The 57,671-nt window shown below is 68.6% G+C and carries 53 protein-coding genes and 1 tRNA gene (1 of these 54 cut by a window edge); 44 read left to right on the top strand and 10 right to left on the bottom strand.

What is annotated here, in order from left to right; all coding sequences use genetic code 11:
- The 14 genes from DEU34_RS12455 to DEU34_RS12395 all read left to right on the top strand — a co-directional run.
- Positions 1-581: the 3' portion of a glycosyltransferase family 39 protein gene (locus tag DEU34_RS12455; RefSeq protein ID WP_121150760.1), read on the top strand. It extends 1,429 nt beyond the left edge of the window; only the last 581 of its 2,010 coding nucleotides appear in the window; the start codon falls outside the window, past its left edge; the stop codon is at positions 579-581.
- A gap of 56 nt (positions 582-637) precedes the next feature.
- Positions 638-1,537: a DUF4397 domain-containing protein gene (locus DEU34_RS12450; protein ID WP_121150758.1), complete on the top strand. Its 900-nt coding sequence runs from the start codon at positions 638-640 to the stop codon at positions 1,535-1,537.
- Positions 1,534-3,141 carry a class F sortase gene (locus tag DEU34_RS12445; RefSeq protein WP_183042473.1) on the top strand — a complete coding sequence of 536 codons (1,608 nt, stop codon included), beginning with the start codon at positions 1,534-1,536 and terminating at the stop codon, positions 3,139-3,141. Before DEU34_RS12450 ends, DEU34_RS12445 begins: the two co-directional genes overlap by 4 nt.
- 43 nt (positions 3,142-3,184) lie before the next feature.
- A complete protein-coding gene (locus DEU34_RS12440; protein WP_121150755.1) occupies positions 3,185-3,967 on the top strand; it encodes a polyprenol monophosphomannose synthase in 783 nt (260 codons plus the stop codon).
- Positions 3,968-4,440: 473 nt separating this feature from the next.
- Positions 4,441-4,644 (top strand): helix-turn-helix domain-containing protein, encoded by a 204-nt coding sequence (locus DEU34_RS16560; protein WP_220659952.1) that lies wholly within the window; start codon positions 4,441-4,443, stop codon positions 4,642-4,644.
- A complete protein-coding gene (locus tag DEU34_RS12430; RefSeq protein ID WP_121150753.1) occupies positions 4,641-5,033 on the top strand; it encodes a helix-turn-helix domain-containing protein in 393 nt (130 codons plus the stop codon). The genes DEU34_RS16560 and DEU34_RS12430 overlap by 4 nt, the downstream gene beginning before the upstream one ends.
- A gap of 1,257 nt (positions 5,034-6,290) precedes the next feature.
- Positions 6,291-6,818, top strand: coding sequence for a hypothetical protein (locus DEU34_RS12425; RefSeq protein WP_147424070.1), 528 nt, complete (start codon positions 6,291-6,293; stop codon positions 6,816-6,818).
- Positions 6,815-7,282, top strand: a complete 468-nt coding sequence (locus tag DEU34_RS12420; RefSeq protein ID WP_121150749.1) for a hypothetical protein — start codon at positions 6,815-6,817, stop codon at positions 7,280-7,282. Before DEU34_RS12425 ends, DEU34_RS12420 begins: the two co-directional genes overlap by 4 nt.
- Positions 7,279-7,680: a hypothetical protein gene (locus DEU34_RS16125; RefSeq protein ID WP_147424069.1), complete on the top strand. Its 402-nt coding sequence runs from the start codon at positions 7,279-7,281 to the stop codon at positions 7,678-7,680. The genes DEU34_RS12420 and DEU34_RS16125 overlap by 4 nt, the downstream gene beginning before the upstream one ends.
- A 280-nt stretch (positions 7,681-7,960) precedes the next feature.
- Entirely contained in the window at positions 7,961-8,533 is a 573-nt protein-coding gene (locus DEU34_RS12415) for a recombinase family protein (protein ID WP_220659951.1), read from the top strand.
- A gap of 148 nt (positions 8,534-8,681) precedes the next feature.
- Positions 8,682-9,803 (top strand): site-specific integrase, encoded by a 1,122-nt coding sequence (locus tag DEU34_RS12410; protein WP_121150747.1) that lies wholly within the window; start codon positions 8,682-8,684, stop codon positions 9,801-9,803.
- 228 nt (positions 9,804-10,031) lie between these two features.
- The gene (locus tag DEU34_RS12405) at positions 10,032-11,726 is read left to right on the top strand and encodes a reverse transcriptase domain-containing protein (protein ID WP_121150745.1); all 1,695 of its coding nucleotides are present in this window, start codon (positions 10,032-10,034) and stop codon (positions 11,724-11,726) included.
- Between the two features lie 58 nt (positions 11,727-11,784).
- The gene (locus DEU34_RS12400) at positions 11,785-13,182 is read left to right on the top strand and encodes an AAA family ATPase (protein ID WP_121150743.1); all 1,398 of its coding nucleotides are present in this window, start codon (positions 11,785-11,787) and stop codon (positions 13,180-13,182) included.
- Complete coding sequence (locus DEU34_RS12395) at positions 13,183-13,806, top strand: DUF4276 family protein (RefSeq protein WP_121150741.1); 624 nt, start codon at positions 13,183-13,185, stop codon at positions 13,804-13,806.
- A 215-nt stretch (positions 13,807-14,021) separates the two neighbouring features.
- On the opposite strand, the gene DEU34_RS12390 is transcribed toward DEU34_RS12395, so the two are convergent.
- Positions 14,022-14,095: transfer RNA gene (locus DEU34_RS12390), tRNA-Gly, on the bottom strand.
- A 200-nt stretch (positions 14,096-14,295) separates the two neighbouring features.
- On the opposite strand from DEU34_RS12390, the gene dcd reads away from it, so the two are divergent.
- Complete coding sequence (gene dcd, locus DEU34_RS12385) at positions 14,296-14,901, top strand: dCTP deaminase (protein ID WP_121150739.1); 606 nt, start codon at positions 14,296-14,298, stop codon at positions 14,899-14,901.
- 193 nt (positions 14,902-15,094) lie between these two features.
- Positions 15,095-16,987 carry a S9 family peptidase gene (locus tag DEU34_RS12380; RefSeq protein WP_121150737.1) on the top strand — a complete coding sequence of 631 codons (1,893 nt, stop codon included), beginning with the start codon at positions 15,095-15,097 and terminating at the stop codon, positions 16,985-16,987.
- Positions 16,988-17,172: 185 nt separating this feature from the next.
- On the opposite strand, the gene DEU34_RS12375 is transcribed toward DEU34_RS12380, so the two are convergent.
- On the bottom strand, positions 17,173-17,889 hold the full coding sequence (locus DEU34_RS12375; protein ID WP_121150735.1) for a hypothetical protein: 717 nt from the start codon (positions 17,887-17,889) through the stop codon (positions 17,173-17,175).
- Between the two features lie 117 nt (positions 17,890-18,006).
- Between DEU34_RS12375 and DEU34_RS12370 the strand changes: the two genes are divergently transcribed.
- Together DEU34_RS12370 and DEU34_RS12365 are read left to right on the top strand one after the other, a co-directional pair.
- On the top strand, positions 18,007-18,519 hold the full coding sequence (locus DEU34_RS12370) for a MarR family winged helix-turn-helix transcriptional regulator (protein WP_259460149.1): 513 nt from the start codon (positions 18,007-18,009) through the stop codon (positions 18,517-18,519).
- Positions 18,520-18,678: 159 nt separating this feature from the next.
- Entirely contained in the window at positions 18,679-20,298 is a 1,620-nt protein-coding gene (locus DEU34_RS12365; RefSeq protein ID WP_121151537.1) for a BCCT family transporter, read from the top strand.
- A 98-nt stretch (positions 20,299-20,396) separates the two neighbouring features.
- Here DEU34_RS12365 and DEU34_RS12360 read toward each other — a convergent pair whose 3' ends face one another.
- Positions 20,397-21,776: an MFS transporter gene (locus tag DEU34_RS12360; RefSeq protein WP_183042472.1), complete on the bottom strand. Its 1,380-nt coding sequence runs from the start codon at positions 21,774-21,776 to the stop codon at positions 20,397-20,399.
- Positions 21,777-21,886: 110 nt separating this feature from the next.
- Here DEU34_RS12360 and DEU34_RS12355 point away from each other — a divergent pair, with 110 nt between their 5' ends.
- From DEU34_RS12355 to DEU34_RS12280, 16 genes are all read left to right on the top strand, one after another.
- Positions 21,887-22,405, top strand: a complete 519-nt coding sequence (locus tag DEU34_RS12355) for a hypothetical protein (RefSeq protein WP_121150729.1) — start codon at positions 21,887-21,889, stop codon at positions 22,403-22,405.
- Between the two features lie 175 nt (positions 22,406-22,580).
- The gene (gene dnaK / locus DEU34_RS12350) at positions 22,581-24,437 is read left to right on the top strand and encodes a molecular chaperone DnaK (protein WP_121150727.1); all 1,857 of its coding nucleotides are present in this window, start codon (positions 22,581-22,583) and stop codon (positions 24,435-24,437) included.
- Between the two features lie 2 nt (positions 24,438-24,439).
- Positions 24,440-25,069, top strand: coding sequence for a nucleotide exchange factor GrpE (locus DEU34_RS12345; protein ID WP_121150725.1), 630 nt, complete (start codon positions 24,440-24,442; stop codon positions 25,067-25,069).
- Positions 25,070-25,078: 9 nt separating this feature from the next.
- Positions 25,079-26,068: a DnaJ C-terminal domain-containing protein gene (locus DEU34_RS12340; RefSeq protein ID WP_116646869.1), complete on the top strand. Its 990-nt coding sequence runs from the start codon at positions 25,079-25,081 to the stop codon at positions 26,066-26,068.
- 25 nt (positions 26,069-26,093) lie between these two features.
- Entirely contained in the window at positions 26,094-26,546 is a 453-nt protein-coding gene (locus DEU34_RS12335; RefSeq protein ID WP_259460147.1) for a heat shock protein transcriptional repressor HspR, read from the top strand.
- 120 nt (positions 26,547-26,666) lie between these two features.
- The gene (locus DEU34_RS12330; protein ID WP_121150721.1) at positions 26,667-27,443 is read left to right on the top strand and encodes a potassium channel family protein; all 777 of its coding nucleotides are present in this window, start codon (positions 26,667-26,669) and stop codon (positions 27,441-27,443) included.
- A gap of 92 nt (positions 27,444-27,535) precedes the next feature.
- Positions 27,536-28,165, top strand: coding sequence for a GntR family transcriptional regulator (locus DEU34_RS12325; protein ID WP_116646866.1), 630 nt, complete (start codon positions 27,536-27,538; stop codon positions 28,163-28,165).
- A 180-nt stretch (positions 28,166-28,345) separates the two neighbouring features.
- Positions 28,346-29,338 carry a phosphoglycerate dehydrogenase gene (locus tag DEU34_RS12320; protein WP_121150719.1) on the top strand — a complete coding sequence of 331 codons (993 nt, stop codon included), beginning with the start codon at positions 28,346-28,348 and terminating at the stop codon, positions 29,336-29,338.
- A gap of 38 nt (positions 29,339-29,376) precedes the next feature.
- A complete protein-coding gene (locus tag DEU34_RS12315; protein ID WP_121150717.1) occupies positions 29,377-30,681 on the top strand; it encodes a sugar ABC transporter substrate-binding protein in 1,305 nt (434 codons plus the stop codon).
- Positions 30,682-30,739: 58 nt separating this feature from the next.
- A complete protein-coding gene (locus DEU34_RS12310; RefSeq protein ID WP_240606822.1) occupies positions 30,740-31,669 on the top strand; it encodes a carbohydrate ABC transporter permease in 930 nt (309 codons plus the stop codon).
- A complete protein-coding gene (locus DEU34_RS12305) occupies positions 31,666-32,568 on the top strand; it encodes a carbohydrate ABC transporter permease (RefSeq protein WP_121150715.1) in 903 nt (300 codons plus the stop codon). The genes DEU34_RS12310 and DEU34_RS12305 overlap by 4 nt, the downstream gene beginning before the upstream one ends.
- Before the next feature lies 1 nt (position 32,569).
- The gene (locus tag DEU34_RS12300) at positions 32,570-33,304 is read left to right on the top strand and encodes an SDR family oxidoreductase (protein ID WP_259460146.1); all 735 of its coding nucleotides are present in this window, start codon (positions 32,570-32,572) and stop codon (positions 33,302-33,304) included.
- Between the two features lie 40 nt (positions 33,305-33,344).
- A complete protein-coding gene (locus DEU34_RS12295) occupies positions 33,345-34,214 on the top strand; it encodes a dihydrodipicolinate synthase family protein (RefSeq protein ID WP_121150713.1) in 870 nt (289 codons plus the stop codon).
- Positions 34,215-34,242: 28 nt separating this feature from the next.
- A complete protein-coding gene (locus DEU34_RS12290; protein ID WP_121150711.1) occupies positions 34,243-35,766 on the top strand; it encodes an FGGY-family carbohydrate kinase in 1,524 nt (507 codons plus the stop codon).
- Complete coding sequence (locus DEU34_RS12285) at positions 35,763-37,397, top strand: fucose isomerase (protein ID WP_121150709.1); 1,635 nt, start codon at positions 35,763-35,765, stop codon at positions 37,395-37,397. The genes DEU34_RS12290 and DEU34_RS12285 overlap by 4 nt, the downstream gene beginning before the upstream one ends.
- Positions 37,398-37,419: 22 nt before the next feature.
- Positions 37,420-38,337 (top strand): ribokinase, encoded by a 918-nt coding sequence (locus DEU34_RS12280; RefSeq protein WP_121150707.1) that lies wholly within the window; start codon positions 37,420-37,422, stop codon positions 38,335-38,337.
- A 6-nt stretch (positions 38,338-38,343) separates the two neighbouring features.
- Here DEU34_RS12280 and DEU34_RS12275 read toward each other — a convergent pair whose 3' ends face one another.
- Positions 38,344-38,952 (bottom strand): hypothetical protein, encoded by a 609-nt coding sequence (locus DEU34_RS12275; protein ID WP_121150705.1) that lies wholly within the window; start codon positions 38,950-38,952, stop codon positions 38,344-38,346.
- 113 nt (positions 38,953-39,065) lie between these two features.
- Between DEU34_RS12275 and DEU34_RS12270 the strand changes: the two genes are divergently transcribed.
- The 4 genes from DEU34_RS12270 to DEU34_RS12255 all read left to right on the top strand — a co-directional run bounded on the left by DEU34_RS12270 (position 39,066) and on the right by DEU34_RS12255 (position 45,431).
- Positions 39,066-40,793 carry an ABC transporter ATP-binding protein gene (locus tag DEU34_RS12270; RefSeq protein ID WP_121150703.1) on the top strand — a complete coding sequence of 576 codons (1,728 nt, stop codon included), beginning with the start codon at positions 39,066-39,068 and terminating at the stop codon, positions 40,791-40,793.
- A complete protein-coding gene (locus tag DEU34_RS12265) occupies positions 40,790-42,820 on the top strand; it encodes an ABC transporter ATP-binding protein (RefSeq protein ID WP_121150701.1) in 2,031 nt (676 codons plus the stop codon). Before DEU34_RS12270 ends, DEU34_RS12265 begins: the two co-directional genes overlap by 4 nt.
- Positions 42,821-42,922: 102 nt before the next feature.
- The gene (locus DEU34_RS12260) at positions 42,923-44,134 is read left to right on the top strand and encodes a glycosyltransferase (RefSeq protein ID WP_121150699.1); all 1,212 of its coding nucleotides are present in this window, start codon (positions 42,923-42,925) and stop codon (positions 44,132-44,134) included.
- 16 nt (positions 44,135-44,150) lie between these two features.
- Positions 44,151-45,431 carry a glycosyltransferase gene (locus DEU34_RS12255; RefSeq protein WP_310793514.1) on the top strand — a complete coding sequence of 427 codons (1,281 nt, stop codon included), beginning with the start codon at positions 44,151-44,153 and terminating at the stop codon, positions 45,429-45,431.
- On the opposite strand, the gene DEU34_RS12250 is transcribed toward DEU34_RS12255, so the two are convergent.
- Positions 45,397-45,768, bottom strand: coding sequence for a hypothetical protein (locus tag DEU34_RS12250; RefSeq protein ID WP_121150695.1), 372 nt, complete (start codon positions 45,766-45,768; stop codon positions 45,397-45,399). The genes DEU34_RS12255 and DEU34_RS12250 overlap by 35 nt on opposite strands.
- Positions 45,769-46,023: 255 nt before the next feature.
- On the opposite strand from DEU34_RS12250, the gene DEU34_RS12245 reads away from it, so the two are divergent.
- On the top strand, positions 46,024-47,040 hold the full coding sequence (locus DEU34_RS12245; RefSeq protein ID WP_121150693.1) for a GlxA family transcriptional regulator: 1,017 nt from the start codon (positions 46,024-46,026) through the stop codon (positions 47,038-47,040).
- A gap of 19 nt (positions 47,041-47,059) precedes the next feature.
- On the opposite strand, the gene DEU34_RS12240 is transcribed toward DEU34_RS12245, so the two are convergent.
- A complete protein-coding gene (locus DEU34_RS12240) occupies positions 47,060-48,415 on the bottom strand; it encodes a DUF2252 domain-containing protein (RefSeq protein WP_121150691.1) in 1,356 nt (451 codons plus the stop codon).
- A gap of 113 nt (positions 48,416-48,528) precedes the next feature.
- Between DEU34_RS12240 and DEU34_RS12235 the strand changes: the two genes are divergently transcribed.
- The 3 genes from DEU34_RS12235 to DEU34_RS12225 are packed head-to-tail and all read left to right on the top strand — an operon-like array spanning position 48,529 to position 52,432.
- Positions 48,529-50,697 (top strand): ATP-dependent Clp protease ATP-binding subunit, encoded by a 2,169-nt coding sequence (locus DEU34_RS12235; protein ID WP_121150689.1) that lies wholly within the window; start codon positions 48,529-48,531, stop codon positions 50,695-50,697.
- A 57-nt stretch (positions 50,698-50,754) separates the two neighbouring features.
- Positions 50,755-51,570 (top strand): polyphosphate kinase 2, encoded by an 816-nt coding sequence (gene ppk2 / locus DEU34_RS12230; protein WP_121150687.1) that lies wholly within the window; start codon positions 50,755-50,757, stop codon positions 51,568-51,570.
- Positions 51,571-51,589: 19 nt separating this feature from the next.
- Entirely contained in the window at positions 51,590-52,432 is an 843-nt protein-coding gene (locus DEU34_RS12225) for a UbiA family prenyltransferase (protein WP_121150685.1), read from the top strand.
- Between the two features lie 21 nt (positions 52,433-52,453).
- Here DEU34_RS12225 and DEU34_RS12220 read toward each other — a convergent pair whose 3' ends face one another.
- Genes DEU34_RS12220 through DEU34_RS12210 form a run of 3 tightly spaced genes read right to left on the bottom strand, consistent with a single transcriptional unit; the run spans position 52,454 to position 55,413 of the window.
- Positions 52,454-53,575 (bottom strand): NAD(P)/FAD-dependent oxidoreductase, encoded by a 1,122-nt coding sequence (locus DEU34_RS12220; protein WP_121151533.1) that lies wholly within the window; start codon positions 53,573-53,575, stop codon positions 52,454-52,456.
- Positions 53,568-54,260 (bottom strand): methyltransferase domain-containing protein, encoded by a 693-nt coding sequence (locus tag DEU34_RS12215; protein ID WP_121150683.1) that lies wholly within the window; start codon positions 54,258-54,260, stop codon positions 53,568-53,570. Before DEU34_RS12215 ends, DEU34_RS12220 begins: the two co-directional genes overlap by 8 nt.
- Positions 54,261-54,267: 7 nt before the next feature.
- Positions 54,268-55,413, bottom strand: coding sequence for a type III polyketide synthase (locus tag DEU34_RS12210; protein ID WP_121150681.1), 1,146 nt, complete (start codon positions 55,411-55,413; stop codon positions 54,268-54,270).
- Between the two features lie 189 nt (positions 55,414-55,602).
- Here DEU34_RS12210 and DEU34_RS12205 point away from each other — a divergent pair, with 189 nt between their 5' ends.
- Positions 55,603-56,076, top strand: a complete 474-nt coding sequence (locus tag DEU34_RS12205; protein WP_183042471.1) for a MarR family winged helix-turn-helix transcriptional regulator — start codon at positions 55,603-55,605, stop codon at positions 56,074-56,076.
- Between the two features lie 9 nt (positions 56,077-56,085).
- On the opposite strand, the gene DEU34_RS12200 is transcribed toward DEU34_RS12205, so the two are convergent.
- The gene (locus tag DEU34_RS12200; protein WP_121150677.1) at positions 56,086-56,568 is read right to left on the bottom strand and encodes a hypothetical protein; all 483 of its coding nucleotides are present in this window, start codon (positions 56,566-56,568) and stop codon (positions 56,086-56,088) included.
- A 157-nt stretch (positions 56,569-56,725) separates the two neighbouring features.
- Here DEU34_RS12200 and DEU34_RS12195 point away from each other — a divergent pair.
- On the top strand, positions 56,726-57,671 hold a 946-nt coding region (locus tag DEU34_RS12195; RefSeq protein ID WP_183042470.1), incomplete at its 3' end, for a hypothetical protein.

Below are 57,671 nucleotides of genomic sequence, written 5' to 3'. Positions count from 1 at the left end.
GGTGGCGGGACTACGACTACGTCGTCACCACCGACTCGATGCGCACCTTCCCGACGGAGTTCCCGACGGTGAGCCAGGCGATCGAGAACAGTGTGGTCGTCGCCTCCTTCGGCGAGGGTGCGCAGCAGGTCGATGTGCGCTTCATCGACAGCGAGCAGTCGGGTCTGGCGCAGGCGAGCGACGACGGCCTCTACGCCGCGCGGTCGATCGCCGGCCAGCAGCTGCTGCAGAACCCCGCGGTCGGAGTCCCCGCCGAGGAGCAGGACCTGCTCACCTCGGGCGTCGTCGACGGCCGCATCCTGCTCACGCTCGGCCAGCTCGCCGCCATCGGACGCATCGACATCGCCGACATCGTCCAGCTCGACGGCGATCCCTCCGGCGTGCATCGTCAGCTGGTCATCAGCGCGTTCGCCGGCGAGGACGCGCGTGCCGATGGCCCGGGTTCCGACGCGGCACTGCGCTTCTATGAATCCCTCACCGGCCAGCTGGCGCCCCTGTCCGCCGTGCGCAGCGATGCGGGGGTGGTCATCACGTTTTCTCCCGTCGAACCGGTGAACCTGCTGCCGCGACCCGCGGCGTGACCTGCCGCCGCCGCACCCGACTCCGTCTCCACGACCCCCCCGAAGAAAGGATCACCATGATTCCGAACGCTTCCACTCCCGACTCCGCGCGGCCCACCCTTCGGCGCCGTGTCCGGGGCCTTGCCCTCGTGGCCGCGGCCGTCCTCCCGGTCGCCTTCGGCGTCGCGGTCGCGCCCGCAGCATCCGCCGCTCCCACCGAGCCCGGCGGGTGGGCCCGCGTCGCCCACCTCTCACCCGACACCAAGTCGGTCGACGTGCAGATGACCGCTCTATCGGGCGGTGCTGTCGTCTACGAGCTCGAAGACGTCGCGTACGGCGCGGTGAGCGACTACATCCCGCTCGCCGAGGGGACCTACGTCGTCTCGATGGTGCCGTCGGATGCGGCGGACGACGCCGAACCGATCGTGCAGCAGTCGGTCGACGTCGCCGCCGGGGGGCCGGTCACCGTCGCCGCATACGGTCGCAACGACGACCTCCAGACCACCGTCTTTCAGGACGACCTCTCCGCCCCCGCCGAGGGGCAGGCGCGCGTGCGTGTCGTACAGGCGTCGACCGTCGAACCCCGCGTCGACGTCGACACCGTCGAAGGCCGCTCGATCGCCCGCGAGGTTCCGACCGGCGCGGCGACCGGCTATGCCTCCGTGGCCGCCGGTGAGTGGGACCTCGAGCTGACCGGAGCCGACGCGGTGTCGTCTTCCGCGGTCGACCTGCCCGCGGGCTCGGTGTCGACGTTGTTCGTGCTCGATACCGCTGCGGGTGCGCTGACCGCGCAGGCCATCACCGACTCCGCGACTCTCGCCGACATGCCCGTCGGCGGCATCCACACCGGCGGGGGCGGTACGGCCAACGGTCAGACCGGAGCCCTGGGCGGCGTCGCGGCCGCGGGACTCCTCCTCGGAGGAGCCGTCGTCGCTCTGATCGTGCGTCGTCGTCACGCCACCTCGGGAACCGTGTGATCGGCCTTCGGCGCGCGCTCGCCGCATCGTCCGTCGCCGTCGCGGTCGCCCTCGTGGCCGCGGCGTGCGCGGGCCCGGTCGCCGAGCCGGTCTCCGAAGAGACGGACGGATCCGCCTCGGCGGCGGCGGACTTCCTCGAGCAGTACGCCGACGACGGGCGCGTGGTGCGCACCGACCAGGGCGGTGACACGGTGAGCGAGGGACAGGCGTACGGCCTGCTCCTCGCCGTCGCCGCCGACGACGAGGAGACCTTCGACGAGATCTGGGAGTGGACCACCACTCACCTGCAGCGCGACGATCTCCTGCTCGCGTGGCGGTGGCAGGAGGGGGCCGTGGTCGATGACCAGCCGGCCTCCGACGCCGATCTCGACGCTGCGCGCGCTCTCGTACTCGCCGGCGACGCCTTCGGGCGGGATGACCTTCGACAGGATGGCGTCGCGCTGGGCGAGGCGCTGCTCGACGAGATGACGGCGTCGACCGAGATCGGGCGGATCCTCCTGCCGGGGCCGTGGGCGACCTCATCCCCGCACGCGTACAACCCGTCGTACTCCTCGCCCGCGGCGTACGCCGTCTTGTCGGATGCCTCGGGAGACGCTCGGTGGGATGAGCTCGCCAGCGGCAGTCGAGCCGCGACCGAGGCGCTCCTGGACGTCAATGCGCTTCCGACCAACTGGGCCACGGTCGCCGCCGACGGCTCGGTCGCCATCGCCGGTTCGGCGAGCGGTGAGGGCGAGCCCGGATACGGCTACGACGCCACCCGCACATCGATCCGTTACGCCGAGTCGTGCGACCCCGCCGACCGCGCGGTGGCAGCCCGGATCGCCGCCGCCCTGCCTGAGGGCGACGAGCTGCCGGCCGAGCTCGATTCGGGCGCCGGGGCAGTGACGAGCGACCAGCATCCCGTCGCGTACGCCGCGCGCGCCGCCGCGTACGCGGCGGATTCGAGCACGGATGCTGCGCGGGACGATCTTTCGCGCATGACCGAGACGGCGGTGGCGACGCCGACGTACTACGGCGATGCGTGGAGCGCCCTCGCGGGCGCGATGCTCACTGACGACGTGCTGGGAGGATGCCCACCGCTCGAGGCGGCGACGTCGGCGGCGGGCGCCTCGTCTTCCGCTGCCGACGGGTTCCAAGACCCGGTCGCCCCGGCGGCGGCGTCGAACGCCACTCCCGAACACATCTCGATTCCCGCGATCGGCGTCGATTCCGACCTCATCGGCCTCGGGCTGGGCGCCGACGGCTGGATCGAGGCCCCTGCCGACTTCGACGCCGTGGGCTGGTACGAGAACGGCGTCGTGCCCGGCGCCATCGGACCGGCGGTGATCGCGGGGCACGTCGATTCCCCGACGGCGCCCGCTGTCTTCTACGACCTTCCGAAGCTCGTCCCGGGCGATACCGTCTCCGTCTCCCGCAGCGACGGCAGCACGGCGGACTTCGTCGTCACCGGCATCCAGGCGGTGGAGAAGGACAGCTTCCCGACGGAGTCGATCTACGCCCCGGTGCCGACCCCGGAACTGCGGCTCGTGACCTGCGGCGGCGCGTGGGACCCCCAGACAGGGCACTACGTCGACAACGTGGTCGTCACCGCCGTGGCAGCCTGACACGTCGAGAACCCCCGCCTCGCAGCCGAAGGAAGGACCCGATATGAACATCGCGCTCACCGTCATCCCCACCTACGACGAGATCGAGAACCTCGAAGCGATCGTCGATCGCGTGCTCGCCGTCGGACGCTCCGACGTTCTCGTCGTCGACGACGCGTCGCCCGACGGCACCGGTGTGCTCGCCGATCGCCTCGCCGCGCAGCATCCCGGCGTGCACGTGCTCCACCGAACCGCGAAAGACGGTCTCGGCCGCGCGTACCTCGCCGGTTTCGCGTGGGGCCGCGAACGCGGGTACGACGTGCTCGTCGAAATGGACGCCGACGGCTCGCACCAGCCCGAATCGCTGCCGACCATGCTCGACGAGCTGGCCGACGCCGACATCGTGCTGGGGTCGCGATGGGTGCCGGGCGGGAGCGTCGTGAACTGGCCGGTGCACCGGAAGGCCCTCAGCGTCGGCGGAAACCTCTACGCCCGCCTCGCCCTCGGGATCGACGTGCGCGATGCGACGGGGGGTTACCGCGCGTTCCGCGCCGGCGCTCTCGACGTCATCGGACTGGACGGGGTCGCGTCGCAGGGCTACTGCTTCCAGCTCGACCTGCTCTGGCGAGGGCTCGAGCGCGGCCTGCGCGTCGTCGAAGTGCCGATCACCTTCGTCGAGCGCGAGCACGGCGTCAGCAAGATGAGCGGCGGCATCGTCCGAGAGTCGCTGTGGAACGTCACCGTCTGGGGCCTGCGCCGCCGCATCACCGCGGTGCGCGAGATCGTGCTGCACCGGCGCCGACTACCCTCGGTGCGCGCCAACACTCGTCGTCTCGCCCCGGCCTGACCGCGACGAGGAACGTCCCGCGACGGATGCGAGGCGATGCGCCACCTACGGTGGGCTTCGCGATGTGGAGGGGATGACGGGAATCGAACCCGCGCTATCAGCTTGGGAATTCGGGAGCCTCTCGCAAGGATCGACTTCCTGGCAGGCGCCCGTTGACGTCTTGGGTCAGCTCTCACGTCACGAGCGGTCACGAATAGCCACCAGGATGCCTCTGTAGTGGATATTTCTGGCACGCTGAACGGCATGCGGCGGGCCTCCACTGCGGGCCGTTGCGGGCTGTTCAGCCGGGTGTTAGTCTCTCCGTCGAAGGCGCGTTCAGAGCTGTTGAGCAACCTGATCGTTGTGCCGGACCCTACCGAGTACCCCACGATTCGCACGTAGCAGGACACGTACGTTGAGAGTTCTGGGGGTGGGCAGATCAGTTCCCCGGAGTCTGTTGCACCCTGTTTTCTCCTACTGTCCGGAGTGCACTCGTGCCCATCTCGCAGCCGCCATCGCGGCAACCCCTGCTGACCGTTCCCGAGGCGGCCGCTCACCTAAAAGTCAGCGTCTCGACCGTCCGTCGCCTTGTTCGAAACCGCCTTCTTGGTGATGTCCACGTGGGTAGATCGGTCCGGATCTCCTACGACGAGCTGGACCGCTTCCAGCTCGCTAACGAGCGGGCGGCTCTCTCATGATTGCTTGGTACGACCTTCCCCTGAGCGTCCCCCGCGCGGCGGCTCTCCTCGGGATCTCAGAGGACGAGGTCTACGAGCACATCGACCGCGGCGAGCTAGACGCTGCCTACTACGACGACGCTCGGATCACGCTTGACGAGCTGGAACGGTTCGAGCTCCACAGAGCGCAAACCGCTTTCCAGGTTCTCGACGGGGATGTGCTCGCGACGCTGTCACTTGTGAATGTCGCTGCGGTAGCCGAACAGCTAGATCAGTCAATTCCGTACGTCCGCGACTCGATCGCTTTGGGTTTTCTGGAAGTCGGTATAGACGAGAACGGAGTGCTTTGCATTCTCAGGTCATCTGTTGAGAGCTACCACCGGATGCTGTTCCGAGAGCTTTACGAATGAGCGGCTCATGGAAGACAGGTACCAAGCCGCAGAAGCCTGCTCCGGCGCACCAATTCTGGTTGGCTAGGGGTGAGGGGTGCCCCGCTCTTTCCGGCTGGAAAGGCTGCTCCGGGTGACTGGCCGCGGTCGGCCATCGAAGTATCCGATGGTGAGGCTCCCGGCGACAGGAAAGCTGCACGCGGCTACCGACCCAATACACGGGCTGTGGAGCCTCGCTCGGAAGCTGCGACGGGATATCGATCGAATCGTTTATGCCGACGGTCTGGCTGATGAAGGAGTTGGAGCGAGCGAACCGGGACTCGTCGTGCCCGCTGTCTGGGAGCACGAGAAGTGGGGGACCTACAATCTCGTCCGCTTCATTCTTGCCTACCTCCCGCCGAGGCCTGACGCGAACCACTACGTGAGGATTCGTCTGGACGATGATGGCCGCGTTCGGCTCTACTGGTGTGCCTTCAAGGAAGACTCCGTCCATCGTGCAGCCCACTTCCTCGTCTTCACTTGCTGCAACGCAATGTCGGCACCGCAGCCCTTCGAGTGGAGCTTCGACGGCGTCAAGGGGCCTTTCCCTCCCTCTTGGGGAAAGCTCGGGTTTGATCTGCCTCGCGAGGGTGAACCCGAGACTTTCGTTTGGCGCCCCGAGGCTTTACCTGGCGATCCTTCGTTCCTTCCTGCACCTGTGCCTCTAGTCGCTGAGACAGAACGAGAAGTCACTGGCCCTTCGTTGATGAATGTCTACCGCGAGATGTACGGCCACAACGTGGAGGATTCGTTCCCGGGCGCATTCGGCGTTGAAGGGGTCGTAACGTGGACAGAAAATGAGCCCCTGACAGAAAATCGACGACCCAACCTTCCGTGGCTGCGCGACGGTGCGCCCGAGGGTTGCCTGTGCCCAACCGGCTCGCCCTCACCGGACTGCTGGCTGGCTTATCGGCATACGTGTGAATGATCTAGCTCGTCGGATCGACCTCCGCCGTAGGCCGTCCTCAGTATGAGTGGGGCGCAACCTCCACAGCTTCCCCGCGAGCCAGCACCTCCGCCGCCTACGGCCGCTTAGCCCCGGATTGACGGGGACTTTCCCGTTTTTCGGCGTGTCGGGCTGAGTTGCTACGTGCTCCAGCCGAAAGGACACAGTGAGGCCGCCGGGTTGATACATGAGAGAGAGCCTGAGTCCCACCCGGTGCGACACGCCAGCGGGTGAGCGTACCCAGGCTTGAGAAGGCTGGCCGCCGTAGTTCCCGTCAGAAGGGAGGTGGCCAGATGGCTAGAAAGCAGGGATGTGCTTGGTGCATCAGTACAAGCGCATCTCACTGGGACGGGCTTCTTGCCGACGGGATGCCGCTGGCGGCGGTGTCGGCCATCACCGGGTTCTCAGAGGCGGTCGGGCTGTCGCATGCGAAGCACCACCTCCCCGCTCGGAACATTGAGTCGGCACTTCCCGGCTCCGAGGCAACTGCTCACGAGGTTGCTGTTCGGCTGCTCCGCATCGCTAGCTTGACCGCAGCTCGTTCTGACGTTGCTGAGGAGTCGGGAAGCGTCGACTTGATGTTCCGCGCGGTTGAGTCACGGGCCGCGGCCGCGGCTGCGCTCGCGACGATCTTCCACCTCTCGAACCTGCAGGCCGATGACCTGCTAGCCGAGTGCGAGGCGTTCATTCGGGCCGTCCACCGGCTGTCGTCAAGCGGGCTCCCCGCGGAAGTCGAGACGCTGGCCTGGCTCGTTCGCGAGGCGGGCGGTCACGAGGTTGCCGCTGCCATGGAGCTCACCTATCGAAAGGACCCGAGATGACTAGGCAAGAGATCACACCGCAGACCGCCCCGGGCAGCGAGGGCATTCGTGCCTTCGAGCCATTCACCGTGCACTTCCTCGCACCGATGACGGTTCGGATAGCGGACCTCAACTCGCATGTTTTCGTCCGCGGTGACGAGTTCACCATCACGCCCTTGATCTGGGCCTTCTCGGAAGACCGCAACGGCGCTAGCTGGCTGGATGTCCTCGACGAGCCCGCGTTGCAGCTCGCGCAGTGGGGGGTGGTGCGGTTCGCCCGTGGACCCTGGCCCAACGGAAAGCCCAAGCACCTGCCGGGTAGCCCCGAGGCCGACGAGAAGAAGGCGGAAGACTGGGCGGCAGTATGGGATCTGCCCTACGGCGAGGTCCGCAACGCGCGCCGCGCAGAGCTGCGCGCCGAGTACGGCACCCCACCGACCGCCATCATGACACTCGGTTTCGAGCCCGGAGGTGCGCCGCTATGACCAGCAACCGTCAAACCGGCCAGGCATTTCGTGCCGAAGCCCTCATCTATCTCCTACAGAACGGCCTGATCGCCTTCGACCCCTCCGACCAGTCGAGCGCCTTCCACTCCATGCGAACCGACGCGGATCAGTGGACCCACATCGCGGGTGTCCACCCATGGGTAGTGCACGTCCGCGGCGGCGCAACCGGAGATGTCCTGTCCGAGGCGCTTTCCGACGTAGACACCGCTGCACGTGCGGCTGGCACCGAGTGGGGAGCAGCAATCCTCCGCCGTCGAGGCCACGAGACGGAGGACTCCTACGCCCTCATGCCGCTCCGGACCTTTGCCCGCATCTTGCGCGGCGAGGCTCCGGAACCCCCAAGACCTCCTCGACCTGTCGCCGGCATCGCGGGTTGAGGACGGAGCGGGCTTAGTAGGACCCGCTAATGGTGGCTCGGTCGTCCACGTCGGCGCGACCGAGCCACCACCCCGAACGTCCCTCCCGACATTGGATTACAGGCCTCGCCGGGAGGGGCGCCGACCAGTGTCCTTTAGCAGGGCTTCTGAGACGGTGATAGAAGACTGGCGGAGACGGCCTTCCAAGGGTTGAGAGCGTTCCAGAAGTCTGTACCCAAAGTATTGCCGTCTCATCTGGTATTTTCCTGCATTTTGATACCCGCCTAGGGTATGATTGGACGTGAGCAACCACCAGATCGGCTACGCCCGAATCAGCACAAGTAAGCAGACCACCGACCAGCAACGGGACGCACTCGAAGCCGCCGGAGTGACCCGGATCTTCGAAGACGTAATGAGTGGTTCGAGAGCCGATCGTCCCGGCTTGAAGACCCTCCTGGAGTACGCACGAGAAGGTGACACCATCACCGTCGTGGCACTCGACCGCCTGGGTCGCTCCATGACCCACGTCATCCTCACCATCGAGGAGCTCCAAAGCAGGGGCATACTCGTCCGGTCGCTTCGCGAGGGGGTGGACTTCACTCAGCCCGTCGGCCGGATGCTCGCCGGCATCTTCGCCTCCCTTGCCGAGTATGAACGAGCCCTCATCCGCGAGCGTGCCGAGGCTGCACGCGAGGCCGCACGTATTCGAGGAAAGCAGACTGGACGCCCACGGGCACTGGACGAAGCCAAGATCCGTCAGGCATGGAGCCTCCGTGAGGCGGGTTTTAGTCCATCCGAGATCGCCTCCACGCTTAAGTGCTCCCGAGCCACCGTCTACCGAGCATTCGAAGCCGCCAAGCTTCTGATCGCCTGACACGCCTCAGGCCGCTCCAGCGTGGAAGCAAAGCGACCACAAGGTAGCGACGAGATTCTGTGAATTGCTCATCAGGGCGGTCTCGACCACGCGTTCACAGGTAGTACGAGTAGCCGCGCACGACGCGGAGCACCTAAGGAAAGACAAGATGGCCGACGCATCTGCAAGACGAGCAAGCCGCCGTACCTTCGGCAACGTGAAGAAGCTCCCCTCGGGCCGGTTCCTAGCTCGGTACACAGCCCCGGACGGAACCGCGAGAGCCGTCAAGGGCACATTTCGAACCAAGACCGACGCTGATGCGGCCCTGAACCGCATTCGCATCCAACAGGAGGACCGGACCTGGCTGGATCCAAATCACCGGGCCCCAACACTGGGTCAGTACATTGAGCACTTCCACCTGGTGCGCCGAGGCCGTGGTGGGGGACCGGTCAAGCCGCGAACGCGCCAGTTGGCGGACGGGCAGCTGCAGAGATACATCCTGCCTTCGTTTGGCGAAAGCCCTCTCGATCTAGTTACCCTGGCCGCTGTCCGCACTTGGCACGCACAGCTGCCTGGCAGCTCCTCCCTCCGCCGACAGGTCTACTCACTTCTCCGCGCCATCCTCAGCATGGCAGTCGAGGAGGAGATCATCCGTACGAACGCTTGCCGCATCAAAGGTGCTGGTCAAGACGCATACGACTCGCGCCCGTTCATGAGCCTGGATAAGGCCGAATCGATCATCGCCCATATGACATCCCCCGAGGGGCGTCTAGCCAATGTCACCCTCCACACCCAGATGCGACTGGGGGAGGCACTCGCCTTGCGCTGGGGTGACGTCGACCTCGACGCCCGCACCATCAGGGTTTGCCGCTCAGTAAGTGAGGTCGCAGGCGAGCAGATCGAGACCACAACCAAGAGCAATAAGGCACGCACGGTCAGCATTGACAATGAAACATGCGCCTTGCTGCGTCAGGAGTTGCACCGCCCAAACGACCGGGTCTTCCTCCGAGCGGACGGTACCGCCATGCGGCACTGGCACGTCGCTTCGGCTTGGAAACGCGCCCGCAACGCGGTGGGGCTGCCGCACTTCCGATTCCACGACCTCCGGCACACCGGGTTGACCGTGCTGGCCTATTCCGGCCTCCCGTCGCAAGAGATCAAGGCCCGTGCTGGCCACTCCACCGATGCCGCCGCTCTCAAGTACCAGCACCTCGCAAGCCAGATGGATCGAGCATCCTCGGACGCCTTCGAACGCGCAATCACTGAGAGTCGGAACCGGCGAGCGTCGTAGGCCGTTTCGCAGGACGCCTGCCCGTGGCCGTCGAGAGGCTGCGCCCAGCCGAGCTTCCGCGTCGCCCGGGGGCTGAGAAGCCTTCTCCGCACTGAATCATAGGGCTGCCCTTCAGGGCCCCTTCGAGCCGATGACTCGGCCGGTTACGGCTGTGCAGCAACTACGGTCGGCTTCGTCTAAAGGGTGTTACGCTCACGTGAGCGATAACGATCATGTGAGCGCAGGAGTATGAGCGAGAAGTTACTGACCGTCGAGGAAACAGCCGCGCGTCTCGGCATTTCGACCGCGACAGTGAAGAGGCGAGCCCGAGAGGGCACGCTCGACGCGGTGAAGAACGGGCGAAACTGGGTCATACGCGCAGCGGGATTGCCCTCCCCGGTTGTTCCGAGGACACCACGCGCGACCGGGGCACCCTCGGGGCTCGTCGACTTTAACTCGGCCCTACGGCACTTGCGAGACCGCGATTTGCAGCGCGATCTCTGGATTCCAGACGTCCTTCGCTTCGAAGACGATCTGAACGATGTTTCCTGGCTTACGGACGCGGCGGCTGCCCGCATTGACGGACTCGCGGAACTTGACCCCGCAGTGCCCGTGCCTGTACCGAAGAGCCCGATCTTCCTGCGGAATGCAGTAAATCTCTCACTTCCTGACCGCTTGGCCTACCACGCCGTGGTCTTGGCGATGGCGCCTGCGCTCGACGCCGCTGTGGGCACCCAAGCGTTCGCCGCACGCTTGGGAAACTCCCGACGGTTCCTTAAGTCAGACGGCGCCTACGCGCGGTGGAAAGCTGCTGTGAAGAAGAAGGCGGAGGAAGTCGACGGGTACGTGGTTGAGACGGACGTCACCGCCTACTTTGATTGCATTTCGCACACTGTCCTCATGCAGGAAGTCCGCGCCGTTGGGGTGCCCGCGCCGCTTGCGGATGTACTTGGTCGCATGCTGAGGACGTGGGGGGTCGCTCCCGGAACCGGTCTGCCGCAGGGGCCCGACGCGTCTCGACTACTCGGGAACTTTTACATGAAGGCCGTCGACGACGTGATGGCGCGCATTCCCGGCGTCTCGTATTTTCGATACATGGACGACGTCCGAATTATTGCGCCGAGTCGTCACTTAGCCATTCGGGCGCTTCATCAGTTCGACGACGAGTGTAAGCAGCGGGGTCTAGTTCTCTCGACGAAGAAGACTGAACTCAGGACTGCATCCGCGGCGCTTGCCGCGCTCCAGGACTCCGCGCTCGATGACGCGCAATACGAGTTCAACCATGATGAATCGTCCGCCAAATCTCGGAGGACTCTCTCCGACCTTTTCCGTGCCGCCATCAACGATGACGGCACGGTGAATAGCCGGCGTGCGCGATTCAGTCTCTACCGCCTGCGGGCCCTACGAGAAAAGTCCGTACTATCTAAGGTGCTCAGCAACCTGGAAACAGTCTCGGGTCTCGGCTGGAACGTCGCCGCCTACCTGGCTCCTTGGCTGACTCGGCCCCGTGTCGGTGATCGAATTGCGGACTACCTGGAAGACCCAGAGCGCAACACGGCGGACTTTCTGAGTTCCTGGCTGTTGGCGGCTATCGCGGACGAGCCGAGATCCGCGCGACCACGGCTAGTGAACTTCGCGAGGTCCAGGGCGTTCGACCGGTCGCAGCCTAGCTCCCAGCGCGCGATCGCCATGCAGGTCACGGCACTCGGCCGACAGTCATCTGATCTAGCCCGCCTGAAAGCAGTGGTGGACCGGGAATACGATCCAGGGGTCGTTCGAGGTGCTCTTGTCGCACTGCGTCGCGTGGATCGACTAGATCGTACGACGGCCGACCGCGCCAAACGCCTCCCGGGGATGGAACGCACCATTCAGTACCTGCGTGCGCACGACGACCTGCCCTCCATGTTGTTCGGTGGCCAGCGAGCGCAGAGGCTCCACGGCTAGAGACTTGTGGTGGGCTGAGGGCAGGGCGCGACGTGGCATCGAGCGCTAACGTGGACACGTGCTGACGCGGCTAGAGGTAGACGGGTTTAAGAACCTATTCGACGTCACGGTAGAGTTTGGGCCGTACACCTGCATTGCGGGGCAGAATGCTCTCGGAAAGTCGAACCTGTTTGATGCAATCGAGTTCCTGTCCCTCGTAGCAGACCGTCCGTTCATGGAAGCCGCGCAGGACATCAGATCCGCCGGCACTCGAATGGGGGATCCGCGAACGTTGTTCTGGATGGGTGGATCTGGCCCGCCACCCCTCATGCACTTGGCAGCTGAGATGGTCGTCGCGGACTCGGTCTATGACGACTTCGGGCAGGAGGCCAAGGCGACCAGCACGTTTCTTCGCTACGAGCTGACTCTTCAATACGTCGCCGCCACCGGTGCTGGGCCGGTACCGATGGGCTCTGTTCGCTTGCTCAACGAGGACCTCACCTACATAACGCAGTCGAAGGCTGCCGCGCGCCTCCGTTGGAAACACTCGCCAAAGTTCCGACAGAGAATTGTTAAGAACGACCGCAAGGGCACTGGGTTTATCTCGACGGGTTCGGATGGCGCGTTTCAAGTCCATCAAGATGGCGGTAGTCGTGGCCAGCCGCGTCGGTCGGCAGCCGCTCCACGAACTGTCCTGTCCACGATCAATACGTCGGACGACCCAACCGCTCTTGCTGCGCGACGTGAGATGCAGCAATGGCGGAAGCTCGCGCTCGAACCGTCTTCTATGCGGAGGCCAGATTCCATTACGGGGTCTTCGGAGATCGGTTCCGACGGTTCACATCTGGCTGCCGCGCTGTTTCGGATGGCGGACCAGGGCCAGGATTCCAACGTGTACGCCGGCGTTGCGGCGACTGCGTCGGCGCTAACAGACGTCCGGGCGGTCAACGTCGACTTCGACGCGAAGAGGGACATTCTGACGCTCGAGGCGCGTCTAGGGGCAGGCCCATTCTTGCCATCTCGCGCCCTCTCCGATGGCACCATGCGCTTCGTGGCTCTTTCTGTGATTGAGGCCGATGCGTCGTTTGGCGGCGTCATCTGTATGGAGGAGCCCGAGAACGGGATCCATCCCGCGAAGATCGAGGCCATGGTCAGCTTGCTTCGCGATCTCGCCGTCGATCCAGCGGAAGAACCCGGCTCCGACAACCCGCTTCGTCAAGTGGTGGTGAACACGCACTCACCGAGGTTCGTTGTCTTCCAAGACGACAGCGACATGCTGCTGGCTCTTCCCAAGACGATTGTTCGCGATGGCGAGACAGTGCAGACCGTGTCGTTCGCTCCGCTGTGGGATACGTGGCGTGCTCTCGGCCGCCGTGATGTCGTCTCCAAGGGCGTGATCGGCGATTACTTGACCGCCCCCGACGATGCACCGATGCTGCTCGACTACCCCGGTCGCGAGATCGAAGGGATCGCATAAGTGGGGGACCTGCAGTTCGCTCTTGTGCGTGAAGGCTCGTCCGACGACGGCCTCGTCACCCACATTCGGGAACTCTTGATCCGTGCTGGTGCTACTCAAGTTGTCGGGGCACCGCGACAGTACAGGGGCACAGTTCTAGAGAAGATCCAACAGGTACTGCAGGAACCAATCAGACCCGGCTTGATTTTTGTGCACAGAGATTCGGACTCCTCAGACGCATCCTCCCGTCAGGCCGAGATCGTGAAGGCGGCTGATGCGATGGGGTGCGTCGACCAAGTGGTGGCGGTTGTCCCAGTCCAGGAGCTCGAGGCCTGGTTGCTCACCGACGAATCGGCCATCCGTGCCGTTGTTGGCAAGCCGAGCGGACGGGCCTCTCTGGGTCTGCCTACGGTGGGGCGCATCGAAGCCACGCCCAGCCCAAAGGAGATTCTTCGCGCTGCTTGCCTCCTCGCGAGCGAGAAGAGCGGCGCTCGTCGACGTAAGGAGTCCTCCCAATTCGATGTCAGGCGAGCGACTCTATTAGAGAGGCTCGACATTGACGGCGTGGTTGCAGAACTTCCGTCCTGGCAGAAATTCGTGGCTGACCTCGAAGTAGCTGCGGCTCTCGCTCTCCAGGGCGAGTGAGTCGTCATCAGGGCTGCCCAGACAGGAAGCCTGATGTGCCCGGGAATACGGGCACGTCTGTCACGTAGCTGCCGTTGCTCGACGACCCGATGGCGGAAAAGGAACGTTCGGTCAGACGCATTGGTCTTATGGCATACGGGTGGCATGCGACTCAGTTGTGTGTAGCCGCCGCAACACGCGACCATGCCACCGCCTGTGGTGGTAAGTCGAGACAGTGGAGGGGATGACGGGAATCGAACCCGCGCTATCAGCTTGGGAAGCTGAAGTTCTGCCATTGAACTACATCCCCGGGCAACCTTTCGGCGTCGGGCCAGCATAACAGGGGCCTCTGTGCCGCAGCATCCTCTCGATCCGTCATGGACTCGGCGAGTGGCCACGCTGTCGACGTGAAGCGGATGTCGGGTCGGCGAGCCGACATCGTCCCGGCGGGAAGGGGGCGAGGCGACGTCGCGGAGGCGGGGAGCATCGCGCCGGCTCTAGGCTGATGCCGTGCTGCTCTCCGACCGCGACATCACCCGTGAGCTCGATGCGAAGCGCATCGTGCTCGAACCCTCCGATGCCGCGATGGTGCAGCCGTCGAGCGTGGACGTGCGACTCGACCGGTACTTCCGGCTGTTCGACAACCACAAGTACCCGTTCATCGACCCCGCCGAGGATCAGCCCGAGCTGACGCGCCTGATCGAGGTCGCACCCGACGAGCCGTTCATCCTGCACCCGGGGGAGTTCGCGCTCGGCTCGACGTTCGAGCTCATCGGACTGCCCGACGACATCGCCGCGCGGCTCGAGGGGAAGTCGTCGCTCGGCCGGCTCGGATTGCTGACCCATTCGACGGCCGGGTTCATCGACCCCGGGTTCACCGGCCACGTCACGCTCGAGCTCTCCAACGTCGCCACGCTCCCCATCAAGCTCTGGCCGGGGATGAAGATCGGCCAGCTCTGCTTCTTCCAGCTGACCTCGCCCTCCGAGAACCCGTACGGCTCCGGTCCCTACGGCAACCGCTACCAGGGCCAGCGGGGGCCGACGGCGTCGCGCTCGTTCCTCAACTTCCACCGCACCGACGTCGGCGTCACCGACGCGGGGTCGGTGGGCGGGTAGCCCTTACCGCCCCTCGGTCGTTACGGCGAGGCGCGACACGCGCATTTGCACGTATGTGCATATTGCGTGGAGTGTTCTCCCAGCTTCGGCGCACATCCCTACACTCGACCCTGGCTCGGCCGGCCGCACGGTGGCCGATGAGCCGGACGCCCCCGAGCGTCGCCTCACCCGTCGGTACAAAGGAGTAATCGCCATGCCCTCATCCCGAAGGCACCACCGCCTGTGGTCGCTGTTCTTGGTCGCCCTGGCCCTCGTTCTCGCGGGAGGCTCGACCGCCGCGATGGCGCAGACCTCGTTCGGGTCTGTCCAGGTGCGTGACGTCGCATTCACGTCGGCCGACGGCAAGACAGTCTCGGGGCTCCTCTTCGTCCCCGACGGCGTCACGGCCGAGTCGCCGGCGCCCGCGGTGCTGGCCGTGCACGGATACGTGAACTCGCGCGAGATGCAGCAGGCATCGTCGATCGAGCTCAGCCGTCGTGGCTACGTCGTCCTCGCTATCGACCAGTCGGGCCACGGTCGCTCGGACGCACCGGCCTTCGGCAACGCCTTCAACGGCCCGGCCGGTCTCGGATACCTCCGATCGCTCGACATCGTCGACACCGACAACATCGGGCTCACCGGGCACTCGCTGGGCGGCTCGACGATCATGAACGCCGCCGCGGCGTTCCCGGACGGGTACCAGTCGATGGTCCTGCTCGACTCGGCCACGGGGTTCTTCGGCCCTCCCGGAACCCCCGACTTCCCGCGCAACCTGCTCGTGCAGTTCGCCGAGTTCGAAGAGTTCTCCGGGTCGATGTGGGGCGAGGCCAACACGCGCGACATCCCCGCGAGCGAAGCGCTCAAGGCGACGTTCGGCACCACCGACGACGTGGTGCCCGACCAGCTCTACGGATCGATCGCCGACGGCACCGCGCGCGAGCTGGTGCGTCCGGTGAACAACCACCCCGGCGTCACGCACGATCTCGCGGCCACGCAGCACATCATCGACTGGTTCGGGCAGACCCTCGAGGGTGGCCACGATGCGGCCGGACAGATCTGGTGGCTGAAAGAGGCCGGAACGTTCGTGGCGATGGTCGGCGCGGTTCTGATGATCTTCGCCACCGGTGGGCTGCTGCTGCGCGCTCCCTTCTTCTCGCAGATGCGTCGTCCCGTCCCGGCTGCCGCCGGCAGCCGATGGGGCTGGCCGTGGGCCGTATCGGCGCTGCTGACGGCGGGCATCCCCGCGCTGACCTTCTTCTGGTTCAACACCTGGGGGGCGCTGTGGATCCCCGCCGGGCCCGTCTTCGGTCAGACTTTCGCGACCGGGATCGCGGTGTGGGCACTTCTCAACGGCGTGATCGGTCTCGTCATCTACGCCATCGGTGCGGCTCTGGCGCGCCGGTCGTCGGGCAACCGGGTGCTCCCGAACCTGCCGGAGGTCGATGGTGACGTCGCCGCTCCGCGTACACGTGCCGTCATCGGGCGCGCGGCGCTCGTCGCGACGATCGCGGTCGGTGCCGCCTATCTGCTGGTCGTCCTCTCAGACTGGTTGTTCAAGACCGACTTCCGGCTCTACGTGCTGCAGCTGCAGCCGCTGACCATCACGCGATTCGCGCAGTTCCTCGTGTACCTGATCCCCTTCACGGCGTTCTTCCTGATGCTCACCTTCACGTTGCACCGCTCCCTGCGCTGGCAGGGACGGTCGATCTCGCGGGGCAAGGAGATGCTGGCGAACGCCATCGTGCTCCCCGCGGGAATCCTCGTGCTCGAGATCATCAACTACGTGCCGCTGCTCGTCACCGGACGCCTGGCGATCGACGAGGCGCTGCTCACGATCGTGGGCTACCCCTTCATCGTGGTGCTGGCTCTCGTGGGCATCATGTCGACGTACTTCTTCCACCTCACCGGCACGATCTGGACCGGAGCGTTCGCGTCGGCGCTTCTGGTGACGTGGAACGTCGTCGGCGGAACGGCCATCCAGGGCGACGTGCAGGAGTGGGGTCCGTTGGCGTTGGTGGTGCGCTTCGTCCTCCCGCTGCTGGCGGCCGTCGTGCTCGTCCTCGTGGTGATCGTGCGACGCCGACGCGATCGCGTGAGCGCCGCGTAGCCGCCGGTCGCGCAGCATCCGTTCAGGAGCGCCACGGGAGCATCGCGCTCTCGTGGCGCTCCTGCGTTCGGCCCGGCAGCTGCTCCGCCGCGCCGCGTGCACGCACAGAATCCAGGATCGATGCGCGCTCTCGGGGGCTTTCGGGCCCCCGGGCAGCGATCCGTGCTGGATTCTGGTCGACCGGGCTAGGCGACCGATTCGGATGCTGCGGCACGGCCGCGCTCGAAGCCGGCGGCGAACCCGCGCTCGTAGGCGCGCTCGCGGTGCGCGCCGCGCTCACCGCGTGAGCGGTGCTCGCCGCAGCCGTGCTCGTGGCGCGGGCCGAAGCCGCGGTGACCGGGCCCGAAGCCCCGCTCGCCGGGCTCGACGTCGCGGTCACCGGTGAACCCGGGCCCGAAGCCGCCGGCGAACCCGCGCCCGAAGCCGCGGGAGCCCGGTCGGGGGCCGGGCCCGAAGCCCCGACCGCGCCCGGCGTGGGCGTTCTCGTCCCAGCCGAGCTCGCGGGCGATCGCCTCGAGCGAGTCCACGGTCGTGGCGTAGTCCTCGGGTGAGACGGCGCCCGAGACGCGCTCGCGCATGCCGTCGACCAGACCGGCGAGGCGCTCCTTCTCGGCGCGCCCCTCCTCGGTCAGGCTCCAGACGCCGTCGGTCTGGACGATCCAGCCCCGGTCTGCGAGCCGGCGCACGCGTCCGCTCTTGCGAGCGAGACGTTCGGCCAGCCACGGCGCGTCGACGCTGCCGTCGACGGCGTTCAGCAGCATCCCGTCGCGGCGCGAGACGTCGGCGTCGTCGAGCGACGTGGCGAACTCGCGGGCGAGCAGGCCGTCGACGACGCGCAGCCAGAAGCCGAGCGGTCGAGGGGAGGGGGAGGTGTTCTCTGTGTGGGTATTGGAGTTCTCCATGAGGGAGTCCTTTCGTCGTGGCGGCCGGGAGGGCCGCCTGTTCCATGTCTTATGACAACTAGTTGTAGAGTGACATGTATTCCGGTTGCATGTCAAGTCGCATGTAAATTGGATGCTGTGACCACCGACCCCGCCGAACAGATCGCCGCCGCGCTCGCCCGCTTGAGGGGTTCGCGCCCGCGTCCGCCCTGGGATCCGGAATCGGGTCGTGGTCCGTGGGGTCACGGGGGGCCGCGTCAACGCGCGGCGATGGGCGGCCCGCCCTGGGCCGATCGTGACCACGGCAGGTTCGGCGGGCCTGCGCGGCTGCGTCTGCTCGAAGCGCTGCTCGCCGCATCCGACCCCCTCACGGTGAGCGAGGCGGCCGCCGCGATCGGCGTCGACCAGCCGCGCGCGTCACGGCTCGTGCAACAGCTCGCCGACCACGGGCTCGTTCGGCGCGAGGCGGACCCCTCCGACGCGCGACGCACCCGCATCGCGCTCACCGAGCCCGGGGAGGCGCTCGTGCGCGGGTTCCGCGGCGAGAGGCGCGACGCCGTGCGCACCGCCCTGTCCGACTTCAGCGACGCCGACGCCGGCGAGCTCGCCCGACTGCTCGCGAAGTTCGCCGACGCCTGGCCGCGTCCATAGCACGGGAGGGTGTTCCTCGCGCGGGCGGAGAGGCTTGGATACCGTGTTCCGGTGACTGACGGAATCCCTGCCGAAAAGCCATCGCCCGTAACGACCGACTCGAAGGCGCCGCTCGGGGTCGCCAGATGGGTGGTGATACCCGCCGGTGCGGTCGCGCTGATGATCAGTCTGTTCGCGGTGATCTTCCCCGCGCAGGCCGAGGTCGCGTTCGCCGCCGTGCAGGCGGGCATCGTGAACACCTTCAGCTGGTACTACGTGCTGATCGCCGCCTTCTTCGTCGCGTTCGCCCTCTTCGTCGGCTTCAGCCGGTTCGGTGACATCAAGCTCGGCAAGGACGACGACGAGCCCGAATTCTCGACCGGCTCGTGGATCTCCCTCCTGTTCGCCGCGGGCATGGGCATCGGTCTCGTGTTCTACGGGGTGAGCGAGCCCCTCAGCCACTACGTGAACCCGCGCCCCGGGGTCATCGGCACCGACGCGCAGCTCGCCCAGTCGGCGCTGACCCAGACCTACCTGCACTGGGGCATCCAGGCGTGGGCGATCTACGTCGTGGTCGGTCTCGGTCTGGCCTACGCGATCCACCGCCGCGGGCGTCCGCTGTCCATCCGCTGGGCACTGGAGCCCCTCCTCGGCAAGCGCGTGCGCGGCGGCTGGGGTAACGCGATCGACGCGATCGCCCTCGTCGGAACCCTCTTCGGTGTGGCGACGTCGCTGGGCCTCGGCGTGCTGCAGATCAGCGCCGGTCTCGATGCGGGCGGGATCGTCTCGGAGCCCGGGCTGCCCGTGCAGATCGTCATCATCGGCGTCATCACGATCGCGGTGCTCTTCTCGGTGCTCTCGGGTGTGACGAAGGGCATGAAGTGGCTGTCGTCGATCAACCTGGTGCTCGCCGGGCTCCTCATGCTGTTCATCCTCTTCGCGGGCGACACGGCGTTCCTGCTGCGCGAGTGGGTGCAGTCGATCGGCGCGTACATCCAGAACTTCGTCGGTCTGAGCTTCACCGTCAGCGCGTTCCAGGGCGAGGCGGGTCAGGAGTGGCAGGCCGCGTGGACGTCGTTCTACTGGGGCTGGTGGATGTCGTGGGCGCCCTTCGTCGGCATCTTCATCGCCCGCGTCAGCCGCGGACGCACCGTGCGCCAGTTCGTAGTCGGCGTGCTGCTCGTGCCGACGCTCGTGGGCGTGCTCTGGTTCGCCGTGCTCGGCGGGTCGGCGATCGCGCTCGAGATGCGCAGCCCCGGTGCGCTCACCGAGGCCGACGGCTCGGTCAACGTCGAGGGGGCGCTCTTCCAGCTGCTCGACACGCTGCCGGGCGGGGCGATCCTCACGATCGGCGCGATCATCCTCATCGGGATCTTCTTCGTCACCTCCGCCGATTCGGGGGCGCTGGTGATGGGCATGCTCGCGACCGGGGGCAACCCCGAGCCCGCCCGATGGGTGCGCATCTTCTTCACGCTCGTCACCGCGTTCCTGGCGATCGCGCTCCTCGTCGCGGGCGGTCTCGGCGCCCTGCAGGCGGCGGCGATCGCGACCGCGCTGCCGTTCAGCGTCGTGATGCTCGCGATGTGCTGGGCGACCGTCCTCGCGTTCCAGCGTGAGCGGCGCGCCTATGAGCGGGCGCGCCGGGCGCAGTTCGTCGACCAGATCGGCGAGCACTACGGCCTCGAGGTCGAGGCGCGCGACGAGACGGGCCTCCGCGCGCCCGACTGGTGGCCGTGGAAGAAGCGGACGGATGCTGCGCACGCAGCATCCGATGCTCCTGCCGGCCCGACGAGCACCTGACCGCGAAACCCGATCTGCGCGACGAGACCCCGGCACGATGTCGGGGTCTCGTCGCGCAGAAGCGGTCTCTCGGGTAGTGCGGCTGCGGGAAGCCGCGCTCAGTCGATCGTGGCCTGCTTCGCCTTGACGGGGAGCATGAGGAAGAGCCCCGCGAGCAGCACCAGCACGATGCCCAGGATGCCCAGGCGGGTGTCGCCCGTCACGCCGACGAACAGGGCGAACAGGCCGGGCGCGAGGAACGATACGGCTCGCCCCGTCGTGGCATAGAGGCCGAAGATCTCACCCTCCCGGCCCGCGGGGGTGATGCGCGCGAGGAACGACCGGCTGGCCGCCTGCACCGGTCCGACGAACGCGCAGAGGATGAGCCCCGCGACCCAGAATCCGCCCTGCGCCGAGCCGATGAACAGCACGGCGGTGCCCGTGACGACCAGGCCGACGAGCGAGAACAGGATGAGGTTCTTCGGGCCGAACCTGTCGTCGAGGCGCCCCGACGCGATGGTGCTGAGTCCGGCGACGAGGTTCGCCGCGACGGCGAAGTAGAGCACCTCGGTGGAGGAGAAGCCGAAGACCTGCTGCGCGATGATGGCGCCGAAGGTGAAGACGCCGGCGAGGCCGTCGCGGAACACGGCGCTGGCGAGGAGGAACAGCAGCACCTGGCGGTTCCCGTGCCACAGCGACGCGAGCGTCTGCCACAGCACGGCGTAGGAGCGGAAGAACCCGACGCGCACGCGTCGCGACGGCGCGTCGATCTCGGGTACCCGAAGGAGGACGGGAATGGCGAACAGGCCGAACCAGATCGCCGAGGCGACCACGGCGACGCGGATGTTGAGCCCGTTCTCGGTCGTGATGCCGAGCACGCCCCCGGTGCCCTCCGCTCCGAAGTTCTGGATGAACAGGACGAGCAGCAGGATCAGCAGCACGATCCCGCCGACGTAGCCCATGCCCCAGCCGAAGCCCGAGACGCGTCCTACGGTCGCGCGCGTGCTGACCTGCACGAGCATGGCGTTGTAGTTGACGCCGGCGAATTCGAAGAACACGTTCCCGACGGCGAGCAGGGTGGCTCCGAGTACCAGGTACCCCGGCGCGGCTTCCACGAAGAACATGGCCGCCATCGCCAGCACGACGACGAAGGTGTTGATCCCGAGCCAGAGCTTGCGGCGGCCGCTGCCGTCGCTGCGCTGACCGAGCACCGGTGCGAGCACGGCGATCACGATGCCGGCGATCATCAGGGCCACCCCGACGAGGCTCGCGTTGGCGGCGAGGGCGGCGACCAGGTCGGGGTTGCGGTCGTCGTCGCCGGCCGCGGCGACGATGGCCGGGTCGACGAACAGCCCGCTGGCCAGGTACGTGCTGAAGACGAACGTCGTGACGACCGCGTTGAAGGCCGCGGAGCCCCAATCCCACAGCGCCCACGACCAGACTCTCGAGCGGGGGATGACGGCGGCGTCGGACGGATCGGGGGAGCTCACGTCGGTCACGCTAGGCCGTCGCGGTGAACACGCGGTGATGCCCCGCCGCGCGTCCGACGGCCGCGCCTCGCGGGGGTACGGCCGGGCGTTAGGCTCGCGACGACGAGAGGGGCCGGGAGATGCCGGATGCTACGCCGCAGGTCGACGTGGACAAGGAGCGGGCGGCTGCGACCTACTTCAAGGAGCGCGTCTACGCGACGTTCACCGGCCTGGCGATCGTGCTCGTGACCGCTACCGCCTTCCACCCCGAACCCGACCACGCCTTCTTCGCGCTCGTGCTCGGCGTTCTGGGCATCACCGCGGCGGGGTTCGTGTCGGAGATCATCTCGCATCTCGCGGTGCACCGGGAGTTCCCCGACCGACGCCGCGTCGAGGAGATGCTCAAAGTGGCGGGCGGCGCGATGGGCACGGTGATCATCCCGGGTGGCATCATCGTGCTCTCCTGGGTCGACGTGGTCGACATCGACACGGCGCTGACGGTGTGCGCGTTCGTCTTCATCGGCACGCTGGCCCTCATCGGCTGGCTCGGTGTGCGCCGCTCCCGCCTGCCCATCCGCCAGCAGCTGCTCGCCCTGCTGCTGCTGCTCGCCCTCGGTCTTCTCGTGATCGGACTGCAGACGGTCGCCCACGCGATCTGATCCCGTGAAGTTGAGCCGATTCATAGCAAGTTCGTTTGACCACGGCTCCCGGGTTCGATAGCCTTGAGTCATCACGGCTCAACCCTTCGTGAACTCGAGGAGCGGTTGAGCCCCCAGAACTCGAATCGAACCCAGGGGCGCAGCATCCGCTCGTCTCATCTAGAAGGAGATCAACATGGCACGTGCTGTTGGAATCGACCTCGGAACCACCAACTCGGTCGTCTCCGTCCTCGAGGGCGGCGAGCCCAAGGTCATCGCGAACGCGGAGGGCTTCCGCACGACCCCGTCCGTCGTCGCGTTCACGAAGGACGGCGAGGTGCTCGTCGGTGAGACCGCGAAGCGCCAGGCCGTCACGAACGTCGACCGCACCGTCTCGAGTGTCAAGCGCCACATGGGCACCACCTGGGGCTTCGACGTCGACGGCAAGAAGTGGACGCCGCAGGAGATCTCCGCGCGCATCCTCCAGAAGCTCAAACGCGACGCGGAGGAGTACCTCGGCGACACCGTGACCGACGCGGTCATCACGGTTCCCGCCTACTTCAACGACGCCGAGCGTCAGGCCACCAAGGAGGCCGGCGAGATCGCGGGGCTGAACGTGCTCCGCATCATCAACGAGCCCACCGCGGCCGCTCTCGCCTACGGCCTCGACCGGGGCAAGGAGGACGAGCTCATCCTGGTCTTTGACCTCGGCGGCGGAACCTTCGACGTGTCGCTCCTCGAGGTGGGCAAGGACGACGACTTCTCCACGATCCAGGTGCGCTCCACCTCCGGCGATAACCGCCTCGGCGGTGACGACTGGGACCAGCGTCTCGTCGAGTACTTCATCAAGCAGTTCAAGGACACCACGGGCGTCGACGTCTCCGGCGACAAGATCGCCCTCCAGCGTCTGAAGGAAGCCGCCGAGCAGGCCAAGAAGGAGCTCTCCAGCTCCACGTCGACCTCGGTCAACCTCCCCTACCTCTCGCTGACCGACTCGGGCCCCGTGTCGCTCTCCGAGACGATCACGCGTGCGAAGTTCGAGGACCTCACCAAAGACCTCCTCGACCGCACGAAGAAGCCGTTCGAGGACGTCATCCGCGAAGCCGGCATCAAGGTGGCCGACATCGACCACGTCGTGCTCGTGGGTGGTTCGACCCGCATGCCGGCCGTCGCCGAACTCGTCAAGCGCGAGGCCGGTAAGGAGGCCAACAAGGGTGTCAACCCGGATGAGGTCGTCGCCGTCGGCGCCGCTCTCCAGGCGGGCGTGCTGAAGGGCGAGCGCAAGGACGTCCTGCTCATCGACGTGACCCCCCTGAGCCTCGGTATCGAGACCAAGGGCGGCATCATGACGAAGCTCATCGAGCGCAACACGGCCATCCCGACCAAGCGCAGCGAGACCTTCACCACGGCAGACGACAACCAGCCGTCGGTCGCGATCCAGGTCTTCCAGGGCGAGCGCGAGTTCACCCGCGACAACAAGCCGCTCGGCACCTTCGAGCTCACCGGCATCGCTCCGGCCCCCCGGGGCATCCCGCAGGTCGAGGTCACCTTCGACATCGACGCGAACGGCATCGTCCACGTCTCGGCGAAGGACAAGGGCACCGGCAAGGAGCAGTCGATGACCATCACCGGCGGTTCGTCGCTGCCGAAGGAGGACGTCGAGCGCATGGTGCGCGAGGCCGAGGAGAACGCGGCCGAAGACAAGAAGCGTCGCGAGTCGGCCGAGGTGCGCAACCAGGCCGAGACCCTCTCGTACTCGATCGAGAAGCTGCTCTCCGAGAACGCCGACAAGCTGCCCGAGGACGTCAAGACCGAGGTGCAGGGCGACGTGGACGCACTCAAGAGCGCGCTCGCCGGTGACGACGACGACGCGGTGAAGACCGCCTTCGACAAGCTGAACCAGAGCCAGGGCAAGATCGGCGAGGCCATCTACAACGCCGGTCAGGCCCAGCAGGCTCCGGATGCTGCGCCCGACGCTCCGGCCGATGCCCCCTCCTCCGACGAGGACGTGGTGGACGCAGAGGTCGTCGACGAGGAAGACGAGAAGAAGTAACCATGGCTAAGAAGAACTTCGAAGAGCCCGGCGCCGACAACGGCCGGGGCGACGACGAGGTTCGGCCGAACGGGGAGGGGTCGGGCGCTGAGCCCGCGGGCGCTGAGTCCGCCGCAGCATCCGACCCCTCGTCGCAGGACGAGCTGACCGTGGACGACATCCTCGGCGCCGAGCAGACCGCTCAGGCGCAGGCCGAGGACACGACCCTGGCAGATCTCGAGTCGCAGCTGCTCAACGACCTCAAGCGTCTCCAGGCCGAGTACGCCAACTACCGTCGGCGTACCGAAGACCAGCGCGAGCGCGAGATCGAGCGGGCCAAGGGCGAGGCCGTGAAGGGCCTGCTCCCGGTGCTCGACGATCTCGACCGCGCGGTCAAGCACGGCGACCTCGAGGCCGGCACACCGTTCTCGGCGATCGCCGAGAAGGTGCGCTCCGTGGCCGAACGCCTGGGTGTCGTCTCGTACGGCGTCGCCGGCGAGGAGTTCGACCCGCAGCAGCACGAGGCGATCTTCCAGGCGCCGACCCCGGGCGTGACGGTGCCGACCGTGCTCGAGGTCGTCGAGGTCGGCTACCGCCTCGGCTCGGTCGAACTGCGACCCGCGAAGGTCGTCGTCGCCGTTCCGGCGGAATAGGAGCACCGTATGGCGAGTCAGGACTGGTTCGACAAGGACTTCTACAAGGTGCTCGGCGTGGCGAAGGACATTTCGGAGGCCGACCTCAAGAAGACCTACCGCAAGCTCGCCCGCAAGTATCACCCCGACTCCAACCCCGGCGACGCGAAGGCGGAGGCGACCTTCAAGGAGGTCAGCGAGGCCTACGCGGTGCTGAGCGACCCCGAGCAGCGTGCGGAGTACGACCAGATCCGCGCCATGGGCTCGGGGGCGCCGCGCTTCACGGCCCCGGGCGGAGGAAACGCCGGCTTCGAAGACGTCTTCAGCATGTTCGGACAGGGCCGCGGGGGTCCGCGTACCCAGTCGTCGAGCAACTTCGACGACTTCTTCGCGAACTTCGAGCCCGGGGGCTTCGGCTCCGGACGATTCGGGCAGACCTCCGGCGGGTACCGCGGCTTCGGCGGCCCGACCCGGGGTTCCGACGTCACGGCGCGCACGACGGTCGACTTCGTCACGGCCACCAAGGGCGAGACGATCTCGCTCCAGGGCGATGACGGCAAGCCGTTCAAGGTGAAGATCCCCGCCGGGGTCTCGGACGGCCAGAAGATCCGTCTCCGCGGTCGCGGACGCCCGTCGCCCGATGGCGGCGAGAACGGCGATGTCGTGGTGCAGGTGACGGTGCGCCCCCACCCCGTGTTCGTACGGGACGGGCTGAACCTGAGGGTCACCGTTCCGGTCACGTTCACCGAGGCGACGCTCGGGGCGACGATCGAGGTGCCGACCCTCGGCGGTGATCCCGTGAAGCTCCGCGTCGCACCCGGCACCCCGTCGGGGCGCGTGCTGCGCGTGAAGGGTCGGGGAGTCGAGACGTCGAAGGGCACCGGCGATCTCCTCGCCGAGGTGCAGGTCGCCGTGCCGGCGCACCTCGACGACGCAGCCCGCGAGGCGCTCGTGCGCTTCCAGGAGCTCGAGCCGAAGGAGAACCCCCGCGCCGAGCTGATGTCGAAGGCGCGCGGCTGACGCCAGCGGAGGAGAGGGAGGACAGGTGACAGGCGTGGATGACGAACTCGACGCGGATGCGCCGATCTTCGCGATCGCGGTGGCGGCCGAGCTGGCCAACATGCACCCGCAGACGCTGCGGCAGTACGACCGACTCGGGCTCGTGGTGCCCGGCCGCACCCAGGGCGGCTCGCGCCGCTACTCCTCCCGGCACATCGGTCAGCTGCGCGAGGTCGCCCGGCTCTCGAGCGAGGGGATGAGCCTCCCGGCGATCGCCCGGCTGCTCGCGCTCGAGGAGCACGTCCACGCCCTCACCCGCCGCGTCACCGACCTCGAACGTCAGCTCAACGCCGAGCGGCAATCCCGCCCGGGAGCGCGCGTCTTCGCGGCCGGCGCCACGGGGTCGGTCGTGACGCTCCGGCACGGCGCCCGCGTGCGGCGTGCCACCGACGTGGTGCTCTGGCGGCCGCGTCGCCCCGGTGACGAATACTCCGACTGACCGGCGATCGCAGCATCCGCGAGACTTCATCCCGGCGACGAAACCGCAGCGCACGGTCGCTGTCTCGTTGTCAGGCTGAACTCTCGCGGACTCGGGTCGGCCCTGCTCTAGAGTGCGAGCATGGTGACGAACGCCCCGCGCGACGCGGGGGAGACCGCGGCGACCCGGCGCTGGGAGGCGGCGAGCTACTGGCCGCTGACGATCGCCGCGCTCGCGTTCCTCATCGCCTACACGTTCCAGGTCATCGGCGATCTGCGGGGCGTGTGGTCGAGCGTGACCACCGTCGTCGTCGTGACGACGTGGGTGATGTTCATCGTCGACTACCTCGCGCGCCTCCTGCTCAGCCGTCCCCGCGGGCTCTGGGTGCGGCGGCACCTGTTCGACATCGTCATCGTGCTGGTGCCGACCCTGCGGCCCGTGCGGCTGCTCGGCGCGCTCACCCGCATCACCTCGTTCACGCGCACCGCCGGCAGCTCGCTGCGCGCTCGTCTGCTGATCTACGGCGCGGGTGCGGCCCTGCTTCTGATCTGGATGGCGTCGCTGACCGTGCTGAACGCCGAGCGCCATGCCCCCGGGGCGACGATCACCTCCTTCGGCAACGCCGTGTGGTGGGCGTTCTGCACCGTGACCACCGTCGGATACGGCGACTACACGCCGGTGACGATCCCGGGGCGGGTCATCGCGGTGCTCCTGATGGTCGGGGGCGTGGTGCTCGTGGGCCTCATCGTCGCGTCCTTCTCGTCGTGGGTCGTGGAGCGAGCCGCTCGAGGACACGAGGACCAGCTGCCGGCCACCCGAGCCGACGTGCAGGAGGTGATGCGCGAGCTCGAGCACGAGCGCGCCTCCGGTGAGCGCACCGCCCGGCGAGCGGCGGGCGGTTCCGACGCCCGTTCGTGACGGATTGCCCCGGATCATGGAGCGTGGGTTAGCTTTGTCACCAGTAGACAATTCTCAGGGGGTAATCCGTGTCGGATCTTCGACCGTTGGCGATGGGTGATCAGATCGCACATCGCCTGAGGGTGGAGATCATCCGCGGCATTATCCCGCCCGACACCCATCTCGCCGAGGATCACCTGGCGGCCCGTTTCGACGTCAGTCGCGGGCCCGTGCGCGACGCGTTGCGCCAACTCGAGACCGAGGGGCTGGCGGAAGACCGGCGCAAGAGGCTGTACGCCCGCGCCATGGACCTCCGAGACGTCGAGGAGCTCTACACCGTGCGCGAGGCCCTCGAGTCGCTGGCCATCCGGCTCGCCATCGAGAACGCGAGCGCGAAGGACTGGGACAACGTGCAGCGCATCGTGGACTCCATGGCGGCCGCTGCCGAGGATGACGACGGGGAGCGGTTCGCCGACGCCGACATGGCCTTCCACACGAGCTTCTATGCGAACTCAGGCAACCGTCGCCTCCTCGACGCGTGGCGGCCCTACCAGCGCATCTTCGCGATCCTGTTCGAGCTCAGCGACACCTCGGACATCGCCTCGGCGACCGAGGACCACCAGGGCTTCCTCGATGTGGTGCGCACGGGCGACGTCGAGGCGTCGGTGCGGCGGCTCAGGCTGCACCTCACCCTGGCGAAGGGGCACGTGCGCGACGTTCTTCGCGGTCTCGCCCACTCCTGACGCTCTCGTCTCTCGTCTCTCAGAGGGGGCGCCCACGGCATGCAGCCGCGGGCGCCCCCTCGTTTCGTCGTCTTGACATGTCAACGACCGGGCCTCTATGGTGACTGTTAACAGTAAACAAATCGTTCAACGGTGATCGATTCCTCGGAATCCTGACCCGTCCAGAAAGGCCTCCGAGAGATGACTGCTACCGCCCCCCTGATACCTGTCGGCACGGGACGCACGGTCATCGTCGGGCCGGTCCGTTACCCCGAGCTCTGCTCGTCCGGCCGCCAGCTGCTCATCGACCACGGATTCACCCTCGTCGAGAACGACTCCACTGTCCCGTGGACGCAGGCCGAACTGCACGCGCTCATCGCCGACGCAGACGCCGCCGTCGGCGGGGTGGAGGTCTACGACGCAGAAGCGCTCTCGCACGCCGAGCGCCTGCAGATCATCGCCCGCCTCGGCGTCGGCCTCGACAACATCGACCTCGACGCCACCCGCGACCGCGACGTGAAGGTCGTGAACGTGCCCGGCGGGAACGCCGCCGCGGTGGCCGAGCTCGCCATCGGATTCATGCTGTCGGTGCTCCGCCGCATCCCCGAGATGGACTCCGCCACGAAGGCGGGCCGGTGGGACCGGTTCGTCGGCCGCGAACTGGCAGGCACGTCGATCGGCCTGATCGGTTTCGGTGCCATCGCCCAGCTACTCACCCGCCGTCTCGCCGGCTTCGACGTCTCGATCAAGGCCTACGACCCCTACGCCGACGAGGCCGCCGCGGCGCGTCTCGGGGTGTCGCTCGTCGACTCGGCGGCTGCGGCGGTGGCCGACGTCGACATCGTCAGCGTGCACGCCCCCCACATCGCGGCGACGCACCACATCGTCGATGCCGAGCTCATCTCCGGCATGAGGCAGGGCACCATCCTGATCAACACCTCGCGCGGTGGCCTCGTCGACCAGGGCGCTCTCGTGGACGCCCTGGCGACGGGCCGCATCGCGGGAGCCGGCCTCGACGTGTTCGAGATCGAGCCCACCTCGCAGGACAACCCGCTCTTCTCCCACCCCATGGTCGTCGTGGCCCCGCACGCCGCGGCCGACAGTCGCGAAGCGTACGAGCGGATCGGCCTCGCCACCGCCCAGGCCATCGTCGACGTCTTCGCCGGCCGCGTCCCCACGGCGCTGGTGGCCTGACCTTCGCACAACCCGAACACCCCACGAAAGGAACACCGATGTTCACCACACAGCGATCGCGGCGCTCTCTCGCCGTCCTGGCCTCCGCGGCGGTTCTCGCCCTCGGCCTCACCGCCTGCGGCGGCGGAAGCGGCGGTCAAGCGGAGGGCGAGGTCACCGAGCTGACCGTCGTCGCCGCGAACAGCCCGTGGACCGAGGGACTGAAGACCCTCGCCACGAAGTACGAGGAAGAGACCGGCATCGCGGTCACGATCGAGGCGTACGGCAACGAGCAGCTCAACGACAACTACAAGGTCAAGTTGAACTCCTCGTCGTCCGACTTCGACGTGATGGCCTTCCAGGTGCAGGACGTCATGCGCGAGTTCTCGCGCAACGGCTGGCTGGCCGACATGACGGAGTACGTCTCGTCCGACGCCGAGTGGAACTGGGAGGACTTCCAGCCCGCCGCACGTGACGCGGTGGAGCTCGACGGCGTCGTCTACGGCGTCCCCGTCATGACCGAGCGCCAGATCGTCTACTACCGCACCGACCTGCTCGAGGCGGCCGGCCTCGAGGTGCCGACGACGCTCGAGGAGCTCGAGACGGCGATCGCGACGCTGAACGACCCCGAGAACGGCGTCTTCGGCATCGCCATGCGCGGCTCGCGCGTGCCGCTGGTGACGCAGCTCTCGTCGTTCCTCTACAGCTTCGGCGCAGACTTCCAGGACGCCGACGGCAACGCATCGATCGACACCCCCGAGGCTGTCGAGGCCATCGAGCTCTACGGCAACCTGCTGCGCCAGTACGGCCCTCCCGGAGTGACCAACATGGGCTGGGTCGAAGCATCCGCCCTGTTCGCCCAGGGGCGCGCGGCGTTCTATATCGACGCCGACAGCCAGGCCTACACCTTCCTCGACGAGGACAACAGCAGCGTCGTCGACACCGTCGGTTTCGCGCAGTTCCCCGAGGGGCCCGACGGCTCGAAGTTCTACAACATCGTGCCGCAGACGGTCGGCATCAACGAGTTCTCGACGAAGAAGGATGCGGCGTGGGAGTTCATCAAATGGGTGACCAACGAGGAGAACACCAAGTGGCTGCTCGAGAACGAGACCGTGCCGGGGGCTCGTCAGTCCGCCTGGGACGATGACGCCGCGGTCGCGAAGTTCCCGGCCGGACTCGTCGAGATCGTCCGAAACGTCGCCGACCACGGCGTCGGTCACGACCGCCCGCAGCTCGAGCAGGTCGCCGCGGCGCGCGAGATCGTCGGCGGTCCGGTGATCGCCGCGATCGAGGGCGGAGACGTCTCCGACGCGGCGGCGTCGGCCAACACCCAGTTCCAGGACCTCCTGGATTCTGAGAACTGATCGGGCCGGGGTCTCGGCGGCTGCACCGCCGAGACCCCGCTCACCGGAGGAGGAAGAAGTGGCAACGATCACCGCCCCGCGCCGCCCGAGCGCCGCGACGCGCGCCGTCGACTGGGTCGACGCGCACCTGAAGTGGATCCTCATCGCACCGTCGGTGGTGTTCATCGGTGCGCTCATCGCGTTCCCCATCGGGTACACGGTGTTCCTGTCGCTGACGGACTCCGCCGGGTCGGTCAACCGGCCGTTCGAGTTCGTCGGCCTGGCGAACTACGTCGGGTGGCTCACCGACACCGAGCGGTTCTGGCCGGCGGTGGGACGCACGGCCTACTTCACCGGTGTGGCGTTGGGGCTGGAGCTGCTGTTCGGACTCGCGATCGCCCTGCTGCTGCGCAAGACCTTCCGAGGCCAGGGGATCGTGCGGGTCTTCATCCTGCTCCCGCTCGTGGCCACCCCGGTCGCGGTCGGCATGATGTGGCTGCTCATCTTCGAGCCCACCATCGGATTCGCGAACGTCGTGATGCAGTTCTTCGGCCTCCCCGCGCAGGGGTGGCTGTCCGACCCCGCGACCGCGCTGAACACGCTGATCTTCATCGACGTCTGGCAGTGGACCCCCATGGTCATCCTCATCCTGCTCGCGGGACTCTCCACGCTCCCCGAGGAGCCGGACGAGGCCGCCCGGGTCGACGGTGCGAACGCGTGGCAGCGTTTCCGGCACATCACGCTGCCGCTCCTCGCGCCGGTCATCGGCGCGGCCGCCATCCTGCGCGCGATCGACGCCATGAAGACCTTCGACATCATCTACGCGACCAAGGGCATCGGCGGCGGATCGAGCCACGAGGCCGAGACGCTGAACATCCTGGCCTACGGGCAGGCGTTCCAGTTCTCGCAGTACGGGAAGGCGTCCGCCCTTCTGATGCTGTTCTTCATGCTCATCGTCATCGTGCTCGTCGCCCTGGCCATTCTTCGCAAACGAGGAGACCGCTCATGAGCGTCACCGCCCCCATCCGGCCCCGTCAAGGAGCCGCCCCCGCCGCCGCTCGCCCGCTGCCGACGCCGCGTCGGCGCAGGCGGACACGCGCACAGATCATCGGCGGCACCGCCCGCGTCGTCGGCATCGTCGCCGTCGTGCTGGCCTTCCTCGTGCCGCTGGCCTGGATGTTCCTGGCGAGCATCAAACGCAACCGCGACGTCGTCGACCCCTCCCGCACGTTCGACTTCGAACCGACGCTCGGAAACTACGACACGGTCTTCGGGGCGCAGAACTTCCTGCCGATCATCGGCAACAGCGTCATCGTGGGCATCGGCGCGACGCTGCTCGCCCTCCTGATCGGCGTGCCCGCCGCATACGGCATCGCCCGCTACCGGGTGCGCAGTACGACCGCCTTCCTGCTGATGGCGCGCGTGATCCCGGGCGTGAGCCTGCTCATCCCCTGGTACTTCCTGTTCTCGCAGATCCAGCTCGTCGGCACCTACACCGTGCTGATCCTCACGCACCTGTTCGTGACGATGCCGCTCGTCGTGGCGATCATGTCGAGCTTCTTCGACGGCATCCCGCACGAGCTGGAGGAAGCGGCCCAGATCGACGGGACCAGCCGGATCGGTGCGTTCGTGCGGGTCGTGCTCCCCCTGTCGGTACCGGGTATCGCGACCGCGTCGATCCTGTCGTTCATCTTCAGCTGGAACAACTTCCTGTTCGCGCTCGTGCTGTCCAGCCAGGGCACCAGGACGCTGCCCGTGGCGATCGTGAACTTCACCAGTTACGCCGCGGTCGACTGGGGCGGGCTCATGGCCGCGGCCGTCGTCATCACCGTCCCGGTCATGATCGTCGCCCTCATCGCCCAGCGATACGTCGTCAGCGGTCTGACCGCGGGCGCGACGAAGGGCTGACGTGCCTGTCCTCCCCGTGTCGTGGGTGATCGGCGGCGGCACCGGTATCGGCGAGGCATCCGCCCGGGCGCTGGCCGGGCTCGGAGGCCACGTGGTGGTCTCGGGCCGCCGGGGGAACGAGCTCGACCGGGTGGTCGCCGGGATCCGGTCGGCCGGCGGCTCGGCGACCCCGCTCGCGCTCGACGTGTCCGACGACCGTGCGGTCTCGCGGGCCGTGGCGACCATCGAGGCCGAGCACGGACCCGTCGCCACCCTCGTGTTCAGCGCCGGCACCAACGTGCAGGAGCGCTTCTGGGACGCCGTGACCCCATCGGCGATCGACCACGTCATGGATGTGAACCTGCACGGGGCGGTGCGTGCGGTGCACGCCGTCCTGCCCGGCATGCGTGCGTCCCGGGGCGGACGCATCGTGCTCGTCTCGTCGTGGGCCGCCTGGCGTCATTCCCCCGGCGCGGGCGCCGCCTACTCGATGAGCAAGACCGCCCTCGGGGTTCTCGCGGAATCGGTCAACGCCCAGGAGCACCCGAACGGGGTGCGCGCCACCCACCTGTGCCCGGGAGAAGTGGCGACCGACATCCTCGACACCCGTCCGAACCCGCCCTCGGCCGAGGCGCGCGAGTCGATGCTCCGCGCCGAGGACGTGGGGGAGGCGGTGGGGTGGATCGCAGCGCTCCCCGAACGGGTCTGCGTGAACGAGCTCGTCCTCACCCCCACCGCCAACACCTCGTACGCCTGAACCCTCGTCATCCGTTCCACCATCTGAAAGGCCGCACCACATGTCACGTCGCGACATCGTCACCGCCATCCCGACCAGCTTCCACGCCGACGGGAGCCTGGACATCGAGGGGAGCCGCGCGATCTTCCGCTACGTCGCCCAGTCGGGCAACGAGGGCGCCTTCGTGCTGGGGACGACGGGGGAGTTCCCCGCCATCGACGAGGAGGAGTTCCGCGCGCTGGTCGGGGCCGCGGTCGAGGATCTCGGCGGTCGGATGCGCGTGATCGTGCACGTCGGCCGCTCGAGCGCGTTCGAGGCGGTGCGTCGCGTGCAGATCGCCCGGGAGCTCGGGGCACGCGAGTTCGCGGCCCTCACTCCGTACTACCTCTCCTCGGCGGAGGCCGCCGTGGAGAGCTACTTCGAGGCGGTGTCCGAGGCCGTCGGCGACGGGTCTCTCTTCGTCTACGTGTATCCGAAGCGCAGCGGCATCGAGGTCAGCCCCGCGCTCCTGGCCCGTCTCGCGACGCTGCCGAACGTCATCGGCGCGAAGATCAGCGAGATGACCCTCGACGACATCGCCGCCTACCGCGCCGTTGTCGACGATGACTTCGTGCTGTACACGGGCGCGGACCGCGACCTCGTCGCAGCCGGCGAGGTCGGAGCCCAGGGCGTCGTCTCCGGGGTGTCGTCCGTGCTGCCGAAGCCGTTCCGCGCGCTCGCCGCCGCGGCCGACGGCGGCGACCCCGAGACCATCGCGACCGCGCAAGCGGCCGTCGACGACGTGGTGCGGGTCATCGGGGGCGACATGCCCCGCATGAAGGCCGCCCTGCGCTCGATGGGTGTCGCGGACGGCCGCTGCCGCATGGCGCTGGTGGAGCCCGACCACGAGGCGCTGGTCGAGATCGATCGCGTCATCAACGCCTACCGCTGATCCGCGCGCGGGGAGAGGGGCGGATGCCATGACGGTCCGCTGCACGATGGGCGTCGACATCGGCACGTCCAGCAGCAAGGGCGTGCTCGTCGATGCGGAGGGCCGCATCATCGCTTCCGCGGCCGTCGAGCACGAGGTCTCGCGTCCGCGTGCCGGCTGGGTCGAGATGGACGGCTCGGTCTGGTGGGACGAGTTCGTGACGCTCGCGCGCGAACTCCTCGGGCGCGTCTCGGGGCAGAGCGTCGAGGTGTGCGCGGTGGGTGTCAGCGGCATGGGTCCCTGCGTGCTGCTCGCCGACGCGGATGCGGTCGCGGTGCGGCCGGCGATCCTCTACGGCGTCGACACGCGCGCGACCGACCAGATGCGCCGCCTGACCGATGAGCTCGGCGCGGACGAGATCGTGCGCGTCGGGGGTTCGTCCCTCACGACGCAGGCCGGCGGGCCGAAGATCGCGTGGGTGCGCGACGAGGAGCCCGAGACGTACGCGCGGGCGCGGCGCCTCTTCATGCCGGCGTCGTGGCTCGCGCACCGCCTGACCGGCGCGTACGTGCTCGACCATCAGTCGGCGAGCCAGATGACACCGCTCTACGACATCGAGCACGAACGGTGGCACGAACCGTGGTGGCGGCTCATCGCGCCGGGGCTCGAGCAGCCGCTCCTGCGGTGGGCGGGAGACGTCGCGGGTCTCGTGACGCGCGATGCCGCCGACCTGACCGGTCTCGCGGAGGGGACGCCGGTGATCACCGGCACCATCGACGCGTGGACCGAGGCGGTGAGCGTCGGGGCCCACGGTGCCGGCGACCTCATGCTCATGTACGGCACGACCATGTTCCTCGTCGCCACCGGCGACGAGACCCTTCGCACGCCGTCGATGTGGAGCACCGTCGGGGCGTTCCCCGGGTCTCGCAACCTCGCGGGGGGTCTGGCGAGCTCCGGCGCGATCACCCGATGGATCGCCGACCTCACCGGTGCGGACTACCCGCGCCTCCTCGCCGAAGCCGCGGAGTCGGGGCCGGGCGCGCGGGGCCTGGTGATGCTGCCGTACTTCGCCGGTGAGCGCACGCCGATCCTCGACCCCGACGCGCGCGGCGTCATCGCCGGTCTCACTCTCGAGCACAACCGCGGCGATCTGTACCGCGCCGCTCTCGAGGCCACCGCGTTCGGCGTGCGGCACAACGTCGAGACGATGCGCGCCGCCGGCGCCGACATCCGACGCATCGTCGCCGTCGGCGGGGGGACCCAGGGCGCCCTCTGGCTGCGGATCGTCTCGGACGTGACCGGCCTCGTGCAGGAGGTCCCCGAGGTCACGATCGGCGCGTCCTACGGCGCGGCGTTCCTCGCGGCGGCCTCCGATCCCTTGCGCGACGACGCCCCGCGCATCGAGGACTGGAACCCGGTCGCGCGCACCGTCGTCCCCGACCCGGCGGTCGCCGCTCTCTACGACGACCTCTTCGCCCACTATCTCTCCCTCTACGACGGAACGGCCGTCATCACCCACGATCTCGCTGCGCGTCAACGCAGCCTCACCGACACGGAAGGCGCTCCCCGATGACCACGTACACCCTCCCCTCCCCGCCGCCCCGTCTCACCGCGCCCGCGCGCACCGCCTACCTCATCGCCAGCGGCGACCTCCGCGAGTCGGCGAACGTCGCGGGCTGGCCCACGCAGGCCCGGATGGAGGCCGACGTGTCGGCGGCACTCGCAGAGCTCGGCTGGGAGGTCGTGCGCGCGAACGGCGTGGATCCCGAGACGGGCCACGGGTTCATCTCGAGCCAGCGGATGGGGCTCGAGGTGTTCCGCAGCATCCCCGCCGATGCGCCCCTCATCGTCGCCGAAGCCGTCTGGCAGTACTCGCACCACGTGCTCGCCGGCCTGCGCACCCACCGCGGTCCGATCCTCACGGTCGCGAACTTCGCCGGCGACTGGCCGGGGCTCGTCGGACTGCTGGGCCTGAACGCCGGCATGACCAAGATGGGCACCGAGTACTCGACGATATGGTCGGTCGACTTCACCGACCCGTGGTTCCGTGACGGGCTGCGGGAGTGGACCGAGACCGGGCGGATCGTCCACGACGCGTCGCACGTCAGGCCGCTGCCGGAGCTTGCCCCCTCGCCCGAGCGCGATCTGGGTCGCGCGCTGGGCGACCAGCTGCTCGCCGAGAAGGCCATCATCGGTGTCTTCGACGAGGGCTGCATGGGCATGTACAACGCGATCTTCGACGACGAGCTGCTGAATCCGACGGGCATCTACAAGGAACGCCTGTCGCAGTCGGCCCTGTACGCCGAGATGCTCGTCGTCTCCGACGAGGAGGCGGATGCCGCGCGCGACTGGTTGATCGACCGCGGGATGACCTTCCGCTTCGGCACGGACGAGGCGACGGAGCTCACCGAGGGCCAGGTGCGGTGGCAGATGAAGATGTACATCGCGGCGCTGCGCATCGCCGACGATTTCGGCCTCGACGCCGTCGGCATCCAGTACCAGCAGGGCCTGAAAGACCTGGTGCCGGCGTCCGACCTCGCCGAGGGGGTGCTCAACTCCACCGAACGCCCGCCGGTGTTCTCGCGCGACGGTCGGCGCGAGCTGTTCGCCGGTCGAGCCATGCCGCACTTCAACGAGGCCGACGAGGGCGTCGCGGTCGACGCGCTGGTCACCGACCGGGTCTGGACGGCGATGGGGCTCGTGCCCGACAACACGCTGCACGACGTGCGGTGGGGAGAGGAGTACGACGGCGAGTTCGTGTGGGTCTACGAGATCTCCGGGTCGGTTCCCGCGTCGCACCTCGGGGGATGGGACAAGGCGGAGGGGTGGCGGCAGGGGCCGGTCTTCTTCCCCGCCGGCGGCGCCACCATCAACGGCGTCTCGCGCCCCGGTGAGCTGGTCATCAGTCGCGTCTTCATCGCCGACGGCATCCTGCAGGTCGACATCTTCCGCGGCAGTGCGGTCGAGCTGCCCGAGGCCGAGACGCGTCGGCGCAAGGAGGCGACCAACCCCGAGTGGCCCATCGCGCACGTGGTGCTGCACGATGTCTCGCGCGACCAGTTCATGGCCCGGCACAAGGCGAACCACGCCCAGGTCGTCTACGCACCCGACGCCGCGACCGCCGACAGGGCGCTGATCGCGAAGGCCGCTATGTTCGAACGCATGGGCATCGCGGTCAATCTGGTCGGCCGGGTGACGGTGTGACCGGCGGCGCGGGGGCCGCCTGATGAGCGGCTCGGGGGTCGTCGTGCTCGGCAGCGCGAACATGGATCTCGTGGTGCGCCAGCCGCGCCGCGCGGAGCCGGGTGAGACGCTCTTCGGCACGGATTTCTCGACCGGACCGGGCGGCAAGGGGCTCAATCAGGCGATCGCCGCGGCTCGCGCGGGCGCGTCGGTGCGCTTCATCGCAGCGGTGGGGGCGGATGCTTTCGCCGAGCGCCTGCGCGACCGGCTCGTCGCCGACGGGGTCGACGTCGAGGGGATGCGGACGGTGCCCGGTGCCACCGGTATCGCGCAGATCACCGTGACCGACGACGGCGAGAACACGATCGTGGTCGTGCCCGGGGCCAACGCCGATCGCGCGTTCAGCGAGGACGACCGTTCGGCGGTGGCGGCGGCATCCCATCTGGTCGTGCAGCTCGAGAGGCCGATCGAGCTGCTGGAGGTGGCCCTGCGCCATGCCCGCGACGCCGGGGTCACGACCGTGCTCACACCGGCGCCCGCGAGGGCGGGCCTGGATGCGCTGCTCGATCTCGCGGACGTGCTCGTGCCGAACGAGGGCGAGGCGATGATGCTGAGCGGTCGCGACGACGCCGAGTCCGCGGCGATCGAGCTCAGCCGGCGTGCCGGGACGGTCATCGTGACACTGGGCGAGCGCGGCGCTCTCGTGGCGCACGGGGGAGCGGTGGTGCGGCGCGTGGGGGCGCGCCCCGCCCGCGCGGTCGACACGACGGCGGCCGGCGACACGTTCGTGGGGGTGCTCGTGGCGCGGCTCGCCGACGGGAGGTCTCTCGACGATGCGCTCGACGCCGCGGTCGCGGGGGCGGCGATCACGGTCACGCGTGCGGGCGCGGCCGAATCGATGCCGTCGCGCGACGAGATCGATCGCGCACTCGACGCGCCCGTCGCGGCCGGCGGGGTCTGAACGGGGTCAGCGCGGCGCGGGCCCGGGGTCGATGCGCAGCACGGTGGGCGACTCGCCGACCGAGAGGTCGTCGATCACCCTCAGGCTGCGGGCGATCTCGTCGACCGCCGGGAGCACCGTGGCGACCCGCGCCCGATCGGAGCAGACCGCCGTCAGCGTGACGAAGTAGCTGCCGGTGTCCCAGGTGTAGGTCGCGAACGGCGGTGTGCGCTGGTCGGCCGGCAGGTCCATCACCAGCTTCTCGCCGACGCCCAGATGGGGATTGCGGAAGTCTTCGGTGTCGTCGTACTCCATCGGCATGCTGGCACGGGCCGTGCGCAGCTGAGGGGTGGCCTCCTGCAGCTGCGCCATCGCGACGACGAGCTCGGGGTCGGACTTCCATACCCACACCCGCACGCGTCCGGCGGCGCGCCGCATGAGCAGCGGCGCGGCCTGGCTCGCCGCCCACGCCAGGAATCCGCTGCCGGGGCGCTCGGTCGCCCCCACGGCGCGGTTGGCCTGTCCCAGCAGCATCCGGATCGCCGCTTTGCGGTGCCGTCGACCGCGCAGGCCCAGCGACTCCGTCACCGCCACCCACCGGGCGGGATCGGCCTCTGCCTGCAATCGCGTCGACATGCCTTCCAGGTTAGGCGTCGACGGTGGTCTTGCGGTGTCGGAGGTAAGTGGCAGGCTGTTCACCACGCCCCCGGGTCGGGGGCGATCGTCGTGCTCACACCTCGGAGTATCCCGTGCTCGGCAAGCTGCTCATCCGCTACCTCAAGACCTACCGCTGGTTCCTCGCGGGCGTTCTGACCTTCCAGTTCATCTCGGCCATGGCCTCGCTCTACCTGCCGCGCCTCAACGCCGACATCATCGACAAGGGCGTGGCCCAGGGCGACACGGGCTACATCTGGTCGACGGGCACGATGATGCTCGGCATCTCGCTCTGCCAGATCGTCGCGTCGATCATCGCCACCTACTTCGCCGCGCGCGCCGCGATGAGCGCCGGGCGCGACATCCGCCGCGACGTCTACGACAAGGTGAGCGCGTTCTCCGAGCGCGAGGTCTCGCAGTTCGGGCCGGGGTCGCTCATCACCCGCAACACGAACGACGTGCAGCAGGTGCAGATGCTCGCGATGATGGGCGCGACGATGCTCGTCACCGCTCCGCTCCTCGCGATCGGCGGGGTGGTCATGGCGCTGCAGCAGGACGTCGGGCTCAGCTGGCTCATCGGTGTGGCGGTGCCCCTGCTGCTGGTCGTCGCCGGCCTCATCATCAGTCGGATGGTCCCGCTGTTCCGCAGCTTCCAGAAGAAGCTCGACGCCGTGAACCGGGTCATGCGCGAGCAGCTCACGGGCGTGCGCGTCGTGCGCGCGTTCGTGCGGGAGCGCATCGAGGAGGAGCGCTTCCGCGAGGCGAACACCGACATCCTCGTGGTCGGTCGCAAAGTCGGATCCCTCTTCGTGCTGCTGTTCCCGCTGGCGATGCTCGTGCTCAACGTGACGGTCGTCGGCGTCATCTGGTTCGGCGGCATCCAGGTCGATTCGGGCGCCGTGCAGATCGGCACCCTGTTCGCGTTCATGCAGTACGTCGGTCAGATCCTCATGGGGGTCCTCATGGCGAGCTTCATGACGATCATGATCCCGCGCGCAGCGGTCTCCGCCGAGCGCATCGGCGAGGTGCTCGCGAGCGAGTCGACCCTCACGCGCGCCGCCGACCCGGTCACCCGCTTCCCCGAGCCGGGGTCGCTGCAGCTGCGCGACGTCGAGTTCACCTACCCGGGAGCCGAGTCGCCCGTGCTGCAGGGCATCGGCTTCGAGGCGGCCCGAGGCGAGACCGTCGCAATCGTCGGTTCGACCGGGTCGGGCAAGACGACCCTGGTCTCGCTCATCCCCCGCCTCTTCGACGCGACGGGCGGCGAGGTGCGCGTGGGCGGCGTCGATGTGCGCCAGGCCGATCTCGACGAGTTGTGGAAGGGCATCGGGCTCGTGCCGCAGCGCCCGTTCCTCTTCACCGGCACCGTGGCGTCGAACCTGCGCTTCGGGCGTGAGGAGGCCACCGACGACGACCTGTGGAAGGCGCTCGAGATCGCCCAGGGCAGCGACTTCGTCGCCGAGATGGAGGGGCAGCTCGAGGCCCGCATCTCCCAGGGCGGCACCAACGTCTCGGGCGGGCAGCGTCAGCGCTTGGCTATCGCCCGCGCCATCGTGCACCAGCCCGACATCCTCGTCTTCGACGACTCGTTCTCGGCCCTCGACCTGTCGACCGACGCGCGGCTGAGACAGGCGCTGTGGCGGGAGCTGCCGGAGGTGACGAAGATCGTCGTCGCGCAGCGCGTATCGACGATCACCGAGGCCGACCGCATCGTCGTACTCGAAGACGGACGCATGGTGGGGCTCGGCACCCACCAGGAGCTCCTCGAGAACAACGCCACCTACCGCGAGATCGTCGAGTCGCAGCTGGGGGTGGAGGCATGAGCGCTCCCGATGCGATGACCGAAGACGAACGGCTCGAACTCGAGCTCGCCGAGCAGGCGCGTCAGAACTCCGGCGACTGGGACAGCGTCGCCCCCGGCAAGGCCACGAACTTCGGCAGGAGCTTCGGCCGCCTCATCGGTCTCCTCCGCCCGCATGCCGTGGCCTTCACGTTCGTGTCGGTCCTCGGGGCGATCGGCGTCGTGCTCGCCGTGATCGCGCCGCGGGTGCTGGGCGAGGCCACCAACCTCATCTTCGAGGGCATCACCTCCCGCGCGCTCGGCGACTCCTTCCCCGTCGGCACGTCGCAGGCCGACGTCGTGGAGTCCCTCCGCAACTCCGGCCAGGGCGACCTGGCGAACGTCGTCTCGGCCATGCAGAACTTCCAGGTCGGCGCCGGTGTCGACTTCGACCGCCTCCGCGGGGTGGTCATCGCGGTGCTCGCGATCTATGTCGCGTCGTCGTTCCTCAGCTGGGTGCAGGGCTTCGTGATCAACATCATCATGGTGCGCACGATGTGGCGTCTGCGCGAGTCGGTCGAGGCGAAGATCAACCGCCTGCCCCTGTCGTACTTCGACAGGGTGCAGCGCGGCGAGCTCATCTCCCGCGTCACGAACGACATCGACAACATCACCCAGACCATGCAGCAGTCGCTGTCGACCGTCGTGACCTCCGTGCTGACCGTCGTCGGCGTGCTCGTGATGATGTTCACGATCTCGTGGCAGCTCGCGATCGTCGCGCTGATCTCCCTGCCCCTGATGGCCGTGATCTTCGGCATCGTGGGTCCGCGGTCGCAGAAGGCGTTCGGCATCCAGTGGCGCAAGGTCGGCCGACTGAACGCCCGGGTGGAGGAGTCGTTCTCCGGCCACGCACTGGTGAAGGTCTACGGCCGCGAGAAGGACTCCCGCGAGAAGTTCGAGGTCGAGAACCAGGAGCTCTACGAGGCGAGCTTCAAGGCGCAGTTCCTCTCCGGCATGATCATGCCGGGCATGATGTTCGTCGGAAACCTCACCTACGTCGGCATCGCCGTGCTCGGCGGTCTCATGGTGGCCAGCGGCAACCTGCGGCTCGGCGACGTGCAGGCGTTCATCCAGTACTCGCAGCAGTTCACGCAGCCGCTGTCCGAGCTCGGCGGCATGGCCGCGGTCATCCAGTCGGGCACCGCCTCGGCCGAGCGGGTGTTCGAACTGCTCGACTCCGACGAGCAGGAGCCCGACGCCGACGACGCGCCCACCCCGGTCGACGGCGAAGGGGTCATCGAGTTCGAGCACGTGCGGTTCTCGTACTCGCCCGACCGTCCTCTCATCACCGACCTGTCGTTCCGGGTCGAGCCCGGGCAGACGGTCGCGATCGTCGGGCCGACCGGTGCGGGCAAGACGACCCTGGTGAACCTCATCATGCGGTTCTACGAGCTCGACGGCGGACGCATCCTGCTCGACGGGCAGGACATCGCCGAGCTCACCCGCGACGCCGTGCGTTCACGCACCGGCATGGTGCTGCAGGACCCCTGGTTGTTCGCCGGCACGATCCGCGAGAACATCCGTTACGGACGCTCGTCGGCGAGCGACCAGGAGATCCTGGATGCGGCGACCGCCACCCGCGTCGACCGCTTCGTGCATTCGCTCCCCGACGGGTACGACACCGTGCTCGACGAAGACGCGTCGAACGTCTCGGCGGGCGAGAAGCAGCTCATCACGATCGCCCGCGCCTTCGTCGCCCGGCCCTCGGTGCTCATCCTCGACGAGGCCACCTCGTCGGTCGACACCCGCACCGAGCTGCTCCTGCAGCACGCGATGGCGGCGCTGCGTGAAGGACGCACGTCGTTCGTGATCGCCCACCGGCTCTCGACGATCCGCGACGCCGACCTCATCCTCGTGATGGAGCACGGCGACATCGTCGAGAAGGGCACGCACGCCGAGCTCATCGCGGCGGAGGGCGCCTACTGGCGCCTCTACCAATCGCAGTTCGAGCAGGCGGCGGGCTCGGAGACCACCGAAGCGATCACCGAGGAGGAATCGGCGGCCCGCTGACATGCCGCGGCCGTCGGCGGCGTTCATCGACGCCTCGGGTACAGTGAACCGGCAAGCACCGCACCGTGCGACTCATCCCGCCGCACAGATTGGCCGCCATCCGTGACCTCCCCCGCGACGCCTGACCACGTTCGTCCCGACCCCGATCGGCCGCTCACGATCCTGATCGGCTGCGATACCTTCGCGCCCGACATCAACGGGGCCGCCCGTTTCGCCGAGCGCCTCGCGGCCGGCCTGGTCGTCCGCGGCCACGACGTGCACGTCGCGGCGCCGAACACCGAGTACCGTCGTGCCGCCCCGCGGACCGAGGTGGTCGAAGACCAGCCGATGACGCTGCACCGGATGCCGTCCGTGCGCTGGCCGCCCCACGACTGGCTGCGATTCGTCTGGCCGTGGCGGTCGAAGCACTACGCGCGTCAGGTGCTCGATGCGGTGAAGCCCGACGTGGTGCACATCCAGTCGCACATCGTGCTGGGCCGCGGCCTCGCCCGTGAGGCGCGCAAGCGCGGCATCCCCATCGTCGCGACCAATCACGTGATGGCCGAGAACCTGCTCGACTTCACCGCCCTCCCGGCGTTCCTGAACCGCTACATCCTGGCGCTCGCCTGGGCCGACGCGAAGCGCACGTTCGACATGACGCGCGCCGTCACGACGCCGACGCGCAACGCCGCCGACTTCCTCGAGTCGACGATCGACCTCCACGGCGTCATCCCGATCAGCTGCGGCATCGATCAGGCGAACTACACCGCCGACCTCGCCCCGCGCGACGCGAACCGGATCCTGTTCGTCGGGCGACTGACGACGGAGAAGGGGATCGACGTGCTGCTCAAGGCGGTCGCGAAACTCGACCCCTCCCTCGACGTGTCGGTCGACCTCGTCGGCGGTGGCGATCAGCGGAAGAATCTCGAGACCCTCAGCGATCAGCTCGGCATCCGGTCGCGCGTCACCTTCCACGGTCACGCGTCGGAGGCCGACCTGCGCGCGTTGTACACGAGGGCGAGCGTGTTCGCGATCGCGTCGATCGCGGAACTCCAGTCGATCGCGACGATGGAGGCCATGGCGTCGGGTCTTCCCGTCGTGGCGGCGAACGCGGTCGCGCTGCCGCATCTCGTGCACGACGGCGAGAACGGGTTCCTGTTCGAACCGGGAAACGATGACGAGCTCGCCGCTCGCCTCACCGACGTGCTGACCGCCTCCCCGGAGGAACGGCTGCGCATGCAGAGGGCGTCGCTCGACGGCGTCTCCGTGCACGACATCGGCCGCACCCTCGACACCTTCGAAGCCCTCTACCGGGGCGAGCCGATCCCCTCGTAACCGCATGCATGTCGTGATGTTCGGTGACCAGCACGTCGAGTCCTCGGGCGGCGCGCAGGTGTCCATGCGGCTGCAACGCCGCTTCCTCGAGCGCGCAGGGCACACCGTGACGATCGTCGCGCCGCGCCTTCATGCGCGACGGGTCGACGATCCGGCGTACCTCGACCTTCCCTCGGTGCCCATCACCCCCGATCGCGAGTACGCGATGACCGTGCCCGGTCGCCGAACCGACCGGCGGCTCGACCTCGCGATGACCGGCCGTCCTCCCGTCGACGTGGTGCACGTGCAAGCCGACTTCTGGGGCGCCGTCATCGGGCACCGGTTCGCGCGGCGGCACGGCCTGCCGGTCGTCCACACGATGCACAACCGCGTCGACGTCGGTATCGAGGCGACCGCCCCCTTCCCGAAGCTCGTCCTGCGGATGCTGAACCTCTGGGCGGGGCGGATGCTGGGCCCTGTCCGTCGTCGGAGGATCGCGCCTTCGTCGGAGGATCGCACCGAGATGCTCCGCCCGCGCGACGATTCTCCGACGCGGATCGCACCGCGCGGCAGGGACGGGTGGGCGTATCTGCGGATGCTGGCCGAGGGCGCCGACGCCGTCACCGCACCCTCGGCGCACTTCGCGCGCAGGCTCGAGCAGCACGGCGTCTTCCCCCGGGTCGACGTGGTGTGGAACGGCATCGATGACGAGATCCTGGATGCCGCGCTCGACCGTGCGCAGGTCGAGACGCAGCATCCATCGCGCCCTCGTCTCGTGTGGGTCGGGCGCATGAGCCCTGAGAAGCGACTGCTGCCGTTCCTGCGCGCGGTCATCGAGTCGAAGGTCGCGGCCGACATCGAGATCATCGGCGGAGGCGGGCAGCGGCGCGCCGCCCGCCGGATCGTCGAGGCGGTCACCGCTCCCACGGGCGTGGAGTTCGCCGGGCGCCTTCCGTACGCCGAGACGCTCCGCCGTATCGGCGCGGCCGACGCGGTCGTTCAGACCTCGATCGGCTTCGAGACGCAGGGCATGACCGTGTTCGAGGCGGCGTCGCTGGGCACCCCGGCCGTGGTGTGCGATCCCGATATCGCGGCGGAGCTGGGCTCGGGCTACTGGGCGGTCGCCGACGCCTCGACGACCGCTCTCGCTCGCGCCCTGGGCGCCGCCGCCGCCGACATCGTCGACGGCACGTCTCCTCGGCCCGACGCGGCCGTCGCCGAGGCGTTCCGGCAGTCGTCCCGGACGGCGGCGATGCTCGCGGTGTACGACCGGGCGATCTCGCTCAGCCGCGGGAGGCGAACAGCAGGAGGGTCGTGAGCTGCCCGGCCAGCAGGCCGAACAGCACGACCGTTCCGCCGCCGAGGCCGATGCCGGCGAGAGCCTTGGGGCGGTCGCGGGCGGCGAGCCCCATCGCGCCGAGCGCGATCGCCGCGACGGCGACGATGCCCTGCAGTACCGCGAAGACGGTGGTGAACAGCCCGTAGAGGTCGAAGCGCGTCGCGGCGCTCCCGAGGACCGCCGCCGACACGACCGCCGACACCACCTGAAGAGCGAGGGCGGCGGCGACGAGGATCACCGAGATCAGCCCACCGGGATTGCCCACGCGGCGGCCGCCGGTGTGCGGGCGGTGCCCGGCATACGGGGGATTCGTCACGGTCGCCTCATCTCGTCGGCACGAGTCTAGGGAAGCCGTCAGCTCACGGCAGCCGGTTGCGGTCGGTGGGGAGGCGGCGGTAGCCGTCGGTGAACATGGAGCGGACGGAGGCCGCGATCGCGAGGACGGCGAGGAGGGCGGAGGCGAGGAGAACGATCATGGCAGTAACGCTATGATTGTGCGATTACAGCCACGAGTGGCAGGATGGCCATGAATCGCCCCTTTCCTGCCATTCACACATCGTGAGGTCGCACCATGAGAACGGTCGCCGTCGTCGTCCAGAACGGGTTCGCGCCCTTCGAGTTCGGTCTCGCGTGCGAGGCGTTCGGACTCGACCGCAGTGATGACGGAATCGAGCCGTTCGACTTCCGCATCGTGACACCCGACCCCGGTGTGATCCCGAGCAACCTCGGGTTCTCCATCAACGTCGAGCACGACCTGGCGTTCGCCGACGACGCCGACCTCGTGGTCGTCACCCCGATCCCGCGCGAGGACTGGGGGCGCGTCGACGTGCGCGTCGCCGATGTCGTGCGGCGGGCCGCCGACCGCGGCGCCTGGCTGCTGAGCGTCTGCAGCGGGGCGTTCGTGCTCGCCGCCTCGGGAGTTCTCGACGGTCACCGGGCGACGACGCACTGGCGGTACGCCGACGTGATGGCGTCGATGTACCCCGCGATCGACGTCGATCCCGATGTGCTCTACGTGCAGGACGAACGCATCATCACCAGCGCCGGCACCGCCGCAGGACTCGACGCGTGCCTGCACCTGCTGCGGCAGGAGCTCGGAGCCGAGATGACGAACATCATCGCCCGACGCATGGTGGTGCCGCCGCAGCGCGACGGGGGGCAGGCGCAGTTCATCGTCGCGCCTCTTCCCATCGAGGCTTCGCTCTCGCTCGCTCCGGTGAGCGACTGGATGCTGCAGAACCTCGCGCTCGATCTGACGGTCGATCAGCTCGCGGCGCGAGCGCACATGTCTCCGCGCACATTCGCGCGCCGCTTCAAAGCCGACTTCGGTGCGACACCGGCCGCGTGGCTGGGGCGTCAGCGGATCATCCACGCGCAACGGCTGCTCGAGCAATCGGGGCTCGGGCTGGATCGCATCGCCGCCGAGAGCGGATTCGGTTCGGCGGCGGTGCTGCGCCAGAACTTCGCGCGCACCCTCGGGATCACCCCGACCGCGTACCGCGCCCGGTTCGCCTGCACCGACGAGGCCCAACAGGCCGTCGTCGGGGCGGGGTCGGGCGCGACGCCCGAGCTCGTGCCCGTCGCCTGATCGAGCGGACCGATCGGGGTCAGGCGGCCGCGAAGGCGGCGTGGTCGGTGCGGGTGAGATCGGCGTACGCGTAGGCCCAGTCGACGATCGGATCGGCGAGGGCCCGGCCGCCGCCCGCGTAGCCGGCGACGGCGGCGGCGTTCGGCGACTGGGCGTGCGCTCGGGCGAGGGTGGCCGCGCATGCCTGTGCGTAGCGCTGGAAGGGGGCGTCGTCGAGTTCGACCATCTCGATCCCACCCTTCATGTCGTGGAACTGGCGCACGTAGAAGTCGCGATCGGGGCCGCGGACATGACCGAGGAACGGGTCGGACACCGCCTGCAGCACCCGTTGCAGCGAGACCACGCGAGCGCCCTCGCCGGAAGCGGCGACCACCTCGGTCAGCGCGGCGGGCTGGTGGGCTCCGCCGTACTGCTCCAGAACGCTCCGCCCCGCCTCCTTTCCCTGCAGCATGAGCGCGTGCCCGTCGCCGTCCTGCAGCAGCACGAGGAAGCAGCGCGTGCCGACGCTGCCGACGCCGACCACGCGCAGCACGACGTCGACGGCTTCGTAGTGGGAGAGCAGCATCCGCACGTCGACGTTCACCGAGGCGCGGTAGTCGCCGTCGACGGCGAGCATGAGGCGGGTGGTGTCGAGGTCGACGTGGACGGTGGTCGGGGGCTGGTCGACGAAGGCGAGGCGGCCGCCGTCCCCCTCGGTCGTGAGCCTGCGCACCGCACGTTTGCCCGTGCGGCGCTTGGCGTCGCGGATGGCCTCGACGACGACGCTCCGCGACTGCGGGTCGTAGGAGTCGAGCAGCTCGTGCGGGCTGAAGTGCTCGAAGTATCGCGCGAGCGGGTCGCGCTCGACCAGGCGATCGAGCACCCGCGCGTAGGTGCGCACGGCCGCGGCCGCAGACTCCCGCACGACGCGGTCGTCGCGGGACGTCTCCTGGCCGGCCAGGACGACGCTGGTGACGAGCCGCTTGAGGTCCCACTCCCACGGCGCCCATGCGGCCTCGTCGAAGTCGTTGAGGTCGAACACGAGCGAGCGCTGCGGCGAGGCGTAGAACCCGAAGTTCGCCACGTGCGCGTCACCGCAGGATGCCACGGCGATCCCCGTGCTCGCATCGCGCGCGAGGTCGGCCGCCATGACGGCGGCGGCTCCGCGATAGAACGCGAAGACGCTGGCCGACATGCGCTCCGCGCGCATGGGCACGAGCTCGGGCACCCGCGAGGCGTTCTGCGAGGCGAGGACGCCGAGAGGGTCGCGACCGGTCGTGGTGAGCAGCGCCAGATCGCGGCGCGGAAGCCGTTGCCGAGCCTCCCGTCCGAAGGCGCGTCGGTCTGCGGAGCTCGGCGGCGGTGTGCGCGGTTCTCTCGGTGCGGGCGTCGTCACGGCATCACCGTAGTCCTCCGCCGACAGGGCTGGTGGGAAGGAGGGGGCACTGATAAAGTTGAGTCAGACGCACTCAACTTTTATCGAGTGCCCACCGATTTCCAGGAGACCGCATGAACGCCACGCAACAGCCCGGACAGGAGGAGGCGCAGAGCGCCCTCGAGCAGTTCGGCATCAACCTCACCGACCGTGCCCGCCAGGGCAAGCTCGACCCCGTCATCGGGCGCGACTCCGAGATCCGCCGGGTGAGCCAGGTGCTCACCCGACGCACCAAGAACAACCCCGTCCTCATCGGCGAACCCGGTGTCGGCAAGACCGCCGTCGTGGAGGGACTCGCCCAGCGCATCGTCGCGGGCGACGTCGCCGAGAGCCTGAAGGGCAAGGAGCTCATCACGCTCGACATCTCGGCGCTCGTGGCCGGTGCGATGTACCGCGGTCAGTTCGAGGAGCGCCTCAAGAGCGTGCTCAAGGAGATCACCGAGTCGGACGGCCGGGTGATCACCTTCATCGACGAGCTGCACGTGCTCATGGGCGCCGGCGGCGGAGAGGGGTCGGTCGCCGCATCCAACATGCTCAAGCCGATGCTCGCGCGCGGAGAGCTGCGCCTCATCGGCGCCACCACGCTCAACGAGTACCGCGAGTTCATCGAGAAGGATGCTGCGCTGGAACGCCGTTTCCAGCAGGTCTATGTGGGCGAGCCGACCGTCGAAGACACCATCGCGATCCTTCGCGGACTCAAGGAGCGTTACGAGGCCCACCACAAGGTCGCGATCGCGGATGCGGCTCTCGTCGCCGCGGCATCCCTGTCGCACCGCTACATCCCCGCCCGTCAGCTGCCCGACAAGGCGATCGACCTGATCGACGAGGCGGCGTCTCGCCTGCGCATGGAGATCGACTCCGCGCCGCTGGAGATCGACGAGCTGCGGCGCCACGTCGACCGGCTGAAGCTCGAAGAGCTGGCGCTGAAGAAGGAGAAAGACGCCGCGTCGAAGGAGCGGCTCACCGCTCTGCGCGAGACCCTCGGCAAGGAGCAGGCCCACCTCGACGAGCTGCAGGCCCGCTGGGAGCGCGAGCGCGCCTCGCTCAACCGCGTCGGCGACCTCAAGACGAAGCTCGATACGGCCCGCATGGAGGCCGAGCGGGCGCAGCGCGAGGGCAACCTCGAGCGGGCGTCGCGCCTGCTGTACGCCGACATCCCCGCTCTGGAGCGCGAGCTCATGACGGCCGAGGGGGAGGAGACCGCCGACGAAGACCGTATGGTCAACGACCAGGTCACCGACGAAGACATCGCCGCGGTCATCGCGGCCTGGACGGGCATTCCCGTCGGGCGGCTGCTGCAAGGCGAGACCGAGAAGCTGCTGCACCTCGAGGCCGAACTCGGCAAGCGCCTGATCGGCCAGAAGGACGCCGTCAAGGCGGTCGCCGACGCGGTGCGCCGCTCGCGGGCGGGCATCAGCGACCCGAACCGACCGACCGGATCGTTCCTCTTCCTCGGGCCCACGGGTGTCGGAAAGACGGAGCTCGCCAAATCGCTGGCCGACTTCCTCTTCGACGACGAGCACGCCATGGTGCGCATCGACATGTCGGAGTACGGCGAGAAGCACTCGGTCTCGCGCCTGGTCGGTGCCCCTCCGGGATACATCGGCTACGAGCAGGGCGGTCAGCTCACCGAAGCCGTTCGCCGGCGTCCGTACAGCGTGGTGCTCCTCGACGAGGTCGAGAAGGCCCACCCCGAGGTGTTCGACGTGCTGCTGCAGGTCATGGACGACGGCCGACTGACCGACGGTCAGGGCCGCACGGTCGACTTCACGAACGTCATCCTGATCCTGACGTCGAATCTCGGCTCGCCGATCCTCATCGACCCGCTGCTCTCCCTCGACGAGAAGAGGGCGCAGGTGCAGGCGCTCGTGCGCCAGGCGTTCAAGCCGGAGTTCATCAACCGTCTCGACGACATCGTCATCTTCCAGGCGCTGACGGAGGACGACCTCGCCCAGATCGTCGAGCTGTCGGTCTTCGCGCTGCAGCGGCGTCTGCGCGAGCGTCGGCTGACGCTCGCCGTCACCCCCGACGCCCGATCGTGGCTGGCCGAGCGCGGATACGACCCGCTGTTCGGAGCCCGGCCGCTGCGCCGGCTCATCCAGTCCGAGATCCAGGACCGCCTCGCCATGGCGATCCTCGCGGGCGGGGTGCACGACGGCGACGTGGTCCGCGTCGACGTGGCCGCCGACGGGTCGACGCTCGTGCTCACCAGCGACGGCCCCGAGGACGACGCCCGGGTCTAGGCTGGCGCGTGCCTCCTTCGACCGTCGATCGAGACGCATCGCGGCGAAGGAGTGCACGTGTCGAAGAAGGTCAAGCGGGTTCCGAAGAAGGCGTACGAGGCGGAGCTCGAGCGGTTGCAGATCGAGCTCGTCGAGATGCAGCAGTGGGTGACGTCGGTCGGCGCGCGGGTGCTGGTCATCTTCGAGGGCCGGGATGCTGCGGGCAAGGGCGGCGCGATCAAACGCGTGATGCAGTACCTCAACCCGCGCCACGCGCGGGTGGTGGCCTTGCCCCAGCCGTCGGATCGCGAGCGCGGGCAGTGGTACTTCCAGCGCTACATCGAGCGGCTCCCGGCGGCGGGGGAGATCGTGCTCATGGATCGCTCCTGGTACAACCGAGCGGGCGTCGAGCGCGTGATGGGGTACTCGTCCGACGAGGAGTACCAGCGCTTCCTCGTGCAGACGCCCATCGTGGAGCGCCTGCTCGTCGCCGACGGCATCATCGTGCTGAAGTACTGGTTCTCGGTCTCCGACGGCGTGCAGCAGGATCGTTTCGCCTCCCGCGTGAACGACCCGATGCGGCGGTGGAAGCTCTCGCCCACCGACCTCGAGTCGATCGTGCGGTGGGAGGACTACTCGCGGGCGAAGGACGCCATGTTCGACGCCACCGACATCGACGAAGCGCCGTGGTGGACGATCGAGAGCGACGACAAGCGCGCCTCGCGTCTGAACGCGATCGCGCATCTGTTGAGCAGCATCCCCTACGAGCGACTCGAACCCGACGAGATCGAGATCCCCGACCGACCGCCCGTCGCCGACTACGAGCGACCGCCGCGCGACCTCCACCGCTCCGTGCCCGACATCGCGAGCGGCCTGGGCAAGAAGAAGAAGTGAGCGCGGGTAACGTCGGAGCATGAAGACGGCGCGGGCGCTCTGGGGCTCCACTCATCCCGGTCCGGCGCTCGTCGTCACGGCTCTCTCGCTCGCGCTCGGCATCGCGACAGGACTCGATGCCGCGCGCATCGCTCTGCTCGTCGCGTCGGTGCTGTGCAACCAGATCTCGGTCGGCCTCTCCAACGACGCCATCGACGCCGGCCGCGATCGCGCCGTGGGACGCACCGACAAGCCGATCGCCGCGGGCGTCGTGTCGGTGCAGCTCGCACTCGGTGTCGCGGTCGGTGCGGTCGTCGCGTCGCTGGCGCTGTCGGCGGTGCTCGGATGGGGGATGCTGGCGGGTCAGGCCCTCATGATCGCCGGGGCCTGGGCGTACAACGCGGGGATGAAGTCGTCGGCCTTCTCGCTCGTGCCGTTCCTCGTCAGCTTCGGGGTCTTCCCGTCGCTGGCGACCCTCTCCGCTCCCTCGCCGACCCTCGCCCCGTTCTGGGCCGCGATCGCGGGTGCGGCTCTCGGAGCGGCGGTGCACCTGACCAACGTGCTCCCCGACCTCGACGACGACCGGGCGACCGGGGTGCGCGGGTTCCCGCATCGCATCGGGCCCCGTGCATCTGCGCTCCTCGCGGTGGCGGGACTCTTCATCGGAGCGGCCGCCGTGCTCCTCGGTCCCGTCGACGGCGACCTCGGCCGGATCGCGTGGCCCGGGTGGCTGTTCGCGGCGGCCGTCGGCGTCGTGGCGGTGGCCACCGGCATCCGTGCCCTCGTGCGCCCGCCCGATCGCACGGTGTTCCGCTTCGTGATGCTGGCAGCGCTGCTGCTGGCCGCGCAACTGGTGGCGACGGGTTCGGCGCTCAGCGGCTGAGCCGTCGACGGGGTGACCCTCTCACGCCGCGCGGTCGAGGCCCATCGCGTAGGCGTGGGCGACGGCGCGGCCCGCGGGGGTGCCGAGCGCGACGCGGAGGGCGGCGCGGCGGAGCGCGTCACCGGTCGGGCCCATCGGACGACCGAGCGAGGTATTCATCGCGGCCAGCCGCGCCGCAGTCCGGGCCGAGGCGATGCGCCCGCGCTCCCAGCGTCGCAGGTCGGCGTCGGGGCGGCGATCGGCTCGCACCCACTCGATCAGGAGCGGGGCGAGCGTGGCCGCGTCGAGGAGGCCGAGGTTCATGCCCTGGCCGCCGATCGGGCTGACCTCGTGGGCGGTGTCGCCGATGACCAGCAGCCCGTCGCGCACGAGACCGGAGGAGACGGCGCGCCGCACGCGGAACGACGACGCCGCCGTGAGTTCGGCGGCGGCCTCGTGCTCGCCCCGCCTGTCGAGGGCGATGCGCAGTCGCTCGGTGCGGGCGGCGGGACCGTCGTGTTCACCGGCGTCCCACGCGACGAACCGTCGTCGTCCGCCGGGGAGCGGGAACGACTCGAGCACGCCGCCGTCGTCGAGGTGCACGACGGCCACCGGTCCGCCCGGGGCGGTGAGATCGGCCATCAGATAGCGGTCGGGGTACTCGCGCACGGCCACGCCGCCCTCGCGGAACACGAGACCGCGCGCCCCGACGCCGGCGGCCACCACCGCGACGCGGGCGAAGAGGGGCTCGGCGCCGTTCACGCACACGCGCACCCGGTCGCCGTGGGGGCGCACGGCCGTCACGTCGACGCCACGGCGGACGGCCGGCGCGTCGACGGCCAGCACCGCCTCCGTGGCGGACTGCGGGAGGGTCGCCACGAACGGGAACCGCGCAGAGAGCCGGTCGAAGCGCACCTCGCCGAGGAGTCGGCCGCCCGATCGTGCCTCGCCGCGCTCCACGCGCAGCGCGTCGGCCAACAACCGCTCGGTGACCCCGGATGCTTCGAGGGCGGCGAGAACCGGGGCGTGCAGGCCGATCGCCCGCGAGCCCGGTGATGCTTCGGGCCTCTTCTCGAGCACGACGACGTCGAGCCCGGCGCGATGCAGGCGCCCGGCCAGCAAAATCCCCACCGGCCCGGCACCGACGATCACCGCGTCATGCACGTCCTGCTCCCGTCGCGAGCAGACGGAACGGCGCGGGTCGGTCGACGCGCCACGGCCGGCCGAGGGCATCGGCGAGTTCGGCGGCGCGGTAGCTGCGGCGGATCGACCGCAGTCCGTCGGTATGAAGGAAGGTGCCGGGGGCGAGGGGGGCGACCCCGATCCCGTAGAGCGCATAGGCGAGGCGCCCGCGCTCGATGTCGGCGTGCAGCACGGTGCCCCGCGACAGGGCGAGCGAGTCGGCGGCGAAGCGGGTCAGTGCCGCGGGGGAGAGGTGGTGCAGCACGTGGTTCGACACGACGACGTCGAAGGTCTCGCCCGCGGCGAGGAGTTCGGACGAATCGGCGCGCACGAAACGGATGCTGCTCGAGCTCCGCCCTCGCGCGGCCTCATGCGCCCGCGGGTCGGGATCGGCGCCCGTCCAGTCGGCGACGAGCCCGTCCTTCCGGCTGAGGGCGTCGAGCCGGGCGACGAGGTCGCCGCCGCCGGAGCCCAGGTCGAGCACGCGCGCCGGTCGGCCCAGGCTCCTCAGGTACGGCCGCAGGCGTGTGCGATACACGCCGCCCCATCCGGCGACGAGCCGGTTGACGGTGTCGAAGCGACGATAGGTGGCGGCGAGGCGTACCGGGTCGCAGTCGGGGTCGTCCATGATCTCCGTGAGATCGACCGCACGTTCGCGCATGCTCATCGCGCGATCAGAGTCCGGTGGCGCCCGAGACCAGGTCGCGGATCGCGTCGGCGGGCGCCTCGACCCCGCGCACCGACATCCGCGCGGCCTCGATCGTGAGTCCGGGTCCGAAGGCGAGCACCGCGAGTCGCTCGCCCTCGCGACGGTCGTGCTCCAGCATGCGTCGCAGCACGAAGAGGATGGTCGCGCTCGACATGTTGCCGTACTCGCGCAGCACGTCGCGCGAGTCGGCGAGAGCGCTCGGGTCGAGGGCGAGGCCGTCCTCGACGCGGTCCAGGATGCTGCGCCCGCCCGGGTGCACCGCCCACGCGTCGACGGCCGCGGTGCCGCCGAAGAGGTCGAGGGCGACCGCCTCGATCTCGCGTCCGATGATGCGCGGCACCTGGGCGGTGAGGGTCATCTCGAACCCCTCGTCGCCGACGGTCCACACCATGTCCTGCTCGCCGTCCTCGGTGAGGCGGGTGCCGAACCCGTCGAGATCGAGGCGGCGACCGACCTGCCGGGCGGGATCGGCGCTCACGACCGCCGCGGCCGCGCCGTCGGCGAAGACCGATGCTGCGACGATCTGCTCGGGGTCGTTCGAACTGCGGATGTGCAGGGAGCACAGCTCCGCGCACACCACGAGGACGACCGCGTCGGGCTGCGCTGCCGCGATCCGGGCGGCGGCCCGGAGGCCGGGGATGGCCGCGGCGCAACCGATGAATCCGAGGTGGTAGCGCTCGGTCGCAGGCGAGAGCCCGAGGTCGCGCACTAGCAGATAGTCGGGGCCGGGCGCGAACATCCCCGTGCACGACACGGTGATGACGTGCGTGACCTCCGTGGGGTCGACACCGGATCGGGCCAGGGCGTCGCGGGCTGCGGCCGCGAACAGCGTCGGCACCGCGCGGCGGTACTCGGCGTTGCGCTCGCCGGTCGACGGCACGCGCAGCGCCGGGGTGCCGTCGCGCAGCTTCAGGCCCGATGCGTCGCCGCCGCCGAGCTCACCGAGCACCGTGTAGCGCGTATCGATCGCGGCGGCATCGAAGGCCGCGCCGAGCAGGCGGCGCGCGCGTCGGTCGATGGCGGGCTGCTCCGCGAGGAGGTCGCGCACGTCGCCCTGTCGCAGGCGCGTAGCGGGTACCGCAGTGCCGATCCCCAGGATGCTGGCAGTCATGCTTCACCATAGGCATAACCGGGGGCTCCGGGGTCGGTCTGGCGGACCATCTTGCCGGCGTCTATGGTGCGTCCGGCTCCGCCGACGATCGAAGCTCGCACTTGTATGCTGTCGAGCAGCGCGCATGGCCGATCGCCCCTGCAACGACAGGGCAGTGCGCGGGGGGTCCGAGTAGCTGAGAGGCTGACGATGGTCGACGAATCGTCCGTACCCGACGAGGTCATGCAGGCGACGATCGATGCGTCAGGCGCGCTGCTCGCGATCATTGCGCGGTCGCTCGAGCCCGCGCTCGAACAGGTGACGGTCGCGCAGTTCCGCATTCTCGTCATCCTGCATCGAGAGGGCCCGACGCGCATGGGAGCGCTGGCCGAACGGGCCGGGGTGGCTCCGTCGACCGTGACGCGCATGATCGAGCGGATGATCGGTGGTGGGTGGGTCGAGCGCGAGACCAGCGCGGCGAGCCGGCGAGAGATCTTCGTGCGGGCCACGTCCCGCGGCGCGGAGCTCGTCGACGAAGTGATGCGTCGGCGGAAGGAGGAACTGCGGATCGTGCTGGCCGACGTGCCGCCCGAGCGTCAGGAGCAGCTCCGGCGCGCGCTGGGGGCTTTCGCGGCCGCCGCCGGCGAGGCGGGCCCGCAGCCGGATTCGTGGCCCGTGCTCTGATCGCGGTCGCTATACCTCTTCGGACTCCGCGCGGGCGAGTCCGAGTGTGAGGATGTCGGTTCGCGCCAGCGCATCTATGACCGGGAACGTGTCGAGGGCCTCGCGGAACTCCTCGCGTTGGCGGTCGTCGAGCCGGCGCAGCACCCGTTCGAATTCGGCACGATACCGGGCGGCGATGTCTTCCAAGAGCTGAGCGCCGCGAGGGAGTATGCGCAGCGTCGCGGTCTCGGCCGCGCCTGCCGAGGCGACGAACCGCTCAGCGGCGAGTCGGGCGACGTCGTCGGCGATCTTCTCGGGGGGTCGATTGAGACGCGAGGGCAGATGCTCGAGCGGCCAGCCCCGTGATGCGAGCGCGACGAGGCGGACGTCGTCGAACCGCGCCCCTTCGGCATTGTTCGCGACGGCGCGAGCGGTGATCGCCAGGACGGCGCGGAGAGCTCCCATGACTTCGTCGTGCTCATCCACCTCGGGTGCGTTCGTATCTGTCGCCATACTTCCTCTTCGAAGTCAAACCGGAATTCGATTGGATGACCTCTGGTAGCTTCGGTTAACAATTGCACACAAGCAACCGTTGGCTTCATCGAAGAGGTCTCCTCTGTCGATGGCATCGGCGGTGCGTGCTCCGAACCACCCGATACGAAGGATTCACGTGAAAATCACTTCCACATGGAAGAAGATGGCGGCCGTCGCGGCCGTCATCGCACTGAGCTCGGCCGGCGCCCTCCTCGGCACGAGCGCGGCACAGGCCGCACCCGCAGACCTCTCGGTGACGAGCCCCACGTCCGGACAGACGGTCGACTCGCGCACCGTCACCTTCACCGGTAAGGGAACCAACGGCTCGCGCATCAACGTGCTGGACGCGAACGGTGACCGCATCCCGGGCACCGGCTCGACGACGGTCGTCAACGGCACCTGGTCGACCCAGGGCACGTACGCCGCCGACGCACCGGTGGCTCAAACCGTGTACGTCAACCAGCTCACCGGGTTCTCCGGCGACGGCGAGATCTCGGTCTCGTTCTCGCTCCCCGCTCCGAAGCCCGTCTTCTCGGTGACGAGCCCGAAGTCCGGCGAGACGGTCGACTCCCGCACGATCACGTTCACCGGAACCGGTGAGAACGGTTCGTTCGTGAACGTTCTCGACGAGAACGGTGACCGCATCACGGGCACCGGTTCGGCCGTCGTCTCCAACGGTGTCTGGTCGACGACGGGTACCTACCCCGCCGACGCGCCGGTCGCGCAGACCATCACCGCCTTCCAGACCACCGGGTTCTCCGGCAACGGCGAGATCTCGGTCTCGTTCTCGCTCCCCGCTCCGAAGCCCGTCTTCTCGGTGACGAGCCCGAAGTCCGGCGAGACGGTCGACTCCCGCACGATCACGTTCACCGGAACCGGTGAGAACGGTTCGTTCGTGAACGTTCTCGACGAGAACGGTGACCGCATCCCGGGCACCGGTTCGGCCGTCGTCTCCAACGGTGTCTGGTCGACGACGGGTACCTACCCCGCCGACGCGCCGGTCGCGCAGACCATCACCGCCTTCCAGACCACCGGGTTCTCCGGCAACGGCGAGATCTCGGTCTCGTTCTCGCTCCCCGCCC

The organism is Microbacterium sp. AG1240 (assembly GCF_003635115.1).
In the GTDB taxonomy this organism is placed as follows: Bacteria; Actinomycetota; Actinomycetes; order Actinomycetales; family Microbacteriaceae; genus Microbacterium.
This window is presented reverse-complemented; position numbering and strand designations above follow the sequence as displayed.

Coding starts and splice junctions, on each gene's coding strand:
- DEU34_RS12450 (WP_121150758.1), top strand. CDS start 638: ATGATTCCGAACGCTTCCACTCCCGACTCCGCGCGGCCCACCCTTCGG.
- DEU34_RS12440 (WP_121150755.1), top strand. CDS start 3,185: ATGAACATCGCGCTCACCGTCATCCCCACCTACGACGAGATCGAGAAC.
- DEU34_RS12430 (WP_121150753.1), top strand. CDS start 4,641: ATGATTGCTTGGTACGACCTTCCCCTGAGCGTCCCCCGCGCGGCGGCT.
- DEU34_RS12425 (WP_147424070.1), top strand. CDS start 6,291: ATGGCTAGAAAGCAGGGATGTGCTTGGTGCATCAGTACAAGCGCATCT.
- DEU34_RS12420 (WP_121150749.1), top strand. CDS start 6,815: ATGACTAGGCAAGAGATCACACCGCAGACCGCCCCGGGCAGCGAGGGC.
- DEU34_RS16125 (WP_147424069.1), top strand. CDS start 7,279: ATGACCAGCAACCGTCAAACCGGCCAGGCATTTCGTGCCGAAGCCCTC.
- DEU34_RS12410 (WP_121150747.1), top strand. CDS start 8,682: ATGGCCGACGCATCTGCAAGACGAGCAAGCCGCCGTACCTTCGGCAAC.
- DEU34_RS12405 (WP_121150745.1), top strand. CDS start 10,032: ATGAGCGAGAAGTTACTGACCGTCGAGGAAACAGCCGCGCGTCTCGGC.
- DEU34_RS12380 (WP_121150737.1), top strand. CDS start 15,095: ATGCCCTCATCCCGAAGGCACCACCGCCTGTGGTCGCTGTTCTTGGTC.
- DEU34_RS12375 (WP_121150735.1), bottom strand. CDS start 17,889: ATGGAGAACTCCAATACCCACACAGAGAACACCTCCCCCTCCCCTCGA.
- DEU34_RS12365 (WP_121151537.1), top strand. CDS start 18,679: ATGATCAGTCTGTTCGCGGTGATCTTCCCCGCGCAGGCCGAGGTCGCG.
- DEU34_RS12355 (WP_121150729.1), top strand. CDS start 21,887: ATGCCGGATGCTACGCCGCAGGTCGACGTGGACAAGGAGCGGGCGGCT.
- dnaK (WP_121150727.1), top strand. CDS start 22,581: ATGGCACGTGCTGTTGGAATCGACCTCGGAACCACCAACTCGGTCGTC.
- DEU34_RS12345 (WP_121150725.1), top strand. CDS start 24,440: ATGGCTAAGAAGAACTTCGAAGAGCCCGGCGCCGACAACGGCCGGGGC.
- DEU34_RS12340 (WP_116646869.1), top strand. CDS start 25,079: ATGGCGAGTCAGGACTGGTTCGACAAGGACTTCTACAAGGTGCTCGGC.
- DEU34_RS12330 (WP_121150721.1), top strand. CDS start 26,667: ATGGTGACGAACGCCCCGCGCGACGCGGGGGAGACCGCGGCGACCCGG.
- DEU34_RS12325 (WP_116646866.1), top strand. CDS start 27,536: ATGGGTGATCAGATCGCACATCGCCTGAGGGTGGAGATCATCCGCGGC.
- DEU34_RS12320 (WP_121150719.1), top strand. CDS start 28,346: ATGACTGCTACCGCCCCCCTGATACCTGTCGGCACGGGACGCACGGTC.
- DEU34_RS12315 (WP_121150717.1), top strand. CDS start 29,377: ATGTTCACCACACAGCGATCGCGGCGCTCTCTCGCCGTCCTGGCCTCC.
- DEU34_RS12305 (WP_121150715.1), top strand. CDS start 31,666: ATGAGCGTCACCGCCCCCATCCGGCCCCGTCAAGGAGCCGCCCCCGCC.
- DEU34_RS12295 (WP_121150713.1), top strand. CDS start 33,345: ATGTCACGTCGCGACATCGTCACCGCCATCCCGACCAGCTTCCACGCC.
- DEU34_RS12290 (WP_121150711.1), top strand. CDS start 34,243: ATGACGGTCCGCTGCACGATGGGCGTCGACATCGGCACGTCCAGCAGC.
- DEU34_RS12285 (WP_121150709.1), top strand. CDS start 35,763: ATGACCACGTACACCCTCCCCTCCCCGCCGCCCCGTCTCACCGCGCCC.
- DEU34_RS12280 (WP_121150707.1), top strand. CDS start 37,420: ATGAGCGGCTCGGGGGTCGTCGTGCTCGGCAGCGCGAACATGGATCTC.
- DEU34_RS12275 (WP_121150705.1), bottom strand. CDS start 38,952: ATGTCGACGCGATTGCAGGCAGAGGCCGATCCCGCCCGGTGGGTGGCG.
- DEU34_RS12265 (WP_121150701.1), top strand. CDS start 40,790: ATGAGCGCTCCCGATGCGATGACCGAAGACGAACGGCTCGAACTCGAG.
- DEU34_RS12255 (WP_310793514.1), top strand. CDS start 44,151: ATGTTCGGTGACCAGCACGTCGAGTCCTCGGGCGGCGCGCAGGTGTCC.
- DEU34_RS12245 (WP_121150693.1), top strand. CDS start 46,024: ATGAGAACGGTCGCCGTCGTCGTCCAGAACGGGTTCGCGCCCTTCGAG.
- DEU34_RS12235 (WP_121150689.1), top strand. CDS start 48,529: ATGAACGCCACGCAACAGCCCGGACAGGAGGAGGCGCAGAGCGCCCTC.
- DEU34_RS12225 (WP_121150685.1), top strand. CDS start 51,590: ATGAAGACGGCGCGGGCGCTCTGGGGCTCCACTCATCCCGGTCCGGCG.
- DEU34_RS12215 (WP_121150683.1), bottom strand. CDS start 54,260: ATGAGCATGCGCGAACGTGCGGTCGATCTCACGGAGATCATGGACGAC.
- DEU34_RS12210 (WP_121150681.1), bottom strand. CDS start 55,413: ATGACTGCCAGCATCCTGGGGATCGGCACTGCGGTACCCGCTACGCGC.
- DEU34_RS12205 (WP_183042471.1), top strand. CDS start 55,603: ATGGTCGACGAATCGTCCGTACCCGACGAGGTCATGCAGGCGACGATC.
- DEU34_RS12200 (WP_121150677.1), bottom strand. CDS start 56,568: ATGGCGACAGATACGAACGCACCCGAGGTGGATGAGCACGACGAAGTC.